Below are 55670 nucleotides of genomic sequence, written 5' to 3'. Positions count from 1 at the left end.
CGGACCCGATCGAGGCGACCGAGGTCGCCGGCGTCCGGCTGGCCGACGACCTCGTGCACGTCACCTACGTGTCCCGGCGCACAGGCGGTACGCCGGTCCGCCGCAGCTCGATCTGGCGACGGACCGACGGCGCCTGGCGCCTCTACTACCACCAAGGCACACCAACGACTGACGACTAAGCAGCCGTCTGCTCCGGCGCCAGCTTCTCGCGCAGATCGATCAGGATCCGGCGCAGGACCCGCGAGACCTGCATCTGGCTGACGCCGATGTCCTCGCCGATCTCGGACTGCGTCCAACCCTCGACGAAGCGCAGTTGCAGGATGCGGCGGTCCCGGTCGCCGAGGTCGGCGAGCACCGGCTCCAGCATCTCGACCGTCTCCAGCTGATCGATGCTCGCATCGTCGTCATCGGCAACGACATCCGCGAGCGTCAGCTCCGCGTCCGCCTCGGCCGGACGATCCAGCGACAACACGTTGAAGCAACCGCGCGCCGCGAGCGCCTGCTCGACCTCGGTCACCTCGACCTCGAGATGGTCGGCCAGTTCGGCCGGTGTCGGCTCGCGGTTCAGCTGCTGCTCCAGCTCCGGCAGCTTGGTGGCGATGGTGCCCTGCATCTCCTGGAGCCGGCGCGGGATCCGCACCGTCCAGGCGCAGTCGCGGAAGTACCGCTTCACTTCGCCGCGGATGGTCGGGATCGCGAACCCGATGAACGGGGTGTCCGCCTCCAACCGGTAGTGGTGGGCTGCCTTCACCAGCCCCAGGTACGCGACCTGTTCCAGGTCGTCGGCCTCGGCTCCCCGCCCGCGGAAACGGCGCGCGATGCCCTTGGCCATTTCCAGGTTGAGTTCGACGACCTGTTCGAGAAGTTCCTGCCGCTCGTCTGCGGCGGTGCTGACGGCCCGGCGTTCCATCAGTTCCCGGGTAGCTGCTTCGCGGGCGGCCCGGTCTGTCGGGGCTCCGCTGCGGGAGAAATCCCGCTCGATGATGCTCGTAACCATTGGTATGACCTCGCGACTGTCTCGTCACGGCGTGGCACTTCGCTGAACCACGGTCATGCCTGCAAGAGAAGTCGTACCCCACCTCGCCGGAAGTCATGCACGAAGCCCGAAACCGTCACCGATGGCGACCGAAAACCCTGAGCCAACGCTCGTTTGACCCCATCAAGATCACAGGACGTAAGGGAGCGGACACATGGGCCAAAAGTGTGTACGATGCAGATGCAAGGCCAAATGCACGTGCATATGCCAAGGACGTACGGAAGGTGCAGCTGATGACTGCGATCTACAACGGCATGCCCGGCGACTCGAACAGCGAGCTGATCTGGCGCAAGAGCCAGCGCAGCGGCCCTCAGGGCAACTGCGTCGAGGTAGCGAAGCTTCCGGACGGCGGTGTGGCGGTGCGTAACTCGCGCTTCACCGACGGCCCGGCCCTAGTGTTCACAAAGGCAGAGATCGAGGCGTTCCTCGGCGGCGTTCAGGACGGCGAGTTCGGCTACCTGATCTGAGCAACAACCAGCAACACCCGGGCAACTCAGAAGCAAAGGGCCCCTTCGCCAGGCGAGTGACGAAGGGGCCCTTTCTAGTGCCCGGAGGACAGCGGTACGACGACCCGCGGGCGACCTCGAACGCTCGCCGGCCGAAGCATCGGCGTGCGGTGGTCCGGCGTACGCGAAACGCCAGGACCGACCCTCCGGAGAGAGTCGGTCCTGGCGTTGCCCGAGGGGCGGGTACGGACTACTGGACGGTGAGCGGCCAGAGCTGTTCGCTCGGCAGCTCGGACGCCTTCCCGGTCGCCGCATTGTCAACGGTGATTCGCAATCCGGTGAACTTCGGCGTCATCACCCGCTGGTACCGCGACGCGCGGTCGGGCTCGGCGACGTACTCGGCGATCAGGTGGTCGCCCAGCCAGATCCGCACCATCTTCCGTCCTCCTGTTGCTCTGTCGGTGGTCATGGAGCCAGGCTCACGATCGGGTCGCCGTCGAGTTGGCGGACGCCGCGCAACCAGCCCTCGAAGGCCCAACGCTGTTGCTCGGGGCAACGCGCGACCAGGTCCTGGATCTCCCGCTCCGTCAGCTCCTCGGGCGCGCGGCCGCCGGCCATCGCGGCGGTCTGCTCCACAACCTCACTGTCGTCGTCGTTCATCGACTCGGGTTCCCCAACCAGTCATGCCAACGGGGGGCCATTGGCGCTCTGTAGGACCGGCCTGCCGGATCACGCGATGTCACTTTTCGCGAGAACCAGCTCACCTTCTGTGCATGAATCAATCATGGCGTCGGCACGCGACGAATGCAAGCGCCCGATGCACGTGCATCCGCACGTTTTCCATTTCGAGACCAGATCGGGCCACTTTCCGCCTGTTCGAGCCTGGATCGACCCCGGCGAACGGTGTTCGACCGCCGATCAGCACGCTAGTATGTACTGACAAATCCGGTCGACCTTCGATCGGCTAGTCTTACGCTCCGTGATCGCCGATCCGGATTCGCCGCTCTTTTGTAAGAACTCCGGCAGATCACCGCTCGGGCATGCGATGATGTGCACCTGCGGATGAGGTTGCCGATGAAGACCGCTGGGGCCGCTGGGAGGTGGGTGTGACCGAGTCGGGCGCGCAGAGCGGGCCGACCGCGCTGCGCATCATTCTCGGCGGGCACCTTCGCCGGATGCGGGTGGCAGCAGGGATCAGCAGATCTGACGCGGGGTGGGAGATCCGGTCGTCGGAGTCCAAGGTCAGCCGGATGGAACTCGGCCGCGTCGGCCTCAAGGAGCGCGACGTCCGTGACCTCCTGACTCTCTACGGCGTCGACGACGAGGAAGAGCGCCAGCGCCTCCTCGCTCTGACCCGCGAGGCGAACAACCCCGGATGGTGGCACCGGTACGGCGACGTACTGCCGAGCTGGTTCCACTCCTATCTGGACCTCGAGGCCGCGGCACAGCTGATCCGTGTCTACGAGCTGCAGTTCGTCCCCGGTCTGCTGCAGACCCCCGACTACATCCGCGCCGTCATCCAGCTGGGCCGCGGGCTGATCCCGGCCGAGGAGGTCGAGCGCCGCGTCGCACTGCGGACGAGCCGGCAGAGCGTCCTGACCCGCCCGGAGCCGGTCCGGATCTGGGCCGTCGTCGACGAGGCTGTCCTACGCCGGCCGATCGGCGGCGTGAAGGCGATGATCCAGCAGCTCGACCACCTGATCGACGCCTCGCAGTACCCGAACGTCACGCTGCAGGTGATGCCGTTCAACGTCGGCGGCCACGCGGCCACCGGCGGCGCGTACAGCATCCTCCGTTTCCCGGAGCAGGACCTCCCGGACATGGTCTACATCGAGCACCTCAGCAGCGCCCTCTACCTGGACAAGCTCGAGGACCTCGACCAGTACACGGCCACCATGGAAGCCCTCTGCGTCGCGGCCCCACCCCCGAACAAGACCCGCGACCTCCTCACCAACATCAAGAAGGACTTCGAGCGCTGACACCAGCTGGTCGACTGCCAAGCAGTCAGCCGACGCAGCACCTGTCATCCTCACCGGGCAGTCTCACGGTGGTACGTCCGTGGCGGTCGACTCTGATCGTCCAGCTCTCCTTCGGCGGACTGCCTGCGCTGTTCCACCTCTCGTAGGCCTGCTCGACAACGGCCCAGAGGTCTTCAGCACCGCCATGGTGCACGTCGCCGCCGACCACGTGGGCCCATGACTCAGCGCGGGGACCGTTGAGGATGGCCGCCCCGTCCGTCGTCGTTGCGAACATGAGACGCGGCGCCGCGCGCCACAGGAACAACGCGAAGTCGGGAGCGTCGACCACGTCGGCTGCGACAGCCGTACGTCGTAGTCGGGTCCGCTCCGCCCGTTGCTGATGTTCTTCTTCGGTCAGTTCGGGAGCAGGTTCGCCAACGTTGGCGAACTCTGGCACCTTGCGTGCGCTCATGAAGTAGCCGCGCGGATCCATCAAGGTCCCGGTGGCCGTCGTGCCGTCCTGGTCGATCACGACCCTCGCCCACGCCCCGACGGTGTTGTTCTCCGGAGCCCGGAGGTCGGCGAGCACGACCGCCCCGGGTTTGCCCCACCGGACCCAGTCGTAGGGGATGTCGGCAACCGCATGCGTAGCCAGTATGCGGTCGTAAGCGCCGGCGATTGCCTCGTAGAACGGGTGACAGCCGAGTGAGGCGAGGCGTTCGCGTGCCTGAGCGCTCAACTCGGGATCGATGTCGATCGTGGTCACAGCCTGATCGCCGAGCAAGCGGCAAAGAATTGCGGCGTTGTAGCCGGTCCCGGTGCCGATCTCCAGGACGTCCATCCCGCGCTCGATCCCCAGTTCCTCGATCATGTCTGCCATCAGCGCCGGTGCCGACGACGAACAGGTGAAGGTCGTGGTGCCGGGACGCCCGGCGATCGGTTTGACCTGGGTGATCAGCGCCTCGTTCGTGTACACGGTAGCGAGCCAGGCCGGGTCGACCGCGTCGACGATGCCATCCACCACGGTCAAGCCCTCGTCGCTTTGCTTCAGCCGAAAGAACTCCGGGACGAAGACATGTCGCGGTACATCGAGAAAGGCCTGCTCGAGGGACGGACTGTGCAAATAGCCGTCGCGCTTGATCGACCTCACCATCGACCGCGCCAACGAGCGCCAACCGTCAGGATCGTTCGTATCAGTCATCACGGCGCTCCAGAAGATCTGCGATCGCAGCGGTCATCGGAAGACCAGTCTCCAGCTCGAGCCAGTGCCACTGTCCGCCGCTGTTGCATTCGTACCAGTACCACTCGCCTTCGCGTCCGAGGCCGAAGTCGAAGGCGCCGAACAACAGACCGAAGCGTTCGAGGTAGGACCTGCATGCGTTCGCCACCTCGTCAGGCGTATCGATGACGCTGTACACGACCGCGTCGTAGTCGCGCCGCCAGTCGATGTGGGGCGAGTCGATGCGGACGCTGAAGACACGTTGGCCGATGACCGTCGTCCGTACGTCGGCAACCTTGTCCACGCATTCCTGGAACATGTGCAACGTGGTTCCGATGGAGTCGTCTAGGTCGTCGGGCTTGACCTCGTCGACCCAGATGACCGATAGCGCTCCGTCGCCGTCGCGCAACTCGCTCGCATGCAGCGGCTTGTAGAGCACGCGGTCGTGCGCGACTGCGAACGCGCGAGCATCCTCCGGCACGTTCGTGACCAGCGTCGGAGGTACGACGAAACCGACCTCCCGAGCCATTGTCAGCTGCGCGGGCTTGAAGTCGGCCTCCAGCGAGCGCCAGATGTGGTTGACCCAGCGCGCCCGGATACCCGACAACACTCCCCCCATTCCATGGCGGGCCTGATCCGCGGCGAAACGACCGGCATGGTCAGCCATGGCGGTTGGTGCCTTGTACGGCGAGGGACGTCGGTAGTACACCGACCTGACCCGGCGGAGATCGAGGTCACGGCTCGCGGTACGGAGCGTGCTCGCTCCATCGCCATACCGGGCAGACACTCTGACCCGGCCGTCAACGACCTCCGCCGGGTCACACCGGACAACGGGCACATCTCGTGTATTCAGTTCGTCGATAACCGCGTCCGACGTGGGGTCGTCGATACCGGTCAGAACAAGTACGGGATCAGTCATCGCTGTCAGTCGGGAACGTAGGTGATGACACGAACGTCGTCCGGCTGGCTCCCGTGCTGGCCGTCACCGCCGCTCGTCGGCTGGCTGGTCACGGTTTGCCGCGATGTTCCATGTTTCGGCGGGCCGCAGTGCAGGATCCCACCGGACGCATCGCGATAGGTCGTCAGCTGTGTCTGCGGGTCAAGCGTCATCGAGGCGGGTGGGGTGTCGACGGCCGGCTCTTCGAACTTGGTTGCCCGGGTCAAACCCCACGGATGCATGGTTGGGCTGCTGCGCATGGACGTCCTCTCATTGCATGGTGTGGAGAGCGGGACGGACACGGGCGACAGGGATCCAGCATGCCCGCCCCGCTGATCATGGGATGTGGCCGATGAACACGAGCGGATGGCCGGTCAGCTCTTCGAGCAACAGTTGCCACTCCCGCGGCGCGCCGAGCGGAATCAGGTGCCCGCGGTGCGGAACCGCGATGGCAGCGCCGCCGTGCGTGAGCGCAGTCGCATCGATGAGGGCTTGCATCGCTCTGCCGGAGCTGTCCTCTTCGACGAAGAGCGGACCGAGGTGATATTCGCGCTCGATGGCCATCGCATACGCGGCCTCCTGCACGGCGGCGAGGTCGCGCAGCGTGCGGGTCAGGCGTTCGTGGGCGTAGCAGAACAGCGTGCGATGTGCAGCCGGCTCGGCCCCGTGGTCGGAGCCGGGCCACAGAGCCGGGTTCACTTCTGCGGTTGCCACGCAACGACCGTACGGAGCGCGCGCGGTCGCGCACCATACGAATCTGAGCGTTCGACCGGTCCCTGTACGAGTGCGTTTCATCTCGGATCGGTACCTGCGCACAGCCGAAACGCGAGGTTGTGGATAACGGCGGCCGCTTACTGAGCGATCAGAGTGGCGATGAACGCACTGGTGTCGCGTGGACTGAGCGCACTGGCGCGCAGGTGATCGAACACCATGCTGTACCGATCGATCTCGGCCTCCGTTTCCAGGAAGATGTCGCCGGCGAGACTTTCCACATAGACGACGTCCGGCGCCACCGGGCCGAAGTTGAGCCGGACGAACGCGCCGGTCATGCCTGGATGAGCGCCCCGGTCGAAAGGCAGCACCTGGAGCGTGATGTTCGGTCGCTCGCTGACTTCCAGTAGCCGTCCGAGCTGCGCGCGCATGACCGCGCGACCGCCTACCTCTCGACGTAACGCCGCCTCATCGACCACGGCCCAGAGCTCCAGCGGCTCTCGCCCCTCTCGCTTCCGGCCGAGGACGACCTGGCGCTCCATCCTGGTCTCCACGTTACGCTCGATCCCTTCAGCCGCCATCGGCAGACCGTCGCGCACGGCGGCACGGGCGTACTCCTCTGTCTGCAGGAGACCGGGGATGTACAGCGACTCGTAGTTGTGTGCGATCTTGGCTTCCGACTCGAAGCTGATGTAGGCGGCGTAGCCCTGAGGTATCACGTCCGTGAACTGCCGAAGCCACCCGGGATGCTTCGCTCCTCTGGTCAGTTCGATGAGTTCAGTACGGCGCGACTCAGCAACGCCGTAGAGGTCGAAGAGGGTTTCGAGGGTGCCAGTGTGCGGCTTCGCCTGACCCTTCTCTATGCGCCAGAGCGTGCCTTGGTTGACGCCGGTGCGTTCCTGGACCAGTTCGCGGGTCATGCCCGCCTCCGCGCGGAGGGCTCTCAGCTCAGCAGCGAGGCGACGAAGCCGAACGGTGGGCGGACCGGCAGCTCTCGGCATTTTCCACAACCTCTCGTTTTCGAGTCCGAGAAGGTACAGATCCGGACCAAAACGACCGACTCGATACCCATTAATCCCAGATTCACAGCACTACGTGTACCCAGATTCGTATGGTACAAGAGTCATTACGCTCCGTACGGTCGTGTCATGGCAAGCCTTCAGGCACGAACGGAACGAGGTGGCCTCGAATGATCCTCGGCATGTGGGCGCTGGTTATCGGCACTGTGGTCGTCGCGGTTCTGATGGTCCGCGACATCGCACGGAACCTGAACGACCGATGACCGCGACCCGGCTACCACTCCCGACGGACCGGCGCGTCCGCGTCTGGTTCGGTGAACACCTGATCGCCGACTACATCTCCGATCCCAAGTCGGCCGCAGCCTACGAAGCAGCAATGCGCCGGCGCTTCGTGTCGTTGCGGGTGACGAACGACCCGGCGTACGCGGACGCCGGGAGCACATGAGAGGCCAGCGACGCCGACGATGGTGGCTGCGGCTGTGGGCACGACTCAACGACACCTTCCGCCGCTGGCAGGACGAACCATGATCCGGCGGAACCGGCAGCGGCCGTCATCAGCCGCAGTCTCGCGGGAGTGAAGTCGATATCGGTTGGACTGTGGTGAGGGTCGGGCCCACCGTCGCTGCAACTTGATGCAACCGCGTGGTGATTCTCTGGCACCAAACCGAGTGCCGGGGCTACGATCCGTGATTCGAGCGGGATTCGGCCCGCCCAGGGGTGGCGATCGTAATGGGGGATATCGGACGTACCACTGAGATGGCGGGGCGATCGGGGCTGGTTGCTTGTTGCTGTCAGCGTGAGCATTTCACGCCTCGAGAGGTGGATGTGCTTGTCCTGATTGCACGGGGGCACTCCACGGCCGCGATCGGTCGCCGACTGCGGATGAGTCCGGATACCGTGATGCGACACGTGACGCACATGTTCGCCAGGGCGGGGGTATCGAACCGTCCCGAGCTCGTCGCGATCGCCTTCGTCAATGGCATACTCGAGGCGAGTTGGCCGCCGACTGCATCATCTCGGCGATGTCTCGGCACGAGCTCTCCGGCGTAGGGTCAGCGCACACGCTCACAAGTGGGTCATGCTGAACTCCATGGACAACGACGCGGTACGGCCGCCGCTGCCAAAGCCACTGTTCCCTGTTTACGGACTCGATGCCTCGTTCGATGGCCCTCGATCGATCGATGGCTGGAACAGGGCAGATGATCCAGACGAAGGGCCTCTGTGGTACGTGAGCCTCCTCCACGGCAGTGTCGACGGGTCTCACGTTGTGGTGATCACCGATGCCAAGCTTCCGGCTAGCCCGCGCGACTCGCAGGGCGATGCGTTCCGTGGATCGACAGGTCTGGTGGATGCGGCGTTGCTGGCCCTGTCGGGGATGGCATCGTCGACCGACCAACCCGAAGACCCGGCTGTTGCGCGGGAGCTCGGCGACCTGCAGCACCTGGCACAGTCCGTCGGCGGCGACGGCTGGACAGCTGGCACCTGCGTGATCGACGGACGCCCGATCAGTGTCTCGGCCTATCGATTCCGCCGGCAGTGGGCCGCAGCGGTGGATATCGGGCAGGTGGCCATCGGTCTGCACGGTGCAGGCATCGAGATCTCCGAGATCGCCCTTGATCCTGTCAACGCGACCCTCCGCAATTACGAGACACCGCAGGACTGATCGCACACCGCGCTTCGCACCGAGACCGGCCTCGTCCTCCAGGCCGCAGAAAGTCGGCACAGGCTGCCGGTTTTCCGCGATGCCGACGCCGGCACGTGGCTGCCACGCTCGCCTCTCAATGTCCCACGAGGTATTGGAGGCGACGATGAGAAGAGCAATCAGAGCGTTGGCGGTGGCGTTGGCGGCCGTCGCCATCGCTGTACTCGGCTCAAGCGCACCGGCTTGGGCGATCTACATGAACTCCGGGGTCTCCTGTCACAAGACCGCGGATTCCTCCTACCCGTTCGGCCCGCACATTCACAGCGCCGCATCGGGCGTCGACTTTCCGAGAAACACCCAGATCGATGTGCTTCAGCAATGGTTCGAGGACGGAACCTACTTCGCATCGACCAGTACCCGCATCTACACCACCAGCACCGGCTCGTGGAGCGTGCCCAGCGATGTACGACTCGCCGAGTATCCGAATCACAACCGTTTCGACATGACGGTCTTCGTGTACCAGGTTTCATCGGACAAGCTGCTGTATCAGCAAACCCGCGGCTGCTGGATGATCCCACCAGCACTCAACTAACGGCACTCCACCGACACCGGCCTGCGCTGGCCGGGCCCGTTGCAGCGTTAGCGCGGGCCCGGCCAGCGCCTTCGGTCGTGGGCGGTGAGTACGGCATCGACGACCGGGTTCTTGCCGGCCGCGCCCAATAAGCCGGCGAACGCGCGCAAGGCCGCGCCTACAGCCTGAGCCAACCAGGCACCCGGCCAATCTATTCTCTTGTCTTTCCTGTTGTTCTCTGCTCTTCTTCTATGATGGTGGGTTGATGCATGTTCTGACACCCCGACGTCGCGCAGTCAAACCTTCGGTTGACCGCTGAAGCCAACTACCACTCTAAATATCTTCTTTTCTCGGGTCTTTCATTTGATCTTTTCCCTGCAGGCTTGCGAGGCCTTCTGGATACCTCTCCTTCTTCTTATGTCCCTCTCTTCTGTTCTTTGGTTTGTTCTTTCCTTCGTCCTTCCCTCTACACGATTGCTCAGGTGTTGTCGGTGAGCCATTGGATGAGGGGTTGGGTGGCTCGCCAGTCCTCGCGGATCTGGGTGGTGAGGGCTGGGGTGTGGATGACGGGTTCGAAGCCGTAGTTCTTGCTGACCGTCAGGGACTTGTGGCGGAGGAGGTCGATGCGCGGGTGGTCGGGGTCGTAGCCTCGGGGGCTGGTTTTGAGTTTGTCGCCGCCCACGGTCCAGCCGGCCTTCTCCAGTTTGGCGAGTAGCTTCTCGAGTTGTTTGCCGCGGCGGTCGTCGTCGATGGCGGTGCGGACGCGGGCCAGTCGCTCGGACGACGCCTCGTAGAAGCCGGCCGCGACCCGTACGCCGGGTGCGGACACCTGCACGTAAAACCCGGTGGCGGGGGCGACGTCGATGAAGGCGCCCTGGTGGATCTTGTACGGCGTCTTGTCCTTGGCGAACCGCACGTCGCGGTACGGGCGGAACAACTTCGCCGTACCGAACTCCTCCTCGAGCTCGGCCAGCAGCGCGGCCATCGGCGCCCGGACCGACTCCTCGTAGACGTGCTTGTGCTCCGTCCAGAAGGTCTTGGTGTTGTCCATTTCGAGATCGTCGTAGAAGTCCAGCGCCGCAGCCGGAAAACCGGTAAAACTCATGCGGTAACGATAGTTCGCCCGGCAGAACGGACAGACACCCCATGCGCGCGATCCAGGTCACCCGGTTCGGCGGCCCCGAGGTCCTCGTACCGACCGAGCTCGACCCGCCGACCGCCGGACCCGGCCAGATCCGGGTCGAGGTCAGCGCGGCTGGGGTGAACTTCGCCGACACCCACCGCACCGACGGGTCCTACCGCGGCGGTGTCACGCTCCCGTTCATCCCCGGCGTCGAGATCGTCGGCCGTACCGAGACCGGCCGCCGCATCCTCTCCCCCATCCTCGAGACCGGCGGCGGGTACGCCGAGTACGCCGTGGCGCCGGCGCACCGCGCTGTCGACGTACCGGAGGAGGTCAGCGACGGGCAGGCACTCGCGCTGCTCATCCAGGGACTGACGGCCTGGCATGTACTGAAGAACAGTGCGCGACTGAGCGCCGGCGAGTCCGTGCTGGTGAACGCGGCGGCCGGTGGCGTCGGATCGATCGCGGTGCAGCTCGCCAAACACCTCGGCGCCGGTCTCGTCATCGCAACGGCGTCGACCGCGGCGAAGCGAGAGCTGGCGCTGGAGCTCGGCGCGGACGTTGCCGTGGACAACAACCCGGACGGCTACGCGGACCGGATCCACCAGGTGACCGACGGCGTGGACGTCGTACTGGACTCGACGGGCGGCCCGACGATGCTGGCCGGGCTGGAAACACTCGCCAACTTCGGCCGCCTGGTCAACTACGGCAACGCCGGCCGGGAAGGACGACCCAGCATCGACCCGAGTGCGCTTGCCCAGCGCAACCTTTCGGTGGCCGGCTTCTGGCTGGTCCCCGCGATGGACCTGCCGGGCGGGTACGTCGAGCCGCTGACCGAGCTGCTCGCCCTCACCGCCGCCGGCAACCTCCGCCCGCTCGTCGGCGCCGAGTACCCGCTGGAGGACGCCCGCCGCTTCCACGAGGACCTGCTCGCCCGCCGAACCACCGGCAAGCTCATCCTCAAACCGTCAAGGACGTGAAGAAGGCGCGGATGTCCGCGGCCAGCACTTCGGGTTGTTCGAGTGCGGCGAAGTGGCCGCCGTGCGGGTGGCTGGTCCAGCGGATGATGTTGTCGGTGTGGGCGACCTTGTGCCGTAGCGGGATGAAGTTCTCGTGCGCGAGGTCGAGGAGCGCGGTCGGTGTCCGCGAAGGCTCGGCCGGCTGGCCCCAGTACGACGCGTGCGCGCGCTCGTAGTAGATCGCGCCGGACGATCCCGCGGTCCTCGTCAGCCAGTACAGCATCACGTTGGTGAGCAGCAGATCCCGATCGATCGGTGACGCCGGATCCGACCAGGTCGCGAACTTCTCCGCGATCCACGCCAGCTGCCCGACCGGCGAGTCGGTCAGCGCGTAGGCCAGCGTCTGCGGGCGGGTCGACTGCAGGTCGGCGTACCCCTGCTGCTCCTTCGCGAACTGCTGTTGCCGGTGCCACGACGCCCAGGTCCGCTCGCGCTCCCCGGCGTCCAGCGGCGCGAGTTCCTCGAAGGTCGGCTCGGACGTCGCGCCCGCGCCCGGGATGAGGTTGAGATGTACGCCGATCACGCGCTCGGGATCGATCCGCCCGACCTCGCGAGAGATCGCCGAACCCCAGTCACCGCCCTGTACGCCGTACCGCTCGTACCCGAGCCGCGTGATCAGCTCGGTCCACGCGCGCGCGACGCGCTTGAACTCCCACCCGGGTTCGCTGGTCGGGCCGGACAGCGTGAAGCCTGGGATGGTCGGGACAATCAGATGGAAGTCGCTCAGCAACGAGGCGACGAAGGTGAACTCGACGATCGAACCCGGCCAGCCGTGCGTGAGAACGAGTGGGATCGCATCCGGCGACGACGAGCGCACGTGGGCGAAGTGGACGACCGCACCGTCGATGACGGTTGTGTACTGCGGCCATTCGTTCAGCCGCGCCTCGGCGGCCCGCCAGTCGTACCCGTCCCGCCAGTACCCGACCAGTTCCTTCAGGTAGTCCAGCGGTACGCCGCGGGACCAGCCCGCACCTGGCAGTTCCGAGGGCCAACGCACCAGGTCCAGCCGCCGGCGCAGGTCGTCCAGCTCGCTCTCCGGCACATCCAGCCGGAATGGTTCGATCGTCACGGCGGCACTCTTACACAGGAGGTGCCGGTCAGGCGGAGACTTTCTCCTGGGTGCGGTTGCGGATGACCTTGATCGCGACGGCGGCGATCAGGCAGAGCGCGCCCGCGCTCATCAGGACAGTGGTCAACGTGCCGGCGCCGTTCAGGGCGTTGTCGCAGGCCATCGGCGTGATCCCGCCGGCCGGCTGGAACGCGGAACCGCAGTCGGTCCCGCTCTCCGAGACCGATCGGAACCCGAGCAACCCGCCGCCGACCAGCAGCACCAGCCCGGCCACGCCGAGAATCTTGTTCAACGAGATCACTGTCACGCCAGGTCTGTTGGATGCGGGCATGCCGATCGCACGCCCCGTGAGCCCCGTAGCACTTCGATCACTCCTGACTTCGTCGGACCACCCAGTCATCGACGGTACGGTCCGGCCCGCGATGATCCCCACCCGAGCAGCCGGTCAGGATCGATTCTTCACAGAGACCTTACTCAGAACATGACCCCCTGTGACGGTGATCTCAGATCAAACAGAAGTCACTCTCAACTGAGACGCTCTTCCAGATACACCGTGATCTCGTCGCCCGGCTGCTTGCCGAGCAGGTCCCGCAACGCCCCCTTGACGGGCAGTTTGTGGGTCCCGTCGCCGAGCGCCATGAACGAGCTCTCGAATGGATGCCCGTCCATGGTGCCGCGCACCTTGACCAGTCCGCGCGTCCCGAAGTACGCCGCCGAGTCCGGCATCTGCACGTAGGTCCAGCCGCCCTTGGCGTCGCTCTTCTGCAGCGGCGCGGTGAATGTCTTGTCCAGCTTGCTCATCGTGAGCTCCTCTCTACACACCTAGGTAGAGACTGCGAATGGCGTTTCGACATCTTCGGCCAACCTATTCTGGGAAATGTGCAGATGACGATCCGCCGGGCCGGGCGGGACGACGTACCGGCGGTGCTGGCGCTCCTCGACGGGGCGACCGAGTGGTTGGTCGCGCGCGGGCGGACCGACCAGTGGGGTACGGCGGCCCACTCGACGAGCCCGCGGCGGGTCGAGCAGATCACGGGCTTCGCCGACGACGGCGGACTGTGGGTGGGCGAGGGGGTGGGCGAGGCGGACGGCCGGGTGGTCGGGGCACTCGCTGTCGGTGACGCCCTCGACTACGTGCCGCCGGCAACCGAACCGGAGCTGTACGTGCGGCTGCTCGTGACCGACCGCCTGTCCGCCGGGCAGAACCTCGGCGGCGTGCTGCTGGACCATGCCCGCAGCCTGGCCCGCGCGGACGGCGTACGGCTGCTGCGGGTCGACTGCTTCGCCGGTGGCGGCGGAGGGCTGGTCCGGTACTACGAGAGGCAGGGCTTCACGCGCGACGCCGAGTTCGCCGTACCGCGGGTCAATGATGTGGACTGGCTGGGTCAGGTGCTGATCCAGCACCTGTGATCGCGCGGTGGACCGTGCCGTGCGAGTCGCTGCAGTGCTCCGAGCTCTGGCTTTCGGTCGCGTGATCGACCTGGAGCGTGGAGTGCGTCAAGTGGTGGCGCTCGGCAAGCACTTCCTCGATCCGCACCCGGATCTGGTGGCAGTCGAGCCCCTCGGCGACCAGGATGTGCGCGGACGCGGCCGGCTCGCCCGAGGTGATCTCCCAGACGTGCAGGTCGTGCACCTCGACCACTCCCTCGACCGCACACAGCTCGGCGCCCAGCGCCTGCGGGTCGATCGCGATCGGCGCGGCCTCGAGGAAGATCCGCCCGGAGTCCCGGACCAGTGAGACGCCGGCCTTCAGCATCAGTACGGCGACGACCAACGCCGCGATCGCGTCGGCCCGGGCGAACCCGGTCAGCAGGACGACGAGACCGGCGATCGCGGTTGCGATGAACGCGAACAGGTCGTTCAGGATGTGCTGGAACGCGCCCTCGACGTTGAGGCTGGAGCGGTTCGCCTTGCTGATCAGCCAGGTCGCGAAGAGGTTCACCACGATGCCGACGACACCGGTGATCAGGACCAGCGCGCCCTTGACCTCGGGCGGATCGATCATCCGGCTGACGGCCTCGTACACGAAGTACACCGCGAGCAGCAGCAGTGTGATGCCGTTGGCCTGCGCGGACAGGATCTCGACCCGCTTGAAGCCGTAGGTGAACCCACCGGCCGGCGGCTTCGCGGCGAGCCGGATCGCCAGCAGTGCCAGCGCGATGGCGATCGCGTCGGTGAGCATGTGCGCCGCGTCGGTGACCAGGGCCAGCGAACCGGCCGCGAACCCGACGATCACCTCGGCGATCATGAAGCCGACGATCAGCGCGAGCGCACCGCTGAGCAGCTTCCGGTCCGCCGCCGCGCCGACACCGTGCCCGTGCCCGTGGCCGGCGCTCACCCTTTCGACCTTTCCGGGTGGATGGCGTCGGTGTGCTCGGTGTGCGCGACCGCGAGATCGAGCAGCATCCGCACGTGCGCGTCGTCGAGCCGGTAGAACGCGTTCCGCCCGTCCCGCCGTACGGCGACCACGCGGTGCGCCCGCAGCAACCTGAGCGCATGGGAGGTCGCGGACTCGCTCAGCCCGGTGATCGCGGCGAGATCGCAGACGCACAGCTCCCCGTCGAGCAGCGCGACGAGCAGCTTCAGCCGTCGCGGATCGCCGAGCAGACCGAAGACGTCAGCCGTGTCGGCGATGTCCTCCTCTCCCGGCATCCTGGCATTGACGCTCGCCACCCGCTCCGGGTCGACCAGCCGCACATTGCAGGAGTCGAGCTGCACATCTGCAGAACTCTTCATATATCCACAGTAGGGCAGCGGCTCGTCGCGCCGCAAGCTACAGCGGGTGGGCGCTGTGCGTCAGGCGAGGCCGAGGCGATAGGCGTAGGCGACGGCTTGGGCTCGGTCGCGGAGGTGGGCCTTGGCGAAGAGGTGGTTGATGTGGGTTTTGACCGTGGCCTCGCTGACTACCAGGTGGCGGGCGATCTCGGTGTTGGACAGGCCTTCGGCGATCAGCCGCAGTACCTCGGTCTCGCGGGGCGTGAGGCCTGTGTCCACCACCGGTTTGGGTGTGCCTTCGATCAGGCGGCGCTGGACGTCGGCGTCGACGATCGACTGGCCGGCGGCGGCCGCTTGCAGGGCCCGGCCGATGGACTCCGCGTCCGCGTCCTTGGTGAGGAACCCGCGGGCGCCGGCCCGCAGCGCCGACAGCACCGAGTCGTCGTCGCTGTACGTCGTGAGCACGACCACCTCGGTCCGCGGATGATCGGCCCGCACCCGCCGCGTCGCCTCGACACCGTCCATGGTCGGCATCCGCAGGTCGACGAGCAGTACGTCCGGGTCGTGTTCGCCCACCAGCCGGACCGCTTCCAGGCCGTCCGCCGCAGCCCCGATCACGTCGATCCCGGGCAGCAACTTGAGCAACGTCACCAGCCCGTCGCGCACCACGGTCTGGTCGTCCGCAACCACCACTCGCAAGCTCATCCGCGTCCTCGCTTCGCTCCGGGCGCGGCTGAGGCACGGACCGCGCTGTGCTGTCTGGTGAACTCGCTTCGCTCCTTCACGCAGGCACCTTCAGTTCGACCCGCCAGCCCGTCGACGTCGGGCCGGCCTCCAATGATCCGCCGACCAGGTCGGCGCGTTCGCGCATCCCGAGCAGACCATAACCGCCCGCCGCCGCTCGCTTCGGAGGCTGCCCCGGCCGGTCCTCGACAGTCAGCCGGACCACGTCGCCGTACGTCAGCCGCACCCGCACCAGTGCACCCGGCGCATGCTTCCGGGTGTTCGCGAGCGCCTCCTGCAAGGTCCGGTACAGCGTCCCGAGCGCCTCAGCCGGCAACTCCCGCTCCTCGCCGTCGACCTCGAACTCCGCCGTCGCCCCACTCTCCAGCCGGTACGCCGTGACGAGATCGCCGAGCGCCCGTACGTCGGGAACCGCGTCCTCCCGCAGCGCCGCCACCGCCCGCCGCGCCTCGGCCAGCCCGTCCGCGGCCAGCCCCTGCGCCCGCGTGACCTGCTCGATCGCTTCCGGCGACGCCCCGTCCCGTACGAGCATCAGCCGCGCACCCTGCAAGCTCAACGACAACCCGGCCAGCGAATGCGCGAGTACGTCGTGCACGTCGCGCGCGATCCGCGCCCGCTCGGCCAGCGCCGCCGCCCGCTCGTGCTCCTCGATCGCGGCCTGTTTCCGGGCCAGCGACACCTCGAGATCCTCCAGTTGCTGCTCGCGAGTACGCCGGTTCACCGCCGCCAGCGTCAACGCGACCACCCCGAACGCGGCCCCGAACGCCCCGGGCAGCGAACGCGTGGTGACGTACAGCGGAACGCTCGCACCAAGGATGCTGATGGCAACGATGATCCATTCGAGCGGCTGCGCCCGGTAGTAGCGGACCGCCGCACGGCTGACCCAGAACGGGACGATGATCATCGCGCTGCCCGGTAACGCGTACCAGAGCACCGACCCGGCGACCGCGAACACGAGCAGCCCGTAGCCGGCCGGGCCGGGCGGATCGCCGTCCCTCAGGAAGAACAGCGTGATGTTGCTGAGGACAACGATCACGCCGATCGCGACGATCAGCGGGTACGGCAGCCGCCGGTCGGCGTCGTCCCGGGTGGCGACGATCACCGAGAGGATCGTGATCACCCCCGGCACCGCACGCAGCAGCAGGCCCGGTACGGAGCTGTCCCGCACCAGGCCCGCCGGAGTCCACGTCATGACCTCATCATGCCCGCTGCGCCGCCAGCGGAATGTTCATGGCCAGCGAGCGGCGGTAGATCATCGCGTTCTGCGCACCGATCGTGAGGCCGACGGTCAGTGCGATCGCCGACCGGCTGAACGTGCTGTGTGGCCAGAGCGCCGCCGAGGCGAAGGACGCACCGACCCGGAGCGCGATCGTCAGCAGCCAGAGCAGGAGCGTCGGAACAGTGCCCTTCTGGTACATCCCGTCCGCGGTCTGGGTGAGCCGGATGCTCGCACCGCGGGCGAAACCGGCCCCGAGCAGGACCACGCAGTTGAGCGCCAGGAACGCGAGCTCGCCGGTCGAGGCGCTGTGGACGGCCGACGACAGCGAGAGCACGCCGACGCCCAGCAGGATCAGCGGCATCCCGACCAGCGACTTCTGCGTGACGAGCGATCCGGTCACCTGCTTGCCGATCACCCGCACCAGCACCAGCAGGCCAATCAAGATTCCGAGCACGGCCGACATGTCCATGAGTTCCTTTCCGAGGAGGTTGCTGCCAACACTCCTCGGAAACGACGTCCGGAACGTCAGCCCCGAGGTGAGACCCAGGTGGATCTGGGCCTCAACCCCAGGGTTGACTCACGCCAACGAATTCAGGCGAGCGAGACCAGGTCGAGGTAGTCGTCCGACCACAGGTCCTCGGTGGCGTCCGGCAGGATCAGCACCCGATCCGGGCGCAGCGCCTCGATCGCACCCTCGTCGTGGGTGACCATCACGATCGCGCCCGGGTAGCTGCCGACCGCACCCAGCACCTCGTCCCGCGACGCCGGGTCGAGGTTGTTCGTCGGCTCGTCGAGCAGCAGCACGTTCGCGCTGGAGTGGACCAGGCCGGCGAGGGCCAGCCGGGTCTTCTCGCCGCCGGACAGCACAGCGGCCGGCTTGTCCACATCGTCACCGCTGAACAGGAACGAGCCGAGCACGTTCCGGACCTCGCCGTCGGTCAGCCCGGGCGCGACCGACGCCAGGTTCTGCCGTACGGTGCCGGCCAGGTCCAGCGTGTCGTGTTCCTGCGCGAAGTACCCGAGTCGCAAGCCATAACCCGGTACGACGCGGCCGGCATCAGGCTGTTCGCGGCCCGCGAGGAGCCGGAGCAGCGTGGTCTTGCCCGCACCGTTCAGCCCGAGAATGACGACCCGGCTCCCCCTGTCCACGGCCAGATCGACACCGTTCAGCACCCGCAAGGCGCCGTACGACTTCTTCAGGCCGACCGCGGACAGCGGAGTCCGGCCGGACGGCGCCGGGGCCGGGAGGCGGATCTTGGCGACCCGCGCGGCCCGGCGGACCGGCTCCAGCCCCGCGAGCAGCTTGTCCGCGCGACGCGCCATGTTCTTGGCCGCCATCGCCGTACTCGCACCGGCCTGCATCTTCGCCGACTGGGCGTGCAGGACCGCGGCCTTGCGCTCGGCGACCGCCCGCTCGCGCTTCCGGCGCCGCTCGTCGACCTCCAACTGCTCGAGGTACTTCGTCCAGCCGGTGTTGTGGATGTCGATCGTCAACCGCTGCGGGTCCAGGTGGAAGACCCGGTTGACCGTTGCCTTGAGCAACTCGCGGTCGTGGCTGATGACGATCAGGCCGCCGGGGTAGGCCAGCAGGAACTGCCGCAGCCACAGCACCGAGTCGGCGTCGAGGTGGTTGGTCGGCTCGTCGAGCAGCAGGACGTCGTGCTGCGCGAACAGGATCCGGGCCAGCTCGACGCGCCGGCGCTGACCGCCGGACAGCTCGCCGATCGGCTGCTCGAGCGCACGGTTCGGCAGCCCGACACCGGCCGCGAGCCGCGCCGCTTCCGCCTCGGCCGCGTACCCGCCGCCCGCCTGGAACGCGGCTTCGGCGCGCGCGTACGCCGCCATCGCCTTCTCCTGAACCTTCTCCTGCGCCGAACCGGTGGCCGAACTCATCGCGGCCTCGGCCGCCCGGAGCTCCCGTACGGCGACGTCCAGCCCGCGCGCGGACAGGATGCGCGCGGTGACGGTGATCGCGGGATCGGCCGCCCGCGGATCCTGCGGCAGGTAGCCGATCGACCCGGTCGTGCTGACCTGCCCCGCCGTCGGCCGGGTCTCGCCGGCCAGCGTCTTCAGCAGCGTGGTCTTGCCGGCACCGTTCCGGCCGATGAGCCCGACACGGTCCCCGGCGCCGACACCGAACGACACGTCGGCCAGCAGCAACTGCGCGCCGACCCGAATATCTACACCGCGAACGGTGATCATGATGGTTACTCTCCGTGGTAGCTAGTGGACACACCTCACCTGCAGAAGCGGGTGCGCCGGCTAGACACAGAGGCAAGTAGCCATACGACCACGGTAACCAGGGCTGGCAAGATCCGTCAGCTGATTTTCGCGGGGAGCTCGACGACGAAGCGGGCGCCGCCGCCCGGACGGTCGGTGACCAGGATGGTCCCGTGGTGCCACTGGACGTGGCGGGCGACGATCGCGAGCCCCAGGCCGACACCGCGGCCACGGCCCGAGGTCTCGCCCCGGCCGAACCGTTCGAAGACCCGGGACCGGTCCTCGGCGCCGATCCCCGGCCCGGCGTCGTCGACGGTGATGACGACGCCGAGACCGCCCGCCTCGACGCCCACACCCTTGCAGCCGCCGGCGTGATCCTCGGCGTTCTCCACCAGGTTCGCGATCACGCGCTCGAGCCGGCGCTTGTCCGCCTGCAGCGTGAGCGCCTCGGCGTCCGGCGCGACGACCGTCACCTCCCGCCCGGCGGCCGCGTCGGCCGCGGCCCGGACCAGGTCGGCGATCCGGACGATCTCCCGGCTGCCCCGGTCGCCGCCGTCGTCGCGGGAGATCTCCAGCAGGTCGATCACCAGCCGCCGGAACCGGTCCAGGTCGTCACCGAGCAGCTCGACCGGCTCCCGGACGGCGGCCGGCAGCTCGGCGCGATGGTTCTGGATCAGCTGCATCGAGTTCAGCATCGTCATCAACGGCGTCCGCAGCTCATGACTCACGTCACCGGCGAACCGGGCGTCCGCGGCCACACGTCTCTCCAGGTCGGCCGCGGTCTGGTTGAACGACCGCGCCAGCCCGCCGAGATCCTTGTCGTTCCCCGCCGGCAACCGCGCGTCGAGCTTCCCGCGCGCCACCGCGTCCGCGACCCGGGTCAGCTCCGCGAGCGGGCGCAGCGCGAGCGTGCTCGCCAGCCGCCCGACGGCGAGCCCGACCAGCGCCGTCGCGATCGCCGCCGCGATCAGGGTGATCTTCATCCGCTGCAGCGTGTCGTCGAGGCTGCTCAGCGGATGCCACTCGAAGAACGCGTCCCCCTGCCGCCCGATCGGTACGCCGACCGCGAGCACCGGCTGCCCGCCGACCTCGATCCGCCGCTGCACCACCTTGCCGCTGATCGCGCCCTGGATCAGGTCCGGCGGCAGATCGGACGGCTTCCCGGTCATCGCGTACCAACGGTCCTGGAGGTACAGCATGGTGGCCGCCGCATCGGTGGACGGGAGGCTGTTCATCACCTCCATCACGGACACCCCGGGCTGCAGCGTCGGCGTCTCGCACTCGACCCGCTCGTGGCTGGGCCGGCACGGCTCCGGCGGACCGAACAACCCGTACCGCAAGGCGGCTCCGTTGTCCGCGGTGATCGTCTCCGCCGCCGCTTCGCGCTGCTGGACCAGATAGTCCGATACGACGGTCCAGGTCACGATCGACAGCACGGTCGACAACCCGAGCGCCAGCAGGCCGTACGCCAGCATCACGCGGCCCCGCAGGGTGACCCGTCCCAGCAAGGTCAGCTCACCAGTCGGTAGCCCAGGCCCCGGGCCGTCACGAGATGCTTCGGGCTGGCCGGATCGCGCTCGACCTTCAGCCGCAGCCTCCGGATGTGGACGTCGACGATCCGGCTGTCACCGAAGTACCCGTAGCCCCAGACCTTCGACAGCAACTGCTCGCGACTCAGCACCCTGCCGTCGGCGTTGGCCAGCTCGGCGATCAGCTTGAACTCGGTCCGGGTCAGCGGCAGCACCTCGCCGTCCCGCGTCACCTCCGCCGCCGGTACGTCGATCCGCAGGTCACCGACCTCGAGCAGGTCGGCCTGCCGCGCGCCGGCCGGTTCGACCCGGCGCAGCAGCGCCCGGATCCGGGCCGACAGCTCCTTCGCGACGAGCGGTTTCGTCACGTAGTCGTCCGCCCCCGCCTCCAGGCCCGCGACCACGTCGTGGCTGTCGGTCCGCGCGGTCACCATGATCACCGGTACGTCGCTCGCGCGGCGGATCTCGCGGCAGACCGTGAAACCGTCCCGGTCCGGCAGCATCAGGTCCAGCAGCACCACGTCCGGAGGCTCCCGGCGCAGCGCAGCCAAGGCGTCGTACCCGTTGGCCGCCTCGGCGACCTGGTAGCCCTCGTCCTCCAGGGCAAGCCGCAGTACCCGCCGGATCCGCGGCTCGTCGTCGACCAGCAGCAAGCTGTGTGCCACGGGACCAGTGTCGCTCACCGGCGGTCCGGGTGCCGGTTACGCCTGTCATGAATCCGTCATCTTCGTGCGAGCGCCGATTGACATCTGCTTGACGGTTCGGTGACCGCGGTCCCGGGCCCGCCCGGGAGTCCTAACTTCGGCGCTATCGAGTCCCGGAGGAGGACCAATGGCCAGGAAACGGCTGGCGGCAGTATCCCTTGCCGCCGCGGCGAGCCTCATCGCGCTCGCCGCCTGCAGTAACGGCGGCGGAACGGCGTCCGGATCCGGAGGCGGATCCGCCGGCACACCGGTCAGCGGCGGCACCCTGAACATGCTCGGGGCGGGCGACGTCGACTACATGGACCCCAACGTCAGCTACTACTCCGTCGGGTACCTGAACCTGCGGATGTGGAGCCGGCAGCTGTTCACCTACCCGGCCGACCCCGGCGGCAAGAACACCACGCCGGTCGCCGATCTCGCCACCGAGATTCCGACCGCGGCGAACGGCGGGATCAGCGCGGACGGCACGACGTACACGATCAAGATCCGGCCCGGCGCGAAGTGGAACACGAACCCGGCCCGCCCGGTGACCGCCGCGGACATGGTCCTCGGTGTGAAGCGGACCGCGAACCCGCAGCAGCCGTTCGGCGGCATCCCGGACTTCGCGACCCTGATCGTCGGCTACCAGGCGTTCGCCGACGGTTTCGCCAAGGCACCGAAGACGGTCGCCGGGATCAAGGAGTACATCGAGAAGACGCCGCTGCCAGGGGTCGTGGCCAAGGACGCGTCCACGGTCGTGTTCCACCTGACCCAGCGGGCGACGTACTTCGTCGACATGCTGACGCTGCCGGCCTTCTCGCCGGCCCCGGTCGAGTCGCTGAACTACCTTCCGGCCAGCACCGAGCTCGGCAACCACTTCCCGTCCGACGGCCCGTACAAGGTCGACTCGTGGGTGCCGACCAAGTCGATCACGTACTCCCGCAACCCCGCCTGGGACCCGGCGTCCGACCCGGTCCGCAAGGCGTACGTCGACAAGATCGTGGTGAACGAGACCGTCACGCAGGACTCGGTCCAGCAGCAACTGCAGACCGGTACACCGGCTGCCGACATGGAGTTCGACGTCGCTCCGCCGCCGTCCCAGCTGCCTGCCCTGCAAGCCAAGAAGGACCCGAACCTGACCATCGGCGACACCGCGGGCTCGAACCCGTACGTCATCTACAACACCGTCTCGCCGAACAACAACAAGGCGTTGCAGAACCCGAAGGTCCGGCAGGCGATCAGCTACGCGATCAACCGCGACCACATCCTGCAAGTGCTCGGCGGCAAGACGTTGAACCCGCCGCTGACCCACGTCCTGCCCGACGTCATCATCGGCTCGAAGCAGATCGACCCGTATCCGTACAACCCGGACAAGGCCAAGCAACTTCTCGCCGAGGCCGGTTACCCGCACCTCACGCTGAAGTTCCTGTACCGCAACGCGACCGAGGGCAGCAGCAAGACCTTCCAGACGGTCCAGCAGGACCTGACGAAGGCCGGCATCACGGTGGTCGGCGTTCCGTCGCCGAACGCGGACTTCTACGTGAAGTACCTCCAGGTACCGGATGTTGCGCGACGCGGCGTCTGGGACGTCTCGCTGGCCGGCTGGGGCGCCGACTGGTACGGCAACGCGGCGCTGTCCTTCTTCAACCCGTTGTTCTCCGGTCCGCCGTCGTACCCGCCGATCGGCAGCAACTTCGGGCTCTACAACGACCCGGAGACCAACAACCTGATCCACCAGGCCGCCACCGCCGAGACCCAGGACCAGGCCGCGGACCTGTGGGCCAAGGCCGACGCCCGGGTGATGGACCAGGCCGCGTTCTACCCGCTCACCAACGGCAAGCAGGCGAACTACCACGCCGCCCAGGTGAACAACGCGGTGTACGTCCCGTCCATGCAGAACTACGACCCGACCAACGTCTGGCTCTCCAAGGACAAGCAGGGCGGCTGACCTCATGGCCCTGCTTGAAGTAAGGGACCTTCGGGTCTCCTTCGACACCCCGGACGGTACCGTCCGTGCCGTCCGGGGGCTGTCGTTCGACGTGGAAGCCGGGCAGACACTCGCCGTGGTGGGCGAGTCGGGATCCGGCAAGAGCGTCTCCACCCAGACCATCACCGGCCTCACCCGCGGCGCCGAAGTCTCCGGTACGGCGTACTTCGACGGCACCGACCTGATCACCGCGGACCAGGCGACGCTGCGGCGGCTGCGCGGCGCCCGGATCGGGATGATCTTCCAGGACCCGCTGTCCAGCCTGCACCCGCAGTACCGGATCGGCTGGCAGATCGTGGAGATGATCCGGGCGCACGACCTGGAGATCAGCAAGCAGGCGGCGCGGAAACGCGCCGCCGAACTGCTCACCCTGGTCGGCATCCCGCGGGCCGCGGAGCGGATCGACGACTATCCGCACCAGTTCTCCGGCGGGATGCGGCAACGGGTGATGATCGCGATGGCGATGGCTCTCGACCCGGCGCTGCTGATCGCGGACGAGCCGACCACCGCGCTCGACGTCACGGTCCAGGCCCAGGTGCTGAACGTGATGCGCCGGCTGCAGGAGCAGTTCGGTACGGCGATCATCCTGATCACCCACGACCTCGGCGTGGTCGCCGAGATGGCCGACGAGGTCGTGGTCATGTACGCCGGCGCGGTGATGGAACGCGCGCCGCGCCGGGACATCTTCTACCGCAACCACCACCCGTACACGCAAGGTCTGCTCGCCTCCCTCCCGGCGCGCAGCGGTGACCGGCTGACGCCGATCCAGGGCACTCCGCCGAGCCTGATCAGCCTGCCGAAGGGGTGCCCGTTCGCGGCCCGGTGCGCGCACGTGTTCGACAAGTGCTCGGAGCCACCACCGCTGGTCGACGTGGGCGGCGACCCGCGTCATCAGTCCGCGTGCTGGCTCCCCCACGACGTGAACGAGGCGGTGGCTTCATGACCGACGTACTGCTCAAAGTGGACGACGTACGGAAAGAGTTTCCGACACATTCCAAGGAGGTGGTGCAGGCCGTTGCCGGGGTCTCGTTGGAGGTGCACAAGGGCGAGACGCTCGGACTGGTCGGCGAAACCGGCTGCGGCAAGTCCTCGCTCGCCCGGTGCATGGCGCACCTGTACGACGTGACGTCGGGCTCGGTGTGGTTCGAGGGCCAGGAGATCAGCAAACTCTCGCGGAAGGCGATGCGGCCGCTGCGCCGCGACGTACAGGTGATCTTCCAGGATCCGTACGGCTCACTGAACCCGCGCCGCCGGGTCGGGTCGATCATCGGCGACCCGTTCGCCATCCACAACATTGCGTCGGGCAACGAACGGAAGAAGAAGGTCCAGGAGCTGATGGAGCTGGTCGGCCTGAATCCCGAGCACTACAACAGGTTCCCGGCCGAGTTCTCCGGTGGCCAGCGGCAACGGATCGGGGTCGCGCGGGCGCTCGCGCTGCGGCCGAAGCTGGTGATCTGCGACGAGCCGGTGTCGGCGCTGGACGTGTCGATCCAGGCACAGATCATCAACCTGTTGTCGGATCTGCAGCGGGAGTTCGACCTCACCTATGTGTTCATCTCGCACGATCTGTCCGTGGTCCGGCACGTGAGCGACCGGATCGCGGTCATGTACCTGGGCAAGATCGTCGAGCTGGCGCCGACCGCCGAACTGTTCGGGCAGACGCGGCACCCGTACACGCGGGCCCTGCTGTCGGCGCTGCCGGTGGCGGACCCGGATACCGCCGACAGCCGCGAACAGATCATCCTCGGCGGCGACATCCCGTCCGCGACGAACCCGCCGTCCGGATGCCGTTTCCACACCCGCTGCCCGAAAGCGCGGCTCGACTGCGCGGCCGAGGAGCCGGTCCTGGAACCCGTGCTCGACGACAAGCCCGGGCACCGCACCGCCTGCTTCTACCCGTTGACGGTGGGCGAGGACCTCTCCACCGCCGTACCCGATCTGAAGGCATCATGACCGCCGCGATCGAGATGGTCGATGTTCTCGACGAGCCGAAGGCGATCGAGGGGCGGAGGCCGTTCTCGCTCGCGGTTCGGCGGCTGCGCAAGGACAAGGTGGCGATGGTCTCGCTCGTCGTGATCGTGCTGATCGTGCTGATGGCGGTCCTCGCGCCGGTGTTCGCGGCCGTGACGGGGCATCCGCCGAACGAGCAGTACCGCGACATCGGGCTGACCCCGGACGGCCTGCCGCGCGGACCGAACGGCACGTTCTGGCTGGGGACCGACGACCTCGGCCGCGACATCCTGGTGCGGATCGCGTACGGCGCCCGCATCTCACTGCTCGTCGGCGTGCTCGCGACCGCCATCACGGTCGTCATCGGCGTCGTACTGGGGCTTGCGGCGGGGTTCCTCGGCGGGATCACCGACACCGTCCTGGCGCGGCTGATCGACGTGGTGCTGTCGGTGCCGTTCCTGCTGGTCGCGATCGCGCTGGTGTCCGTGACCGGCCCGAGCCTGACCGTCACGGTGCTGGTGATCGGCTGCTTCAGCTGGGCCTCGGTGGCCCGGATCGTCCGCGGTCAGGTGCTGTCGCTGCGGGAACGGGAGTTCGTCGAGGCGGCCCGTTCGCTCGGGGCCGGCGACCGGCGGATCATGTTCGTCGACGTCCTGCCGAACGTGATCGCGCCGGTGATCGTCTACACCACGCTGCTGATTCCGGTGGTGATCGTGACCCAGGCGACGTTGTCGTTCCTCGGACTCGGCCTGCCCCCGCCCACGCCTGACTGGGGCGGGATGATCAGCGAGTCGCAGAACTACTACACGACCGCGTGGTGGTTCATCCTGTTCCCCGGTTTGGCGCTGCTGGTCACCACACTCGCCTTCAACCTCTTCGGCGACGGGGTGCGGGACGCCTTCGACCCCCGCGCAGATCGGACCTGATCATGGCCATGTTCCTGATCCGCCGGATCGGTCACGGGATCCTGGTCCTGTGGCTGATCAGCGTCGCGGTGTTCGCGCTGTTCTTCGTTGCTCCGAGCAACGTCGCGCAGACGCTCGCGGGCCGCCAGGGCACGCCGGAGACGATCGCGCTGATCAAGCACCGGCTCGGTCTCGACCTGCCGGTGTGGCAGCAGTACCTGCACTTCCTCGGCAACGCGGTGAAGGGGAACCTCGGGTACGACTACTACCACCAGGTGCCGGTGACGCACATCATCGGGCAGGCGCTGCCGATCACGGTGTCGCTGGCGCTCGGGGCGGCCGTACTGTGGCTGGCGCTCGGCGTGTTCAACGGTGTCATCTCGGCGACGCACCCGCGATCCCTGGCGGACCGCGGGCTGACGTTGTTCGCGTTGTTCTTCTACTCGTTTCCGTCGTTTCTGCTCGGTCTGCTGTTGCTGTATTTCCTGTATTTCCGGCTCACGCTGAGTGGCTTCGGCTGGTTCCCGGCGGGCGGCTACGCACCCCTGACCGGCGGGATCGGGCCGTGGTTCCAGCACCTGCTGCTGCCCTGGGTCGCGCTCGCCTTGTTGCTGGCGGCAACCTATACGCGGTTGACCCGGGGTTCGATGCTGGACGTTCTCGGTGAGGACTACATCCGGACCGCGCGGTCGAAGGGGATCCGGGAGAGCCGGGTGGTCGTCGTGCACGGCCTGCGCAGCGCGCTGACGCCGGTGGTCACGCAGTTCGGCATCGACCTCGGGCAGCTGATCGGCGGCGTGGTCGTCATCGAGACCGTGTTCAGCCTCCCGGGCCTGGGCCAGACAGCGGTCGTCGCGATCAACCAGCAGGACCTGCCGGTCATCATCGGCATCGTCCTGTTCGCCTCGGCCGCGGTGGTGGTCTCGAACATCCTGGTCGACATCGGGTACGCCGTTCTCGACCCGCGGGTCCGCTTGCACTAGGGTGTGTCTCCCAATCCCGCGCCGTAGCGAGGAGGTGCTCGGTGCGGTGCATCGGCGTGCGGGGGCGAAGGTCTCGATGCGGAGCATCGTGGCCTTCGCACCCGTGCGGCGAGGTGCCGTGCCGAGTGCCCCGCAGTAGGCGTGGGATTGGGAGACATGCCCTAGTACCGTTTCCTCCGTGATCGCTGTCTACGGTGCTGGTGGGATCGGGTGTTACGTGGGTGGGCGGCTGGCCGCGACCGGTACGCCGGTGACGTTCGTCGGCCGCCCGCGGATGGCTGCCGCGCTCGCTGAGCACGGGTTGCACCTGACGGACTACCTGGGCGCGGATCTCCGGGTGGCTGATGTGCCGTTCGAGACGACGCCGGCTGGTGCGGCCGACGCGGATCTGGTCCTGGTGACGGTGAAGTCCGCCGCGACCGAAGGCGCTGCTGCCGAGCTCGCGGGGGTGCTGAAGCCGGGCGCGGTCGTGGTGAGTTTCCAGAACGGCGTGCGGAACGGCGAGATGCTGCGGTCGCGGTTGACCGAGCAGGCCGTGGTGACCGGGATGGTCCCGTTCAACGTGCTGAACCGGGGCGCCGGCGTGTTCCACCAGGGCACCGAGGGCGCGCTCGACGTACAGCGGGATGCCGCGCTGACGCCGTACCTGGAGGCTTTCGAACGGGCCGGGCTGCCGCTCGCGCAGCACGACGACATCCTTCCGGTCCAATGGGCGAAGCTCCTGCTGAACCTGAACAACCCGATCAACGCGCTGTCGAACCTGCCGTTGCGCGACGAGCTCTCACAGCGCGCGTACCGCCGATGCCTGGCCGCGGCGCAGGCCGAGACGCTCGCGCTCCTCGACGCGGCCGGGATCCGGCCGGCCCAGCTCCTGGCCGTTCCGATGCACCGCTTCCCCGCTGTCCTCCGGTTGCCGGACTTCCTGTTCCGGCGGCTCGCGAGCAAGGTCCTCGCCGTCGACCCGCTCGCGCGGACGTCGATGTGGGAGGACCTCGAGGCCGGCCGGACGACCGAGATCGACTACCTGAACGGCGAGGTCGTGCGGCTGGCGGAGTCCCTCGGCCGGACCGCTCCGGTCAACGCGCGGCTGGTGGAGCTGATCCGCGCGGCCGAGACCGACCGCCGCTCGTGGTCAGGGCCTGACCTCCTCCGCGAGCTGTCTTAATATACGAGATAGAAGATCTCGTATGATGAACGCATGGATGTTGCGGTAGTTGGTGGGAGTGTGGCCGGGCTGCAGGTGGCGCTGACCTTGGGCCGGGCCCGGCGGCGAGTGGTGCTGTTCGACGACGGGCAGGCGCGGAATCGGGCAGCGTCGCACGTGCACAACTTCCTCGGCGTGGAGGATCTCGCGCCGGGCGAGCTGCTGGCGGTGGGCCGGCGGCAGGTGGCGGCGTACGGCGTCGACGTCCGGGACCTGCGGGTCGACGACGTCGGCGTGGACGGTGACGAGTTCGTGGTCGGCGGCGAGCGGGTGCGGGCCGTCGTACTGGCGACCGGGTTGTGGGACGAGTTGCCCGACGTACAAGGGGTGGCTGACGGGTGGGGGCAGTCGGTGGTGGCTTGTCCGCACTGTCATGGGTGGGAGGTGCGGGATCAGCCGCTGGTGCAGATCGGGATGCGCGGGGCGCCCGAGCGGTCAGTGGCGCGGGCCCTGCTGCTGAGCCGGTGGAGCGACGATGTGACGTTCTGCACGGACGGGGATGAGCTGACCGCGGTTCAGGCGGATCAGCTGGTTCGGGCCGGGGTGGCTGTGCGGACCGAGCCCGTGAAGGAGGTGCGGGAAGGTTCCGTGCTGCTGGACGGGGCCGAGCTGCCGGCACGGCGGGTGTTCGTGGTGGTGCGGCAGCATCAGCAGAGCGATCTGGCCGAGCGGCTCGGATGCCAGGTCGCGGACGGGGCGGTGGTCACAGACGAGGGCGGACGCACCACGATGCCGGGCGTCTACGCGGTCGGTACGACGACCAGTCCGGCGCTGCTCGCGATAGGTGCGGCCGGTCATGCGAGTACGGCGGCGGTCGCCGTACACGCGGATCTTCTAGAACTGGATCTGGGCGGCGGGCGGTAGTCGCGTCGGGTCGGCGATCGGCCAGTCGGACGGCGGTTCCGGGAGCTCGTCCAGTTGCAGGAGGCACCAGGGCGAGAGGTCCGGGAGGTCCCGTACCTCGTGCCATTCGGCCCAGCGGAAGTCCGCAACCTCGGCCGGGTTCGGCGTCGGGTCACCGGTCCACCACGCTCGGTACACCGGGCAGATCTCGTTCTCGACCATGCCGGTCGGCATCTCGGCGCGGTAGCGGAACTCCGGCAGCACCAGCTCGACGGTCTCCACGACGATGGCCAGTTCGTCCGCGAGCCGGCGCCGTACCGCCTGCTCGAGCGGCTCACCCGGCAGTGGGTGCCCGCAGCAACTATTGGTCCAGACGCCGGGCCAGGTCGGCTTGTCGAGCGCCCGCCGGGTCAGCAGCACCCGCCCGGCCGCGTCGACCACGTAGCTGGAGAACGCCAGATGCAGCGGCGTCGCCGCGTGGTGAACCGCCGCCTTCGCCTCGGTCCCGACCGCACGCCCGCCCTCGTCCACCAGCACAACCCGCTCGTCGATCACGGGGTCGAGCCTAATCGGATTCCAACGGCCGTCTGGCAGCTGTTAGCCTCGGGGTGTGACCAAGCACTGCGTGATCTATCGACCGGCTCTGGGAGGAGCCGGCACTCCGTAGTCGCTGCACCCAGAGCCTCCGAGGCAGGAACCGTCCGGTTCCTGCCTCTTTCCGTTTCGCCGGAGGCACTGGTTCGGAGGTGCCTCGTCCCGAGAGGAACCCCATGAACGCTGTCATCGACCGATTACGCCGGACCACCGACCTCATCGTCGGCGAGGACGACCTGCGCGAGCGCCTGGAGTCCGGGCGACCGCTGCGGATCAAGTACGGCGTCGACTGCACCGCGCCCGACCTGCATCTCGGGCACGCGGTCAATCTGTGGATGATGCGCCAGCTGCAGGACCTCGGGCACCGGGTCGTGTTCCTGCTCGGCGACCTCACCACGCGCGTCGGCGACCCGACCGGGCGCTCCGAGACCCGGCCCGTCCTCACCCCCGCGCAGATCGACGCGAACGCCGCGTCGTTCCTCGAACAGGTGTCGCTCGTCTTGCGCACCGATCCTGACGTGTTCGAAGTACGCCGGAACTCCGAGTGGTACGACGCGATGCCGGTGGCCGAGCTGTTGAGTCTGTTCGCCCAGGTCACGCAGGCACAGCTGATGAGCCGGGACATGTTCCGCGAGCGGGTCGCGGCCGGGCGGGAGATCGCCGTCCACGAACTGGTGTACCCGGTGCTGCAGGGGTACGACAGCTTCGCGATGCAGAGCGACCTGACGATCGTGGGGTCGGACCAGCTGTTCAACGAGCAGCTCGGACGGCACTTCCAGCAGCGGCTGGGCGCACCGCCGCAGGTGGTGATCACGACGACGATCACGCCCGGGATCGACGGGCGCGCCAAGCAGTCGAAGTCGCTCAACAACTACATCGGACTGACGGACAGTCCGCGGGACAAGTTCGGGAAACTGATGAGCATTCCGGACTCGCTGGTCGAGCCGTACGCGCGGGTCTACACCGAACTCCCCCTCGAGACGGTCGCCGCACTCGCGGACGCGACCGGCCCGGCGGCGCGCGACGCCAAGCTGCGCCTGGCGGCCGCCGTCGTCACCCGGTACCACGGCGCCGGCATCGCCAAGACCGAGCTGGACGCCTTCCGTCACACGTTTTCCGAGCGTTCCGAACCGGACGACATCCCTGAGGTCGTCGTCACCGGTGAGGTCGTGACGGCCTTCGACCTGCTGCGCGCTGCCCGTCCGAACGACAGCAACTCGGCGCTGCGTCGTCTGCTCCAGCAGGGCGCGGTGGCGATCAACGGCGTACGGGTGGACGACCCTTTGGCGGCAGTCGAACTCGACGCGGGCGTGGTGCTGAAGTCCGGCGCTCGCACTTGGCACCGGATCACGCGAGAGTAGGCGGGTGGAGCTCAAGACGGTAGAGGCCTTGGTCAGCGTCGGCGACCGGTACGTCGGGCGAGCGCCCGCGTTCGACGTCGAACCGGCGTGGTGGGCCGAGGTCGAGGCGATCACCCGGCATCTCGACGAACTGCTCGGGGTTCGGACAGTGGTCCTGCGACTCGTCGACGCCGACGAAGCCGTCATCGGTCGCGGCGGACGGGTCGTGTACCACGTCCAGGCGCTCGACGAACCGCGGAACGGCGTACTCGACGAGACTCCGCTGCCTGACTGGGCCGCGATCATCGCGCCCGACCCGTTGCGATCGACCTGGGCCGAGATCGACGGGCCGGGCCGGTTGATCGAGTGGGCGCAGACCGTCGTCGGACCGCACGACGCCGTCCAGGTGAAGACGTGGAACCTGTCGTGCCTGATCCGTTTCCCCGGCGCGTGGGCCAAGGCCACCAGCCGGTTCGGGAGCATCGACGCGGACATCATTCAGCACGTTCACCGGTACGACGCGACGCTGGCGCCCGCCGTACTAGGTCAGTCGACGGACGACCGGTGGTCGCTCCTCGCTCATGCCCCGGGCACCGACTGCTGGGAGCCGGACCAGGCGACCGTCGACAACGTGGTGAGCCGATGGGTCGCCGCTCAGGCCGCGCTGGCGTCCGAGGCCGGCACGCTCGCGGCCCCTCGCCTGCTCCCGGAGGAACTGGTCGCCGAGGTCACACGACTGCTGCCGCGCGTCACGCTCTCCCCCGGCGAATCGGCCGACGTGGAACAGCTGATCCAGAAGCTCCCCGGCATCGTGGAGGAACTCGACGCGGCCGGACTGCCGATCACGGTCGTGCACGGCGACTTCCATCCGGGCAACTGGCGCTCGGACGGCACCAACCGGGTCATCGTCGACTGGGCCGACGCGTTCATCGGCCACCCGGCGCTCGACGTCCAGCGCCTGCACGACTTCCTGCCCGCGGAGAAGCATCCGCACGTCACCGACGTCTGGTGCGCGGCCTGGAAGAACCACGCACCGAGCAGCGACCCGTTGCGAGCGATCCGGCCGATGAAGGTCCTCGGCTACCTCACCTACGCCCTCACATACCAACGCTTCCTCGACAACATCGAACCCACCGAACGCATATACCACCAGGACGACCCCGCCATCTGCCTCCGAGCGGCCGCGGGTGCATTTCGCGACTGGTGAGGCTTGCCGCGCTGTGACAGGGTTGAGCGAGTGACGACTCTCATTACCGGCGCATCCGGAAACGCGGGCGGCGCCGTCCTGCAATCGCTCGCGGAACAAGGGATTCCGGGGCGGGCACTGATCCGCTCGGCACGCGAACTGCCGACCGGCATCGATCCGGTGTACGGCGACCTGAACCGGCCGGAAACGTTCGTCGAGGCGTTGTCCGGGGTGACTGGGATCTTCCTGTTGAGCGGTTACGACCGGCTCGACGAACTGCTGGCGAACGCGGTGCGGGCCGGCGTGCGGAAAGTCGTCGTCCTGTCCAGCAGTTCGCTCGACGGTGAGCTGACGAACGCTGTCGCCGCGTACCACCACGCCACCGAGGAAGCGGTCCGCGAGGCCGGGCTGGAGTGGACATTCCTGCGGCCGAACTCCTTCATGTCGAACACGCTGCGCTGGCGCGACCAGTTGGCGGCCGGCGACGAGGTGCGGGTGCAGTTCCCCGACGTACCGGTGTCGACGATCCATCCCCGCGACATCGGCGACGTAGCGGTCCGCGCTCTGCAGGGTGCCCACGACGGCGAGGTACTGCGCCTCACCGGCCCGGTTGCCCTCACCCCGGTCGAACAGGTCGCGATCCTCGCGGAGGCCATCGGTCGCCCGCTGACGGCGTACCCGATGAGCCGCGCCGAAACCCACGAAGCGCTCCACGCCTCGATGCCGGAGCCCTACGCCCAAGCCATCGAGTCCTTCTTCGGCGACGGCACCATCGACGAAACCACCGTCAACAGCACCGTTTCCGACGTCACCGGCCACCCCGCCCGAACCCTGCAGGTCTGGGCCGAGGAAAACGCTGCACTATTCACCTGAGCGCAGTGCACAGCCGTGCGACAGATTCTGGTGGGCCCGCACCTGAAATTCCCTGTCGACAGCCCCCGGAAGGTGTCACTTCCCCGGTAACAACGGCTCTTGTGACTGACGTCTGGGCGGTTGGTGCCGGCGCGGGCGGCTGAGTATGCGTTCTCTCATGAGGACGTGTTGAGTGGCTGCCTGGTGCACCTGAGCGTGATCGCTCCCGCGCGTACGTCGTCCCACCGGCGCTCTCCCTGTCGAGCCACCCCGCGCCCCCGCAAACCGCGTCGGTGCGCCGGCTCCCCAAACCAGTTCGGGGAGCGCCGCACCCCGAAAACAGCACGTCATCGTCCCCAAACCGGTTTGGGGAGCTCCGCGTCCATCCCGCTGCTGACCGGCCGGCCGATACCGGCGTACCGGGAACACGCACTGGGGACCGGGAACACGCACTGGGGGACTGGGAACAGGTGATGGGGACTGGGAACAGGTGATACCAGGTGCCTACCCACCATTGCCTGTTCCATGATCCCGGATCGGGTTGATCGCCGCCCACACATCGGACAGGAGAGCCGAAGGAACCTGTTCAAGCTCCCGCGATCCGCGATCCGCAACCCCGCGCTCAGAAGGTCGCCTCCCCGACACTCGGCCGGCCAGGCCGGGACCACCTGCTGACGCAAGCCGCCGGCAACTGCGGTACAGCTGTGTGTGGGGCGGTCATTTGTGCAGTGCCTTCAGGTACTCCTCGGTGGTGCAGACCGAGCCCAGGCGCGGGAAGGTGTAGGTGATGGCGAAGGTGTGGGCATGGTCGTCGAGGCCGGTCATGGCGTCGGTGAGGAAGAAGGTTTCGTAGCCGAGGTCCGCGGCGGCGCGGCCGGTGGATTCGACGCCGAAGTTCGTGGCGATGCCGGCCAGGACGACGTTCGCGATGCCGCGGGACTGCAGTTCGGCGTCGAGGGTAGTGCGGCCGAACGCGCCGATCGTCTGCTTGACGATCACCAGGTCACCGGGCCGCGGCGCAGCCTCGGGCGCGAACCCGCTGCCCTCCGGCTGCACCTCCACCCCGGGCCGGTCGACCCGGACGTTCACCACCAAACCGCCGGCGGACCGCGTCGCCTCGGCCAGCGCCACGGACCGTTCGAGCACGACCGATCCACTCAGCGGCGCGGTCTCGAGCGCGATGATCCGCGGCATCAGATCGATCAGGACGAGCGCGGTACGACGGGACTCCAAAGGATTCACGGGGTGAGCCTAAGATCCAGCAGATCCACTCCGACCAGGTAGCCGGTTGCTGCCCCGTTCTTGCCGGTAACTGTCACCGTGAACTGATGCTCGCCCGCCGTCAACTGCGCCTCACCGAGCCCAACTGTCTGGGTACCGACGCCGGACGCCTGGTAGCCGTCGAAGCCGACCGCCGCGTGGCCGTCCACCTGTACGTCGACAGTCCCGTAGTCGGCCGCCTTCGTCAGCACCGTCGACAACTGGTACGAACCGGTCGTCGGGACGCTGAACCCGAACACCGTCTTGTCACCGGCCTTCGTCCCGTGGATCCACGCCTGCGCACCGCCTGACCAGCTGACCCCGCAGCAGTTCCCCTGCGGATCCACCGCGACCGTCGACGACACCGGCGGCAGCATCGACTCGCCCTCGACCCGCAACGTCCGCCCGCTGGTCGCCTGCACGGCAGCCGACTTCGGCCCGGCGTTCCCGGCCAGATCCACCGCCGACACCCGGTACGTCCACGTCTCACCGAGCCCTAAGCCTCGGTGCAGGAACCCCGGCAGCGGGCTCGTCCCCAGCAACGTCTCAGCTCCACCGGCCTTCGCCCCGTAGACGTTGTAATACGCGACCCCACTCTCATCGGCCACATCGGACCACGTCACGTTGATCGCGTTGTCGGAGCGGCCGGCGGCGGCAAGACCCGTCACGGTGCCTGGCGCGCGGCGGTCGACGTACGGCGCGGTCAACGACTGGACGACGTACGACGAGGCCGTCCAGGCGGGACCGGTGGGTCGGAGTTCGATGGTCAGGCGGTCACGGCCCGCGGTGATGGAGGAAGGTAGCTGGTAGTTGTCGTCCAGCCAGCGTTGGTGGGTGTTGCCGAGTGGTTGCAGCCAGGTGCCCGAATCCTTGCCGTTGACAATCACCTGCGCGGATTGCCCGGCACTGTTCTGATCACTGGTTCGCCGCAACGTGACACCCCGGTTGGCTGGGTCGATCTTGACGCTGAAGCGGATCGGTTGCGTGCTGGAGCGGACCTGGTCCGTCAGGGTGATGTTGTCGTGGTCGCCTTCGTACACCGCGCTGAGATCGGCCTGCGTCCCGTTGTCGACGTACCCGTGCTGCTGACGGCTGCTTGCCGAGCCGGTGTCGACGCGGTCGGTCTCCCGCGCGCCGAACTTCGACGCGGTGTACAGGAACGCTGTCGAGCCGTAGATCGCCGGGTGGTCGTCCTGCTGCCCGTGCTCGATCCCGAAGTCGAGCTGGTTCTCAAAGCCGATCGAGTCGGTGATGTGCAGTCGCCACGCACCGTCGCACTCGATGATGCAGGCACCGGCCCGCACCTCGTGCGCGGAGTTGCCGTGGAACGGCGTCGAGTACGTGCCGGCGTTGAAGTACCAGCCGGACTCGTAGTAGTCCTCAGTTCCGGTGCCGTGAATCGCCGGCGTCCGCTCGCCGTCGACGGACACCCGCTCGTCGCCCTCCAGGTACCCGCGAGTGTTGCCGTCGGCAAGCAGTCCCTCCATGGTCTGCGAGACGCCGACGAACTTGCCGCGGCCGGCCACGTCGGCGAACGTCCAGTCACTGCCCTGCGTGGTCTCGCCGCGCGCCGAGATCGCGGTGAAGTAACCGACCTTGCCCGCCGCCAGGTCGGCCGCCTTGCGTGCATCGCGAGCCGACGTCACCTCGGCCTGCCCCTTCAACGGGTACGTCGTCTTGTTGACCAGCGTGACCGTGGCGCGCGCGGCGTACGGCATCGGCCACCAGGAGGAGTACCAGCCGTCGGGATCCATGGCGAAGAAGAGTGAGCGGACCGGGTTCTCGCCCAGGCCGGAGCCGAAGAACTCGCCAAGCGGGGCGTCGACGCGCTTCTGGCCGTCGATCGTCACCTGCACCCGGACACCCGCCAGGAGCGTGTCGGACGGTTTGACGCGGGCGGCGTCCTCGTCCGTGGCGGCGTACGACATGGCGTGCTCGCCACTCCAGTTCTGCTGGGTGATCGCGTACCCGTGGGCCTGCTCGTCGGCGACGTGGTTGGGGCCGACATCGAGCTTGTCACCGGAGTCCACCCAGTACGCGAACTCGTTGAAGTCCAGGTCGGACGAGACGAACTCGTTGGTGATGGTGATCTGCGACTTGCCCGCCGTCAACGCGGCCGGGAGATCGACGGACTGGTCGTACCACTGCGCGCCCTGTGCCTTCAACGGTGCCCACTCGCCCGCGGGTGCGCCGTCGACGAGGATCTTCGCGCGCTGGTTGCCGATCCGCAGATCCATCCGGCGCGTCAGCTTCACGCCCGTGTTGGCCGGGTCGATCTTCATCGTGAACGTACTGCCGCCGAGGAACGCCCGACCGTCATCGGCGAGGCTCTTCAGATCGAGCCCGACCAGGTCGGGCAGCCTCAGCCGCAGCGCGCTGAGCTCACCGGCACCGCGGGTGTCGGCCAGCGTCAACTGTTTGCCTGGGGCAAGGTTCACCGGCGTCTTCGTGGTCCGCGCGTCGGGCCGTGCGGGCTTGGGGTCCTTCGTACCGGCCGCGTTGAGCAGGGCAAGCACGTCCTCGGCCTTGTCGCTCGGGTCGAACGTCTGTACGCCGTTCGCGTCCGGGAACTCGCGGTAGTCGACGTGGTAGAAGTACGGGTTCGTCTGCGTGGTGATCCGCATCGACGAGCGGTACGGCATCGGGACGCGGATGTAGACGCCGCCGCTGGTCTGGACGCCGTTCGCAACCAGCGGATAGCTGAACGGCGCGCCGAGCTTGCCGTCGACGATGTCCTGCAGCGAGCCGTGCAGGACCTGCTTGCCGTCGAGTTCGACGGTGATCGTTCCGGTCTTGGTGACGTTGCCCTCGTCGCGCGTGAACCAGATCGAGGCGACCTCACCGGGGCCGCTGTCCTCGGCGATCACGCAGCCCGCGTCCGACGTACGCAGACAGGAGTAGGTGCCGTCGAAGCCGTCGTTGTTGGTGCCGTCGCGGCCGAAACTGGAGAACTGCTTCGTGCGTACGCCGGTCTGCAGCTCAGGCAACCGGTCCAGGTTCCGGTACACCTCCCAGCCGACCGGACCGTTGGCACCTTCGGCGGTACCGGCCGAGGCCGGTGCCGCACCGGTCAGCAACAGCACGCTTGACATCAGCAGAACGACAGCACGACGGAGCATGGGCGGATTCCTCCGTGATGGGAAATCGATTTCTGAGATGTCTACCACCGATGTTTGCGGTTGAGAAGGCCTCAGGCAGACTGGACCCCGCACACAACTTGAGACTGCGGGAGATTCGATGAGTTCAGGTAAAGCCCAGATCGGCGTCACCGGCCTCGCGGTGATGGGTCGCAACCTCGCCCGGAACCTCGCACGCAACGGGTTCCGCGTCGCCCTGCACAACCGTTCCCAGGCCCGCACCGACGCACTGGTTGCGGAGTTCGGCTCCGAGGGCGAGTTCGTCCCCTCGACAGATCTGGCGGGCTTCGTCGAGTCGCTGGAGCAGCCGCGCAAGGTGATCATCATGGTCAAGGCCGGCGCCCCGACCGACGCGGTCATCGACGAACTGGTGCCGCTGCTCGCCGAGGGCGACATCGTCGTCGACGCGGGGAACGCGCACTTCGCCGACACCCGGCGCCGCGAGGCCGCGCTGCGCGACAAGGGTCTGCACTTCGTCGGCAGCGGCGTGTCCGGCGGCGAGGAGGGCGCGCTGAACGGCCCGAGCATCATGCCCGGCGGCTCCCCCGAGTCGTACGCGGCGCTGGAGCCGATGCTGACCAAGATCTCCGCGCACGTGAACGGCGAGCCGTGCTGCGTGCACGTCGGCCCGGACGGCGCCGGCCACTTCGTGAAGATGCTGCACAACGGCATCGAGTACGCCGACATGCAGCTGATCGCAGAGGCCTACGACCTGCTCCGGCACGCGCTCGGCCTGTCCCCGGCGGAGCTCGCGGAGGTGTTCCGGGACTGGAACACCGGCGACCTCGAGTCGTTCCTGATCGAGATCACCGCCGAGGTCCTCAGCCAGACCGATCCGACCACGGGCGGCGCGTTCGTCGACATCGTCCTCGACCAGGCCGAGCAGAAGGGCACCGGCCGCTGGACCGTGCAGTCCGCGCTCGACCTGGGCATCCCGGTCAGCGGTATGGCCGAGGCGGTGTTCGCGCGGTCGCTGTCCGGTGACGTCGTACGGCGGGAGGCCGCGGCCGGCGTACTGCCCGGGCCCGGGGACGTGAAGGCGGACGTCGACCGGGACGCGTTCATCGACGACGTACGGCACGCGCTGTACTCGTCGAAGCTGGTCGCGTACGCGCAGGGCTTCGACGCGATCCGGGCAGCCAGCGACGAGTACGGCTGGAACATCGACCTCGGCGCGATGGCGACGATCTGGCGCGGCGGCTGCATCATCCGCGCGCGGTTCCTGGACCGCATCAAGGAGGCGTACGACCGCAACCCGGAGCTGCCGTCACTGCTGGTCGACGACTACTTCCGCGATGCGGTCGCGAGCGGCCAGGACGCGTGGCGCCGAGTGGTGGCCACCGCGGCAACCATCGGCGTACCGGCTCCGGGGTTCTCCGCGGCCCTGTCGTACTACGACGGTCTGCGCGCCGAGCGGCTGCCGGCTGCCCTGATCCAGGGTCTCCGCGACCTGTTCGGCGCCCACACCTACAAGCGCGTGGACCGCGAGGGCAGCTTCCACCTCGAGTGGTCCGGCGACCGCTCCGAGACGACCGCGTAGACAGCCGCTGCGGCAACACACAGGACGCCCGCCGCTCCGACGCCGGCCACATTGAACCCGTGGACGACGTCGGAGCGTGCGGCGACCGTTCCGGCGACTGCGCTGTTGGCAGTGACCAGGATCCAGCCGGTACCTAGACCGATGTCCTGTGACATCACACTTCCTGCGCAGGCTGGTTGGCGTGTTAATCGAACATGTGTTCTAATGGTCGTCCCGCGTCAGTTCCCGAAGGAGATCGCCGCAACGATGACTGTAGACACTCTGGCAGTTGAGACGCCGTCCGACCTCGCCGACACTCCCGACCCGGTCAACCTGTCGACGGCCGCCCCCGAATCCACCACGCCGGCACCGGCCGAGCCGGCCGCGTCCGCTGAGGCCGTGAAGCCGAAGAAGGCGCCGGCGAAGAAGGCCGCGAGCAAGAAGACGAAGACCATCGAGCTGACGCTGACCGTCACCGGGACGGCGGACGGTGAGTGGCGCGCCGAGCTGAAGCAGGGCACGACGTACCTGGCGCGCGACCTGGCCGTCGCCGCGGCCGCGGTGTCGCGGGCGGCCAAGGAGCTGCACGAGGACCTGTCGACCCCGATCGACGAGGTCATCGAGGAGGCCCGCTCCCAGCAGGCCGCCAAGGTCGCCGCCCTCGAGGCCGAACTGGAAGCAGCCCGCAAGGCCCTCGCCGACCTCGACTGAGCACCCGCCTGATCCCGACAACAGGCTCCCGTGGTCGGTCACCTTCCCTGATCAGCCACGGGCAGGGTCCTGTCTGGTGATCCAGCGCCGTAGCGAGGAGGTGCTCGGTGCGGTGCATCGGCGTGCGGGGGCGAAGGTCTCGATGCGGAGCATCGTGGCCTTTGCACCCGTGCGGCGAGGTGCCGTGCCGAGTGCCCCGCAGTAGGCGATGGATCACCAGACAGGACCCTCATTCAGAACCCGTCCGCAACTGTGTGAGGTGGTTGCGGGCGGGTTCTGGAATTACTGAAGCTGTACCCGTTGCCCACTGCAACAACTGGGACGACATGGCGGCGGCGCGCGCGAGAACCGGGGGTGCACCCGCGTGGTGGATGCGTTGAACAGGTTATTTGCTGTCCAGCCACACGAGTTCCTGTGCACCGGGCCTGTGGAGAACGGGATGTGACTCAAACGGCACGCCGGAGTGGTGGGCGGGGGCGGTGGGTTGGCCTTACCGTGGGTGACCTGGGCCGGGTCGGTGGGCCTTGGTCTGGTCGAGGGGTTTGGCCGCTCCGGGGTGAGAAGGGGTCAGATGAGCACTTTCCAGGACTTGGGTTCGCTGCTGCTGGTGCGCGGCGCCGACGAGATCGATCATGCGGGCGGCAGCCTGTACGTCCACCTGCATCGCGTGGCCAAGCGCCTCAGCTCGCTCGGCGCGCCCGACGACCTGGTGCTGGCCGGCCTCGCCCACGCGGCGTACGGGACCGACGGCTTCCCGACCCACCTCTTCGACTGGCAGACCGAGCGCCCGGTCCTGGAGTCGGTGATCGGCACCGAGGCCGAGCTGATCGTCTACCGGTACGGCGCCTGCGACCGGGAGACCACCTGGCGCGACCTCGCCGAGCACCGCACCGTGACGGACCGCTTCACCGGCACGTCCGAGGAGCTCGGCACCGAGGACCTCCGCGACTTCGTCGACCTGACCATCGTGAACGAGCTCGACGTCCTCGACCACGACACCAAGCGAGCGCTCAAGCTGCGCCCGTTCCTCCAGGAACAGATCCCGCGCTGGCAGTCCCTCGCCTCCCCCGCGGTCCTCACCGAGTCCCAGCGCATCCTCCAGCTGTGAAGGCGGGCCTGCGAAACTAGGGGCTGTGAAACGGTTCCTGTGGCGGGGGTTCTTGGGACTTCTCGGGCTCTGGCTGGTCGTCACCGCGGCATCTCTCGGCTACAACCTCGTCACCAGCGGGACCGCCGCACCGCCACCCGGCCTCAAGTACGTGCAGGCCGGCGACGTCAACACCCGCTACGACACCTGGGGTACGTCGGGAACACCGGTCGTACTCGTGCACGGGTCAGTGGAGTCTGTCGACACGTGGTCACGGCTGGTACCGCTGCTCGCTACCAACCATCGCGTGTACGCGTACGACATCACCGGCTACGGGTACTCCGAGCGCAAGGCGCCGTACACGGTCGAGCATCTCGCGGCGCAACTGCTCGGGTTCCTGGACGCGATGCACCTCGGTGGGCCGGGTGAGCCGCGGCCGATCCTGGTCGGGCATTCGCTCGGCGCCGGAATCGCGGCCGAGGCGACGCTGGAGGCGCCGGAGCGGATCGGCGGGATCATGTTCCTCGACGGCGACGGGCTGCCGTTGCCGGGTGGGCAGGCCGGGCCGCCGCGGTGGCTGATCGTCCCGCCGTACCGGACGTCGCTGTTCCGGCTGGTGCTCGATCAGGGCTGGCTGCTGAAGAAGATCTACCGCGATGTCTGCTCCCCCGACTGCCCGGAGATGGTGGTCGACGATTGGACCCGTCCGTTCCGGCAGCCTGGCGCCGAGAAGGCGGTCTGGCAGATGACCGCGCACGGCATCCCCGCGGTCGCGCCCGAGCGGCTCGCGAAGCTGAGCGCTCTGAAGATTCCCAAAGCGGTCGTTTTCGGCGCCGACGACATGAACGGCGGCAACCCGGCCGAGACCGCGACCCGCATCGGCGCCCCCGCGCCGACGCTGATCCCGAACGCGAACCACCTCACCCCGATCTCCAACCCCACTGAGGTGGCAGCCGCCGTCAACGCACTTCGCTGACCGCAGATATCTGGTACTCACGGGACACTTGGGGCGGCCGTGCGCTGGTCCGTTCCTGGGTCGGTCCGAACAATCCGCCCGGCCCGGGCACCGCCGGCGATCGCGAGCCGCGGCGGCCGAAGCCGGGGCCGCCGCACCTGCAGGCCTACCTCAAGGAGTGAAGACCTCGAACCGCGCGCCGTACTTCGTGCCCAGCAGCGCACCGGCCGGGCGCGAGGTGCCTTCGAGGAACTCCTGCGGGTCGAAGTGTGGCCAGTTCAGGCCGTCGATGTAGGCCTTGTGCGCCTTCAGCGACTGCACTCCGATCTCGAACGTGTCGGTGGTATCCACCCCGTGCCGGGAGTCGGGTGATCCGGCTGCCCACACCTGCCGTACGCCGTCCCACTTGTCGCCGGCGTCAGGAAAGATCCACCGGTTCGCGGCGTCCCGGACCGCGTCGAGCGTGGCGCGACCGGTGTTGATGTGGTCGGACTGGTTCAGGGCGACGTCGCCGTCCCAGGTGTCGCGGAAGTTGTTCGTGATGACGATCTCCGGCTGGTGCCGGCGGATCGCGGCGGCGATCACGCGGCGGAGCGCGACCCCGTACTCGATGGTGCCGTCGGGCTGGCCGAGGAACTCGACCGCGGAGACGCCGACGATCCGGGACGACTCGATCTGCTCGGCCTCGCGCAGCGGGCCGCACTCGGCCGGGTCGACGCCGTCGATCCCCGCCTCGCCGGAGGTCAGCAGGCAGTACACGATCTGCTTGCCCTGTCCGGTCCAGCGCGCGATCGCGGCCGCCGTACCGAATTCCAGGTCGTCCGGGTGCGCGACCACGGCCAGCGCCTTCTGCCAGTCCTCGACGACCGGTTCGAGAGTGCTCATCCCCGCAGGCTAGTGCCCGAAGACCTGCTGGGTGTAGACGTTATCGAACGTCCGCTGCGGATCCAGCCGGTCGCGGACCGCGAGGAAGTCGTCGAAGTGCGGGTACCGGCCGCGCAGGTCGTCCGCGGTGAGCGTGTGCAGCTTGCCCCAGTGCGGCCGCCCGTCGTAGTCGGCGACGATGTTCTCGAAGGCCCGGAAGTACGGGTCGTGCGGCAGCCGGTGGTACTGGTGGATCGCGACGTACGCCGTCGCGCGCCCGGACGCCGTGGACAGCCAGATGTCGTCCGGCGCGGCGACCCGGACCTCGATCGGGAACGGGATCCGCGACCCCGACGCGTCGATCCACTCCCGCAGCCGGCGGATCACGTCGACGACGTGCTCCCGCGGTACGGCGTACTCCGACTCGCGGAAGATCACGTTGCGCTCGGAACAGAACACCTTGGACGACGCGTCGACGTACTCCCGGGCCGACAGCGCACGCGAGGCGAGCTGGTTGATCCGTGGCACCATCCCCGGCCGCCGGACCGCGAGGCGGTTGGTCAGCTCGAAGACCTTGTTGGACAGCAGCTCGTCGTCGATCCAGCCGCGGACCCGGCCGACCGGCGAGGCGCCGACCCCGGGCCCGACCCGGTTGTTCCGCTTGGTGAGGGCGATGTCGGTGTGCGGGAACCAGTAGAACTCGAAGTGGTCGTTGCCGTCCGCAAGTTCGTCGAACCCGTCCAGGACCTCGCCGAGCGGCAGCGGCATCTCCTGCGCGCGCAGCAGGAACGCCGGCACGCACTGCAGCGTGAGCGAGCTGATCACGCCTAGCGCGCCGACCGAGACCCGGGCCGCGGCGAAGACGTCCGGGTTCTCTTCCGCGGAGCAGTGCAGCACCGAGCCGTCCGCGGTGACCAGGTCGAGCGCGACGACCTGCGTGGCCAGGCCGCCGAGCCGCGCGCCCGTCCCGTGCGTGCCGGTCGAGATCGCGCCGGAGACCGTCTGCTTGTCGATGTCGCCGAGGTTGGCCATCGCGAGGTCGAACGCGGCCAGCCCCGCGTTCAGCTTCCGCAGCCCGGTGCCCGCGCCGACCGTGACCCGGCCGGACTCCTTGTCGGCGTTGACGATCGAGGACAGGCCGTCCAGCCGGATCATCACCTGTCGCGGCACCGAGCAGCCCGTGAACGAGTGGCCGGAACCGACCGCTTTGAGCTTCTTGCCCTGCTCGGCGGCGGATTTCACCGCGGCCGCGAGCTCGTCGGCCGAGCCTGGTCGCAGTGTCTCGATCCCGGTCGCCGATTCGGTACCGGCCCAGTTCCGCCAGGTGCTCATCCGAAGTTCTTCCCTTCGCCGCGGTAGGTGACGAGTTCGCTCACGTCCTCACCGTCAACGGCGTGCAGGACATCGAACCGCTCCAGCATCTCGCCTGCCTTGGCGTACCGCATCCACACTCTGTCGCCGATTCGTAGCCGATCGGCCGATTGTCCCTGGACCGGAGTCTGCACCTCGCCGGCGCCTTCGGTGCCCAGCAGCTTCAGTCCGGACGGTGCGGCGGGCAGCGGCAGCCGGGACTTCTTCGCCGGTCCCGACGCGACGTACCCACCGCCGAAGAGCGTGGCGATCCGTGGCGCGGGCCGGCGTACGACGTCCAGCGCGTAGGTCATCGCATGCTCGGGCTGGAACACGTCGTACTTGTCGAAGAGGGTCGGGCCGTAGAGACCGGAGCCGGCGGTGACCTCGGTGACGACCGGGTCGGCGCTGCTGATCTCCAGGCTGCCGGTCCCGCCGCTGTTGACGATCCGGAGCGGTGCGACCTGCTTGACCGCGTCGACCACAGCGCCGCGCCGGTCGGCGAGCTCGGCGGCCGAACGGCGCTTGACCCAGCGGACGGCCGGTGACGTGTCGGGGAGGCCGGCGATCTGGGCCTCGTAGAACATCACGCCGGTCAGCTCGAACGCGTCGTCTGCGGCGACCTTACGGGCCAGCGCCGCCACGTCGGACGGGGTCCGCAGCGGCGACCGCCGGACGCCGAGGTGCTGGCCGAAGATCCGCAGCGAGGCGTCGACGTCGAGGCAGATCTGGATCCGGGCCGTACCGGTCGCGGCGGCCTTGACGTACCCGAGGTGCTCGGGCGAGTCGATCATCAGCGTGATCCGGGACGCCGCGTCAGGGTCCTCGGACAGTTCGCGGAGCGCGGTCCGGTGGGTCGTCGGGTAGCCGAGCAGGATGTCGTCGACACCGTTGCGGGCCAGCCAGAGCGCTTCGGGGAGCGCATAGCTCATCACGCCGTGGAACCCGGGCCGCTCGAGCGCGGCCGTGATCAGCGCGCGGCAGCGGACCGACTTCGAGGCGATCCGGATCGGCGTCCCGGCGGCGCGCCGGACCAGGTCGTCGGCGTTCCGCCGGAACGCGGCGAGGTCGATCACCGCGTACGGCGCGTCCAGCCGCGCGGTCAAGCGGGCATACCGGTCGAAGTCACCCATAACCGGAGTGTAGGACACGAAATACTGAAAGGTAATACAACTTCTGGTGCGACTTTGTCAGGACTCCAGGGAGTCTCACGGGCGCGACCGAGGTACGCCCCGGGCGAATCTGAGGGCTCACCTCCCAGAAAGGTCCTGTGATGAACCTCAGCCGCCGCACCCTCCTTCGCACCACCGGAGCCGCCGCATTGGCCGCTCCGCTGCTGACCGGAGGCGCGGCCGCCTCTCCGAAGCTCCCGTTCGGACCGGTGCGGCAGATCAACGCGGGCGTCCTCAACGTCGGGTACGTCGAGCTCGGGCCGGCGCACGGCACCCCGGTACTACTGCTGCACGGCTTCCCGTACGACATCCACAGCTACGAGCAGGTCGCCCCACTGCTCGCCCGCCGCGGCTACCGCGTCGTGGTGCCCTACTTTCGCGGCCACGGCAGTACGACGTTCCGCTCGGCCGCCACGCCTCGCAACGTCGACCAGGCCGCGTTCGCGCTCGACACGCTCGCCCTGATGGACGCACTAGGGATCCAGCGCGCCGTACTGGCCGGTTACGACTGGGGCTCGCGCACCGCGGACATCATCGCCGCGCTCTGGCCGGAGCGGGTGAAGGCACTCGTCTCGGTCACGGGGTACCTGATCACCAACCTGGAATTCAACAAGAAGCCGCTGCCCCCCGCGGCCGAGAACGCCTGGTGGTACCAGTACTACTTCGCCACCGAGCGCGGCGCGCAGGGCCTGCACCAGTACAAGCGGGAGATCGGTGAGTTCATCTGGAAGTTCAACTCGCCGACCTGGAACTACAGCGCCGCGACGTACGCCCGGACCGCGGCCGCCTTCGACAACCCGGACTACGAAGCCATCGTGATCGGCAACTACCGGTGGCGGCAGAGCCTGATCCCGGCCGAGCCGGAGTACGCCGAACTGGAGAGCCGGCTGCAGAAGACGCCGAAGATCGCCGCGCCGACGATCACCATCGACGGCCGTGACGACCCGTTCACACCGGCCGGGAACGGGTCGTCGTACCGCGATCACTTCATCGGCGCATACGAGCACCGCGTCTTCGCTGTCGGGCACAACGTTCCCCAGGAAGCACCACGCGACTTCGCACGGGCGGTGGTGGATGCGGACCGCCTCTAACCCATGCCTGCTTCCAGCGCTGGGACGACGGTCCGAGCCCAGTCGGCCTGCTGCTCCGGCTTGGTGGAAGTCGTAGCCAGGAGCGCGACCGTCGCGCCCTTCACCACGGACACGTCCACGTAGGACTCTGCTCCGGCATACGCACGTACTGCAGTGGCAGCTGCTGTCTCGGCCCAGAGTTGTTTGACGCTGAGGTCGCCGCCTGAGCCACACGCTTTCATGCGAGCTTGGTAGCCGGCGTAGTACGCCGCTGCCTGGGTGGAGTTGCTGAAGCGGAGCAGGAGCGCGGTGGCGGGTAGGGCTTCGGCCGTGCGGTAGCTGCCGGTCAGGGCGTACGCCGGTACTGGCAACGAGCCGTTGACTGGCCGGCCGGCGCAGCCGGAGGGCAGTGCTTCGTACGAGGCCTGGTGTGGGTCGCGGCGGCGGGTCCAGGTGTTGTTGCCGATGAAACCCGCCTCTGCACCACCTGGGTCCGCGTAGGTCTTCCAGCCGGTGCCGAGCTTGTCGGGTGCCGGGAGGTTGCCTGCGGTGAGCGGACCGGCGTTGGCCGGAGGTGGCGCGGTCGCCTGCTCGGGCACCACGGGTGGGACGGCGGCGTCCGTCGGGTTACTGCTGGGCAGCGTGGTCGGCGGGACCGGCACGGTGCCGCTGACCGTGGTGGGGATCACCGGGCTAGGGCTGGGTGCTGGGCTCGACGCGGGTTGTTCCGCGGCTGAGTTCGAGCTGCAGCCGACTAGGACGACTGACAACGCGCTGGCGACCGCGAGGGCTTTCACTTCGGCTGGAAGTGCTGGTAGTCGGGTTTGGCCCAGCCGGCGCCCCAGAAGTACCCCTGACCGATCAGTGCCTTCGTAGCGACGCTGCTCGAGAAGAGCATGCCCGGACGCACCAGGGACCGGTTGCGGTACGCCAGCCCGTTCGACGGGTACCAGACCCCGTTGGCGGCCAGGTACGGGTTCTCGACGGTGTTGATGTCGATCGCCCAGCCGTACGAGTGCGGCGACAACGAGTACGGATCACCCGTGACGCGGCGGCAGTTGAACGCGGACGTGTTGTCGGCCGCCATCGACTTGATGTCGCTGCCGCCGAACACGTCCACCCGGCGCATCTGCCGGATCGGGAACTTCGACGCGAACGTCGAGGTCCACACGGTGATCATCTTCGCCACCGCGGCGTCCCGCAGGATCAGCTCGCCGCGGTGCACACGGCCGTCGAAACCCCAGTAGTTCAGCTGCAGCAGCCGCAGCGACGACGGCTTCACGGGGCATCCGGCGCGGTACGTGTTCGGCACCATCGCGGCGGAGACGGCGTACACCTTGGGGTTCAGTGCCGCCTTGATGACGATGGTCGCGAGGCCGGAGTACTCCATCGCGGACTGGGCGACGTACCGCGTGACGACCCGGACGGTCCGGGTCTTCGGCAGGTCGTCGGGGACGCGGATCCGGAAGTTGCCTGCTGCATCCATCGTGCCGATGTTCAGCAGTCGCCAGACGCCGCTGCCGAGGTACTCCTGCAGCGCGAGTTCCTTACCCGGCTCGGCCGGGACCATCCGCCCGGTGACCGAGACGCCGGTCAGGGTCGCGTACCAGGACGCGGGGGTGTTGACCAGGATCTTCCGGTCCTGGATCGGCACGCTCCGGTAGTCCGAGATCGCGAGCGCCGTCTCCGCCTTGACCCCGATCATCGTGCGGAACGCCCAGGTACCCGTGGCCGCCGACACGTAGCTGAACCTGTACACGCCGCCGGTCGTGGTCCGGGTCGAGGCGCGCAGCACCCACGCACCGGGGACGCGCTGCCACAGCGTGATGTACGAGCCAGTGATCGGCTGGCTGATCTTGCCGGTGAAGACGGTCGGCTTGTCCTCCCAGGACGCGGCCGGCTGATCCAGCGTGATCGACCACGCCGCCGCCGCTTTCGGTGTAGGCGTAGGAGTTGGCGTAGGAGTTGGCGTTTCAGCCGGGGTTGGCGTTGGAGTTGGTGTCTCTGCAGGAGTCACCGATGGCGTGACGCTCGGCGAAGGACTCTCGTCCGCGTGGGCCACACCTACGGACCCGACACTCAGCAGAACTGCGACCGCTACCCCCACGAAGCGCCTCATCCGCCTCACCCTCCCCTGGACAACACCTACCCATATAAGAGGCAGTCACAGAGGAAGACGTCACACGTAGGCGAGAAGTTCTTTCACTCCTGCAGTCTCTTTACCGCGGCATCAATGCGCTCGTCGGTCCCGGTGAGCGCGACCCGCACGTGCCGGTCACCCGCGGTCCCGTAGAACGCACCGGGTGCAACCAAGATCCCCCGGTCGGCCAGTGCGCCGACAGATCCGTAAGCGTCGTACGACGGGTGCGAGGCCCACAAGTAGAGCCCGCCGTTGGACAGGGTGATCTCCCAGCCCGCATCGGTCAGGGCGTCGCGCAGTACCGCACGGCGCCGCAGGTAGCGAGCACGCTGCTCCTCGACGTGAGTGTCATCGGCGAACGCGGCAGCCATCGCGGCCTGGATCGGTGACGGCACCATCAGCCCGGCGTGCTTGCGTACGGCGAGCAGCTCGGCCACGACGGTCGGGTCACCGGCGACGAAGCCACCGCGGTACCCGGCCAGGTTGGAACGCTTGGACAGGGAGTGCACCGCCAGCAGGTTGTCGAAGCTCCCCCCGGACACGTCCGGATGCAGCACCGACACCGGCTTCTCGTCCCAGCCGAACTCGGTGTAGCACTCGTCGCTGACCAGCAGTACGTCGTTCGCCCGCGCCCACTCGACCGCACGCCGCAGGTCGGCCGGAGGGGTGATCTCGCCGGACGGGTTGCGCGGAGAGTTCAGGTACGCGACCCGGACCGGCCCGTCGTACGCCGTCGGGTCAGCGACCGGGACACTGGTCGCCCGGGCGAGCGCCGCGCCGGCCTCGTACGTCGGGTACGCCAGATCCGGGATGAGCACCGTGTCACCGGCCCCGATGCCGAGCAGCGTCGGGAGCATCATGATCAGCTCCTTGGTGCCGATCACGGGCAGTACGCCGCTCTGCGGGTCCACACCGGTCACGCCGAGCCGGCGCGCCATCCAGTCCACAGCCGCCTGCCGCGCGGCCGACGTACCGAGCGTTGTCGGGTACGCAGGGGCGTCCGCCGCATCGGCCAGCGCCTGCTTCACCAGCGCCGGCACCGGGTCGACAGGACTACCCACCGAGAGGTCCACGATCCCGTCGGGATGCGCAGCCGCCTTCTGCTTGTAGGGGGCGAGCTTGTCCCACGGGAAGTCTGGCAACCGGCTCGAGGTCTCGAAGATCACCCGCCCATTCTCCCCCACCCGCTCGGCAGCTGAGATTGCCTGTCCACTATCACTACGATCAGCGTTGACAGGGGGCGGACAGGGGGTGACCGGATGACGTACGACGTGGCAGTGGTGGGGGCCGGTGCGATGGGGTCGGCTGCTGCGCGGGCGCTGGCCGCGGCCGGGCGGGAGGTCGTCGTACTGGAGCAGTTCACGCTCGGGCACGAGCTGGGCGGGTCGCACGGCGCGACGCGGCTGTTCCGGCCGGCCGCGGACGACGCCGAGCTGGCTGAGCTGACCGAGCGGGCCCGTCCGTTGTGGCGGGAGCTGGAGGCGGAGTCGGGCGAGACACTGCTCGAGGAGACCGGTGGGATCGACCACGGGATGGGCGACGCGTCGGTCGAGGTCTTCCGGTCGTTGCACGGGGCAACCGGGTCGGTGCTCCCGGCGGAGGAGGCCGCGGAGCGGTGGCCCGGGTTCCGGTTCGAGACCCCTGTGCTGTACCAGCCGGGGTCAGGTCGTCTGTACGCCGATCGGACCGTTCACGCGCTACAGGTCGTGGCTGGTCGCTTGGGCGCCGAGTTCCGCGTGCAGTCACCAGTACGGGCTCTGCGTACGTACGACGGTTTGGTCGAGCTCGACGTACCAGGTGGGGCGGTGCGGGCGCGGCACGTCGTACTGACGACTGGGCCTTGGACACCAAGGCTGGTTGACGGGCTGGTGCCGTTACCGCCGTTCAGAGTGACGCAGGAGCAGCCACGGTTCTTCGCGCCGCGGTCGGACGAGCTGGAGTGGCCCAGCTTCGTGCACCACGGCCCTACCAGCTACGGCCTCTTTGAGCCGGGCTCCGGGGTCAAGGTCGGCCTGCATGCGACAGGACCGGAGGTCGACCCGGACACACGCGACTTCCAGCCCGAGCCGGAGCTGGACGCGACCCTGCTGCGGTACGTCGAGCAGTGGTACCCAGGGCTGGACCCCAGCAGGTCCACCGCGATCAGCTGTCTCTACGACAACACGCCGACATCCGACTTCGTCATCGACCGCGCCGGACCGGTCACAGTGGCGGCCGGGTTCTCCGGGCAGGGCTTCAAGTTCGTACCGCTGGTCGGCGGGCTCGTCCGTGACCTGGTGACCGGCGGTCGCGGCGCGCCGGCCAGGTTCAGATTTCAGAGGTAGAGGCCGGTCTGGCCGTCCTCCAGGCGGCCCGCGGCCACCGCGTGCAGGTCGCGCTCGCGCAGCAGGATGTAGTCGTCGCCGCGCACCTCCACCTCGGCCCGGTCCTCCGGGTCGAACAGCACCCGGTCGTCGACCTCGACCGTCCGCACGTTCGCGCCGATCGCGACCACCTTCGCCCAGGACAGCCGGCGGCCCATCTGCGCGGTGGCGGGAATCAGGATGCCCGCCGACGACTTCCGCTCGCCCTCCTGCTCGAGGGAGACCAGGACGCGGTCGTGCAGCATCCGGATCGGGAGCTTGTCGTCGGACAGCCGCTTGCGTGACGTCACCGGCGACCCACCAGGCGGCGGATCACCAGCAGGACGCCGACCACACCGACGACGGCACCGGCGACCGCGACGATCTTCTGGGTCCGCAGCTGACCCTGCTCGTCGAAGACCTGGGACTTGGCCTGCTCGACCTGCCGCAGGGCGACGTTCTTCGGGTTCGCCCGGTCGACCAGCTCGTCCACGGTCGAGGCCAGGCGCGCCCGGGTGGCGGCGATGTCCGCCTCGATCTGCTCGGCGGTCCGAGCCTTGGTGTCCGACACGTGTCGGCGCTCCTTCCATCGGCGGGGCTGCCCCGGTCTGCCCTTCTTCAGTCACCATCCTCGCAGGTCATCCCCGCAAGTCCACGACCACCTTGATGTCTTCCGGTTCCCGCACCAATGCGTCCGGCCACTCCGACAGCGGCACGGCCCGGGTGATCAGCCGCTCCAGCCAGGTCCGGTCCGCGGCCAGCAGCACCTCCACGGCGTCCGCGTAGTGCCGCTTCCCGGCGTTCACCGTCCCGACCAGCGCGGCGTTGCGAACCACCAACTGCCGGACCAGTGCGTCCAGCTGCACGTCTACGGTCGCCGGCCCGGGGCGGATCCCGGCCAGACACATGACACCAGCAGGCGGCAGCAGCGAGGCACAGTCAAACACCAGCTGCCCAATGCCCGTTGCCTCGATCACGACATCCGGTACGACGTCCAGCTGTCCCAGATCGGTGAGGTAGGTCCCGCCAAGCGCCCGGACCAGCTCCGGCTTCGGCCCGTCCTCAACCCGGTCCAGCACGTGTACGTCGTACCCGCGCTGCCGGGCGATCAGTGCGGCCAGCAAACCGATCGGTCCGGCGCCCGTCACCAGCACGTGCTGTGGGGCGAACCACGATCGCGCTCCGACCTGGTCCACCTGCTCCCACGCCTTCGTGAGGATGCTGGCCGGCTCCACGAGCACACCCATCTCTCCCAGCTCAGCAGGCACAGGTACGGCGAAATACGGGTCGACCCGCCAGCGCTCAGCGCCGTACCCGTCCATCTCCTTGATGCCGCGCTCGGTGTACCGCCCGTTGCGGCAGAAGTCCCACTCGCCGCGCGCACAGGCCGGACAGGGCACCGGGTCGGGTCGGCGTACCACTCCGGCGACCAGGTCTCCGGTGGTGAACCCGGAGCCGGGCGGAGCCTCCAGAACGCGTCCGAGCGACTCGTGTCCGATGACGAGGTGGTCGGCGCCAGGGCGGCCGCTGCCGAACGCTCCGGAGACCAGGTCCAGATCCGTCCCGCAGATGCCCGTCAGCAGGCCCTCCACCAGGATCGAACCGTCGGCGACGGGAGGTTCGGGGACGTCGCCCACTGCCGCCGAGTCGGACTTGCCCGGCGTGACTGTCATGGCCCGCATCGGGTCAGGCTAACCGGGTCATGTCGACGGTCACCTCGATGGCCGTCGCCGCGTCACCGGAGTAGATGCCCTTCAGAGGAGACACGTCCGCGTAGTCCCGTCCGATCGCCACCCACACGTGCCGGTGCCCGATCGAGATGTCGTTGGTCGGGTCGAAGCCCCACCACTCGCCCGTCCACGCCTCGACCCACGCATGGCTCTCGCCGACGACCTTCTCGCCCACTGCCGCGTCCGGCTTGGTGTGCAGGTAGCCCGACACGTAGCGGCTCGGGACACCGACCGCGCGCAGCATGGCCAGGGTCAGGTGTGCGTAGTCCTGGCACACCCCCTCACCGGCCTGCCAGGCGTCGACAGCCGACGAGTGCACGCCAGTGGTGCCGCGCTGGTACTTCAGCGTGTCGTGGACCCACTTGGACACCGCCAGCACTGTCTCCTCCGGCGAGCGGCCCTTCCGCAACGAGCGGGCGACCGCGGACAGCTCCCGGTGCTTCGGCACGTAGGCGGTCCACTCGAGGAACTCGGCGTACGTGTCCAGGACCTCAGGTGCCTTGAGCTGCACCCAGGTGACCTCAGCGGACGGCTGCTTCTGGTCGCTCGTCTCGACGACAGAGGCTGCGATCACCTTCAGCTCGGTGTGTGGGGTGTGCAGGTCGAAGGAGTTGACCTCGGTGCCCCAGTAGTCCGTGTACTTGTAGGCACGTGCCACGGGAACCGTCTCCAACCGCGCCACCATGAGGTTCTGCCGGTCGTCATGACGTGGCGTCAGCCTGGCCTCGTTGTAGGACTGCGTGACAGCCGTCGCATACCTGTAGCCCGTCGTGTGCACGACACGGAGACGCCAGTTCACAGGTTCACCTCCGTGTTGTTCCACTCGATCCACGGCACCGCGTGGAAGTACTGCCGGGACACCGCCTCGCCGACGTCGCGGACCGTCCCCTGCAGCGCCTGCAGTCTGCCGGTCAGGTTGTCCAGCAGCTCCGCCGGCTGGAGGAACTCCAGATCGCTGCGCGCCTTCCCCAGCAGCCGAGACGCTTCCGCACCCGTACCGATCCGCGCCGATGGCCCACGGTCGAGATCTTCCAGACAGGACTCCGCCTGCTGCAGCGCATGGAACACCGACCGCGGGAACAACCGGTCCAGCAGCAAGAACTGCACCACGCGGGACGCGTCGAGCGCACCGCGGTACGTCCGCAGGTACGTGTCGTGCGCACCCGCGGAACGCAGTACCGTCACCCAGCCAGGCGACGTAGGCCGGTCGCCCACACGAGACATCAGCAACCGGACAAGCATGTCCACTCGCTCCACCGACCGCCCCAGCACCAGGAACCGCCAGCCGTCGTCGCGGCTCATCGTGGAGTCGGCCAGCCCGGCGAACATCGCGGCCCGGTCCTCCACGAACGTGAAGAACTCGTGCGGCCCCACCCGGCGCGCAGCACGCTGCCGCTCGGGTACGGCGTTCCACATCGCGTTGATGCACTGCCACAGCTCACTCGACACCACCTCACGCGCGACCCGGGTGTTCTCCCGCGCGCTGGCGATCGAGGACACGATCGACCCGGTCTCCGGGGACATCGCGACCAGCTCGGTCAGACCCCACACGTCCAGTTCGCTGCCGTCGGGCGGAGTGATGCCGAGGACCGAGAGCAGCCGGCGGCTGGCCGTGTCGGCGTCGACGGTGGCGTCCTCGAGCAGTTGGTGCACCGAGACATCGAGGATCCGCGCGGTGTCGTCCGCGCGTTCGACGTACCGGCCGATCCAGTACAGCGACTCGGCGTTGCGTGCGAGCATCGTCAGCACCTCCCCATCACTGTTGCTGCTGCTGTTGGGCGACGTTCAGCTCAGGACCTTGCTCCGGCGTACTGTCCGACTTCAGAGCAGGCGTCCCCAGTCCGGGTCCACGCAGCTCCGCGTCCTCACCGGACGCTCTGGGCGCCAGCACCCACGTGTCCTTGGACCCGCCGCCCTGTGACGAGTTGACGATCAGACTGCCTTCGGGAATCGCCACCCTGGTCAGTCCACCTGGCAGAACGAACACGTCCTCGCCGTCGTTGACCGCGAACGGTCGCAGGTCGACGTGTCGCGGCTGGAGCCGTTCGCCCACCTTCGTCGGGACGGTGGACAGCTGTACGACGGGTTGCGCGATCCAGCCGCGTGGGTTGGCTCTGATGCGCCGGCGTTGCGCCTGGAGCTCCTTGGGCGACGCATCGGGTCCGAACACGATGCCGTACCCACCAGAACCCTCCACTGGCTTCGTGACCAGCTCGTCCAGACGGTCCAGTACTTCCGCCTGCTCTGCGGGCAGCCAGCACCGGTACGTGTCGACGTTCGGCAGCAGCGGCGTCTCACCGAGGTAGTACTTGAGGATCTCCGGCAGGTACGTGTAGATCAGCTTGTCGTCGCCGACACCGTTGCCGATGGCATTGGCGATCACCACGTTCCCAGCGCGCGCCGCGTTCACCAGACCGGCCACACCGAGCACGGAGTCCGGGACGAACTGCACAGGGTCCAGGAACTCGTCATCGATCCGCCGGTAGATCACGTCGACCCGCTGCTCGCCTTCGGTCGTCCGCAGGTAGATGACGTTGTTGCGGGCCAGCAGGTCCCGGCCCTCGACCAGCTCCACCCCCATCTGGCGCGCCAGCAGCGAGTGCTCGAAGTACGCCGAGTTGTAGACGCC

60 protein-coding genes (2 of these 60 running past the window's edge) are annotated in these 55670 nt (G+C 68.1%); 25 read left to right on the top strand and 35 right to left on the bottom strand.

Features of this window, described 5'->3' with window-relative positions:
• Positions 1–179 carry the final stretch of a nuclear transport factor 2 family protein gene (locus E0H50_RS28445; RefSeq protein WP_131293598.1) on the top strand. The gene continues 181 nt to the left of window position 1, outside the view, so only the last 179 of its 360 coding nucleotides appear in the window; its start codon lies off the left edge, out of view; it ends in the stop codon at positions 177–179.
• Here E0H50_RS28445 and E0H50_RS28440 read toward each other — a convergent pair.
• A complete protein-coding gene (locus E0H50_RS28440; protein ID WP_131293597.1) occupies positions 176–997 on the bottom strand; it encodes a SigB/SigF/SigG family RNA polymerase sigma factor in 822 nt (273 codons plus the stop codon). The two genes, E0H50_RS28445 and E0H50_RS28440, sit on opposite strands and share 4 nt — an antisense overlap.
• A 272-nt stretch (positions 998–1269) precedes the next feature.
• Here E0H50_RS28440 and E0H50_RS28435 point away from each other — a divergent pair, with 272 nt between their 5' ends.
• Positions 1270–1503 carry a DUF397 domain-containing protein gene (locus tag E0H50_RS28435; protein ID WP_131293596.1) on the top strand — a complete coding sequence of 78 codons (234 nt, stop codon included), beginning with the start codon at positions 1270–1272 and terminating at the stop codon, positions 1501–1503.
• A 229-nt stretch (positions 1504–1732) separates the two neighbouring features.
• On the opposite strand, the gene E0H50_RS28430 is transcribed toward E0H50_RS28435, so the two are convergent.
• Positions 1733–1951 carry a hypothetical protein gene (locus E0H50_RS28430; RefSeq protein ID WP_238151293.1) on the bottom strand — a complete coding sequence of 73 codons (219 nt, stop codon included), beginning with the start codon at positions 1949–1951 and terminating at the stop codon, positions 1733–1735.
• A complete protein-coding gene (locus tag E0H50_RS28425; RefSeq protein ID WP_130381785.1) occupies positions 1948–2142 on the bottom strand; it encodes a hypothetical protein in 195 nt (64 codons plus the stop codon). Before E0H50_RS28425 ends, E0H50_RS28430 begins: the two co-directional genes overlap by 4 nt.
• Before the next feature lie 446 nt (positions 2143–2588).
• On the opposite strand from E0H50_RS28425, the gene E0H50_RS28420 reads away from it, so the two are divergent.
• Complete coding sequence (locus E0H50_RS28420; protein WP_131293595.1) at positions 2589–3461, top strand: helix-turn-helix domain-containing protein; 873 nt, start codon at positions 2589–2591, stop codon at positions 3459–3461.
• Positions 3462–3486: 25 nt separating this feature from the next.
• Here E0H50_RS28420 and E0H50_RS28415 read toward each other — a convergent pair whose 3' ends face one another.
• The 5 genes from E0H50_RS28415 to E0H50_RS28395 all read right to left on the bottom strand — a co-directional run bounded on the left by E0H50_RS28415 (position 3487) and on the right by E0H50_RS28395 (position 7308).
• Positions 3487–4641: a methyltransferase domain-containing protein gene (locus tag E0H50_RS28415; RefSeq protein ID WP_131293594.1), complete on the bottom strand. Its 1155-nt coding sequence runs from the start codon at positions 4639–4641 to the stop codon at positions 3487–3489.
• Positions 4634–5578 carry an ATP-grasp ribosomal peptide maturase gene (gene tgmB, locus E0H50_RS28410; RefSeq protein ID WP_131293593.1) on the bottom strand — a complete coding sequence of 315 codons (945 nt, stop codon included), beginning with the start codon at positions 5576–5578 and terminating at the stop codon, positions 4634–4636. Before tgmB ends, E0H50_RS28415 begins: the two co-directional genes overlap by 8 nt.
• Positions 5579–5583: 5 nt before the next feature.
• On the bottom strand, positions 5584–5856 hold the full coding sequence (gene tgmA, locus E0H50_RS28405; RefSeq protein ID WP_202868367.1) for a putative ATP-grasp-modified RiPP: 273 nt from the start codon (positions 5854–5856) through the stop codon (positions 5584–5586).
• 76 nt (positions 5857–5932) lie between these two features.
• A complete protein-coding gene (locus E0H50_RS28400; RefSeq protein ID WP_131293592.1) occupies positions 5933–6310 on the bottom strand; it encodes a hypothetical protein in 378 nt (125 codons plus the stop codon).
• 137 nt (positions 6311–6447) lie between these two features.
• Complete coding sequence (locus E0H50_RS28395) at positions 6448–7308, bottom strand: helix-turn-helix domain-containing protein (RefSeq protein ID WP_131293591.1); 861 nt, start codon at positions 7306–7308, stop codon at positions 6448–6450.
• A gap of 277 nt (positions 7309–7585) precedes the next feature.
• Between E0H50_RS28395 and E0H50_RS28390 the strand changes: the two genes are divergently transcribed.
• The 4 genes from E0H50_RS28390 to E0H50_RS28375 all read left to right on the top strand — a co-directional run bounded on the left by E0H50_RS28390 (position 7586) and on the right by E0H50_RS28375 (position 9560).
• Entirely contained in the window at positions 7586–7771 is a 186-nt protein-coding gene (locus E0H50_RS28390) for a hypothetical protein (protein ID WP_131293590.1), read from the top strand.
• 284 nt (positions 7772–8055) lie between these two features.
• Positions 8056–8376, top strand: coding sequence for a response regulator transcription factor (locus E0H50_RS44560; RefSeq protein ID WP_131293589.1), 321 nt, complete (start codon positions 8056–8058; stop codon positions 8374–8376).
• Positions 8377–8416: 40 nt separating this feature from the next.
• Positions 8417–8989 (top strand): hypothetical protein, encoded by a 573-nt coding sequence (locus E0H50_RS28380; protein ID WP_131293588.1) that lies wholly within the window; start codon positions 8417–8419, stop codon positions 8987–8989.
• Between the two features lie 145 nt (positions 8990–9134).
• Positions 9135–9560: a hypothetical protein gene (locus tag E0H50_RS28375; protein WP_131293587.1), complete on the top strand. Its 426-nt coding sequence runs from the start codon at positions 9135–9137 to the stop codon at positions 9558–9560.
• Positions 9561–10017: 457 nt separating this feature from the next.
• Here E0H50_RS28375 and E0H50_RS28370 read toward each other — a convergent pair whose 3' ends face one another.
• The gene (locus E0H50_RS28370) at positions 10018–10644 is read right to left on the bottom strand and encodes a DUF2461 domain-containing protein (protein WP_131293586.1); all 627 of its coding nucleotides are present in this window, start codon (positions 10642–10644) and stop codon (positions 10018–10020) included.
• A 41-nt stretch (positions 10645–10685) separates the two neighbouring features.
• On the opposite strand from E0H50_RS28370, the gene E0H50_RS28365 reads away from it, so the two are divergent.
• Positions 10686–11642, top strand: coding sequence for a quinone oxidoreductase family protein (locus tag E0H50_RS28365; protein WP_131293585.1), 957 nt, complete (start codon positions 10686–10688; stop codon positions 11640–11642).
• Here the strand turns inward: E0H50_RS28365 and E0H50_RS28360 are convergent.
• From E0H50_RS28360 to E0H50_RS28350, 3 genes are all read right to left on the bottom strand, one after another.
• Complete coding sequence (locus E0H50_RS28360; RefSeq protein WP_131293584.1) at positions 11623–12750, bottom strand: epoxide hydrolase family protein; 1128 nt, start codon at positions 12748–12750, stop codon at positions 11623–11625. The genes E0H50_RS28365 and E0H50_RS28360 overlap by 20 nt on opposite strands.
• A 28-nt stretch (positions 12751–12778) precedes the next feature.
• A complete protein-coding gene (locus E0H50_RS28355) occupies positions 12779–13051 on the bottom strand; it encodes a hypothetical protein (protein ID WP_238151324.1) in 273 nt (90 codons plus the stop codon).
• Positions 13052–13275: 224 nt separating this feature from the next.
• Positions 13276–13551: a DUF1905 domain-containing protein gene (locus E0H50_RS28350; RefSeq protein ID WP_131293582.1), complete on the bottom strand. Its 276-nt coding sequence runs from the start codon at positions 13549–13551 to the stop codon at positions 13276–13278.
• An 84-nt stretch (positions 13552–13635) separates the two neighbouring features.
• Between E0H50_RS28350 and E0H50_RS28345 the strand changes: the two genes are divergently transcribed.
• Positions 13636–14160 carry a GNAT family N-acetyltransferase gene (locus E0H50_RS28345; protein ID WP_131293696.1) on the top strand — a complete coding sequence of 175 codons (525 nt, stop codon included), beginning with the start codon at positions 13636–13638 and terminating at the stop codon, positions 14158–14160.
• Here E0H50_RS28345 and E0H50_RS28340 read toward each other — a convergent pair.
• From E0H50_RS28340 to E0H50_RS28305, 8 genes are all read right to left on the bottom strand, one after another.
• Entirely contained in the window at positions 14114–15088 is a 975-nt protein-coding gene (locus E0H50_RS28340; RefSeq protein WP_131293581.1) for a cation diffusion facilitator family transporter, read from the bottom strand. The two genes, E0H50_RS28345 and E0H50_RS28340, sit on opposite strands and share 47 nt — an antisense overlap.
• A complete protein-coding gene (locus E0H50_RS28335) occupies positions 15085–15486 on the bottom strand; it encodes an ArsR/SmtB family transcription factor (RefSeq protein ID WP_131293580.1) in 402 nt (133 codons plus the stop codon). The genes E0H50_RS28340 and E0H50_RS28335 overlap by 4 nt, the downstream gene beginning before the upstream one ends.
• Before the next feature lie 60 nt (positions 15487–15546).
• Positions 15547–16170 (bottom strand): response regulator, encoded by a 624-nt coding sequence (locus E0H50_RS28330; protein WP_131293579.1) that lies wholly within the window; start codon positions 16168–16170, stop codon positions 15547–15549.
• Between the two features lie 76 nt (positions 16171–16246).
• The gene (locus E0H50_RS28325; protein WP_131293578.1) at positions 16247–17401 is read right to left on the bottom strand and encodes a sensor histidine kinase; all 1155 of its coding nucleotides are present in this window, start codon (positions 17399–17401) and stop codon (positions 16247–16249) included.
• A gap of 7 nt (positions 17402–17408) precedes the next feature.
• The gene (locus E0H50_RS28320) at positions 17409–17891 is read right to left on the bottom strand and encodes a hypothetical protein (protein ID WP_131293577.1); all 483 of its coding nucleotides are present in this window, start codon (positions 17889–17891) and stop codon (positions 17409–17411) included.
• 128 nt (positions 17892–18019) lie between these two features.
• The gene (locus E0H50_RS28315; protein WP_131293576.1) at positions 18020–19630 is read right to left on the bottom strand and encodes an ABC-F family ATP-binding cassette domain-containing protein; all 1611 of its coding nucleotides are present in this window, start codon (positions 19628–19630) and stop codon (positions 18020–18022) included.
• 116 nt (positions 19631–19746) lie between these two features.
• Positions 19747–21156, bottom strand: coding sequence for a HAMP domain-containing sensor histidine kinase (locus E0H50_RS28310; RefSeq protein WP_131293575.1), 1410 nt, complete (start codon positions 21154–21156; stop codon positions 19747–19749).
• Between the two features lie 2 nt (positions 21157–21158).
• Positions 21159–21842, bottom strand: coding sequence for a response regulator transcription factor (locus tag E0H50_RS28305; RefSeq protein WP_131293574.1), 684 nt, complete (start codon positions 21840–21842; stop codon positions 21159–21161).
• Positions 21843–22008: 166 nt separating this feature from the next.
• On the opposite strand from E0H50_RS28305, the gene E0H50_RS28300 reads away from it, so the two are divergent.
• The 7 genes from E0H50_RS28300 (at position 22009) to E0H50_RS28270 (ending at position 29753) form a co-directional block, all read left to right on the top strand.
• Positions 22009–23808 (top strand): ABC transporter substrate-binding protein, encoded by a 1800-nt coding sequence (locus E0H50_RS28300; RefSeq protein ID WP_131293573.1) that lies wholly within the window; start codon positions 22009–22011, stop codon positions 23806–23808.
• Positions 23809–23812: 4 nt separating this feature from the next.
• On the top strand, positions 23813–24790 hold the full coding sequence (locus E0H50_RS28295; protein WP_131293572.1) for an ABC transporter ATP-binding protein: 978 nt from the start codon (positions 23813–23815) through the stop codon (positions 24788–24790).
• Positions 24787–25800, top strand: a complete 1014-nt coding sequence (locus E0H50_RS28290; RefSeq protein WP_131293571.1) for an ABC transporter ATP-binding protein — start codon at positions 24787–24789, stop codon at positions 25798–25800. Before E0H50_RS28295 ends, E0H50_RS28290 begins: the two co-directional genes overlap by 4 nt.
• Positions 25797–26723, top strand: coding sequence for an ABC transporter permease (locus tag E0H50_RS28285; RefSeq protein WP_131293570.1), 927 nt, complete (start codon positions 25797–25799; stop codon positions 26721–26723). The genes E0H50_RS28290 and E0H50_RS28285 overlap by 4 nt, the downstream gene beginning before the upstream one ends.
• Before the next feature lie 2 nt (positions 26724–26725).
• The gene (locus E0H50_RS28280; RefSeq protein WP_131293569.1) at positions 26726–27685 is read left to right on the top strand and encodes an ABC transporter permease; all 960 of its coding nucleotides are present in this window, start codon (positions 26726–26728) and stop codon (positions 27683–27685) included.
• 178 nt (positions 27686–27863) lie between these two features.
• Positions 27864–28850, top strand: coding sequence for a 2-dehydropantoate 2-reductase (locus tag E0H50_RS28275; protein WP_131293568.1), 987 nt, complete (start codon positions 27864–27866; stop codon positions 28848–28850).
• Positions 28851–28883: 33 nt separating this feature from the next.
• On the top strand, positions 28884–29753 hold the full coding sequence (locus E0H50_RS28270) for an NAD(P)/FAD-dependent oxidoreductase (protein ID WP_131293567.1): 870 nt from the start codon (positions 28884–28886) through the stop codon (positions 29751–29753).
• Here the strand turns inward: E0H50_RS28270 and idi are convergent.
• Positions 29724–30287: an isopentenyl-diphosphate Delta-isomerase gene (gene idi, locus E0H50_RS28265; protein ID WP_131293566.1), complete on the bottom strand. Its 564-nt coding sequence runs from the start codon at positions 30285–30287 to the stop codon at positions 29724–29726. The genes E0H50_RS28270 and idi overlap by 30 nt on opposite strands.
• Positions 30288–30502: 215 nt before the next feature.
• Here idi and tyrS point away from each other — a divergent pair, with 215 nt between their 5' ends.
• From tyrS to E0H50_RS28250, 3 genes are read left to right on the top strand one after another with little or no spacing between them, the layout of a single operon-like run.
• A complete protein-coding gene (tyrS, locus tag E0H50_RS28260; protein WP_131293565.1) occupies positions 30503–31687 on the top strand; it encodes a tyrosine--tRNA ligase in 1185 nt (394 codons plus the stop codon).
• Between the two features lie 4 nt (positions 31688–31691).
• Complete coding sequence (locus E0H50_RS28255; RefSeq protein WP_131293564.1) at positions 31692–32873, top strand: aminoglycoside phosphotransferase family protein; 1182 nt, start codon at positions 31692–31694, stop codon at positions 32871–32873.
• Between the two features lie 30 nt (positions 32874–32903).
• Positions 32904–33725, top strand: coding sequence for an NmrA family NAD(P)-binding protein (locus tag E0H50_RS28250; protein ID WP_131293563.1), 822 nt, complete (start codon positions 32904–32906; stop codon positions 33723–33725).
• Positions 33726–34421: 696 nt separating this feature from the next.
• Here the strand turns inward: E0H50_RS28250 and E0H50_RS28245 are convergent.
• Complete coding sequence (locus tag E0H50_RS28245) at positions 34422–34946, bottom strand: isochorismatase family protein (protein ID WP_131293562.1); 525 nt, start codon at positions 34944–34946, stop codon at positions 34422–34424.
• A complete protein-coding gene (locus E0H50_RS28240) occupies positions 34943–38056 on the bottom strand; it encodes a DUF2961 domain-containing protein (protein ID WP_165547322.1) in 3114 nt (1037 codons plus the stop codon). Before E0H50_RS28240 ends, E0H50_RS28245 begins: the two co-directional genes overlap by 4 nt.
• A 145-nt stretch (positions 38057–38201) precedes the next feature.
• Between E0H50_RS28240 and gndA the strand changes: the two genes are divergently transcribed.
• The 4 genes from gndA to E0H50_RS28220 all read left to right on the top strand — a co-directional run bounded on the left by gndA (position 38202) and on the right by E0H50_RS28220 (position 42394).
• Positions 38202–39641: an NADP-dependent phosphogluconate dehydrogenase gene (gene gndA, locus E0H50_RS28235; RefSeq protein WP_131293560.1), complete on the top strand. Its 1440-nt coding sequence runs from the start codon at positions 38202–38204 to the stop codon at positions 39639–39641.
• Between the two features lie 246 nt (positions 39642–39887).
• Complete coding sequence (locus E0H50_RS28230) at positions 39888–40331, top strand: DUF6319 family protein (protein WP_131293559.1); 444 nt, start codon at positions 39888–39890, stop codon at positions 40329–40331.
• A gap of 571 nt (positions 40332–40902) precedes the next feature.
• Positions 40903–41439, top strand: coding sequence for a DUF6817 domain-containing protein (locus tag E0H50_RS28225; RefSeq protein WP_131293558.1), 537 nt, complete (start codon positions 40903–40905; stop codon positions 41437–41439).
• 25 nt (positions 41440–41464) lie between these two features.
• Positions 41465–42394, top strand: coding sequence for an alpha/beta fold hydrolase (locus E0H50_RS28220; protein ID WP_131293557.1), 930 nt, complete (start codon positions 41465–41467; stop codon positions 42392–42394).
• Between the two features lie 150 nt (positions 42395–42544).
• Here E0H50_RS28220 and E0H50_RS28215 read toward each other — a convergent pair whose 3' ends face one another.
• The 3 genes from E0H50_RS28215 to E0H50_RS28205 are packed head-to-tail and all read right to left on the bottom strand — an operon-like array spanning position 42545 to position 45720.
• Positions 42545–43258 carry a PIG-L deacetylase family protein gene (locus tag E0H50_RS28215; protein WP_131293556.1) on the bottom strand — a complete coding sequence of 238 codons (714 nt, stop codon included), beginning with the start codon at positions 43256–43258 and terminating at the stop codon, positions 42545–42547.
• Between the two features lie 9 nt (positions 43259–43267).
• Positions 43268–44569 (bottom strand): D-arabinono-1,4-lactone oxidase, encoded by a 1302-nt coding sequence (locus tag E0H50_RS28210; RefSeq protein ID WP_131293555.1) that lies wholly within the window; start codon positions 44567–44569, stop codon positions 43268–43270.
• The gene (locus E0H50_RS28205; protein ID WP_131293554.1) at positions 44566–45720 is read right to left on the bottom strand and encodes an amino acid deaminase/aldolase; all 1155 of its coding nucleotides are present in this window, start codon (positions 45718–45720) and stop codon (positions 44566–44568) included. The genes E0H50_RS28210 and E0H50_RS28205 overlap by 4 nt, the downstream gene beginning before the upstream one ends.
• Positions 45721–45860: 140 nt before the next feature.
• Between E0H50_RS28205 and E0H50_RS28200 the strand changes: the two genes are divergently transcribed.
• Complete coding sequence (locus tag E0H50_RS28200; RefSeq protein ID WP_131293553.1) at positions 45861–46850, top strand: alpha/beta fold hydrolase; 990 nt, start codon at positions 45861–45863, stop codon at positions 46848–46850.
• Here the strand turns inward: E0H50_RS28200 and E0H50_RS28195 are convergent.
• From E0H50_RS28195 to dapC, 3 genes are all read right to left on the bottom strand, one after another.
• Positions 46847–47518, bottom strand: coding sequence for a hypothetical protein (locus E0H50_RS28195; RefSeq protein WP_131293552.1), 672 nt, complete (start codon positions 47516–47518; stop codon positions 46847–46849). The genes E0H50_RS28200 and E0H50_RS28195 overlap by 4 nt on opposite strands.
• 104 nt (positions 47519–47622) lie before the next feature.
• Complete coding sequence (locus E0H50_RS28190) at positions 47623–48948, bottom strand: M15 family metallopeptidase (RefSeq protein WP_131293551.1); 1326 nt, start codon at positions 48946–48948, stop codon at positions 47623–47625.
• Positions 48949–49031: 83 nt separating this feature from the next.
• The gene (gene dapC, locus E0H50_RS28185) at positions 49032–50132 is read right to left on the bottom strand and encodes a succinyldiaminopimelate transaminase (RefSeq protein ID WP_202868373.1); all 1101 of its coding nucleotides are present in this window, start codon (positions 50130–50132) and stop codon (positions 49032–49034) included.
• Positions 50133–50228: 96 nt separating this feature from the next.
• On the opposite strand from dapC, the gene E0H50_RS28180 reads away from it, so the two are divergent.
• Positions 50229–51293: an FAD-dependent oxidoreductase gene (locus tag E0H50_RS28180; protein WP_131293549.1), complete on the top strand. Its 1065-nt coding sequence runs from the start codon at positions 50229–50231 to the stop codon at positions 51291–51293.
• On the opposite strand, the gene E0H50_RS28175 is transcribed toward E0H50_RS28180, so the two are convergent.
• The 6 genes from E0H50_RS28175 to E0H50_RS28150 form a co-directional block, all read right to left on the bottom strand.
• A complete protein-coding gene (locus tag E0H50_RS28175) occupies positions 51284–51622 on the bottom strand; it encodes a GroES family chaperonin (RefSeq protein WP_130381884.1) in 339 nt (112 codons plus the stop codon). The two genes, E0H50_RS28180 and E0H50_RS28175, sit on opposite strands and share 10 nt — an antisense overlap.
• The gene (locus E0H50_RS28170; protein WP_130381886.1) at positions 51619–51882 is read right to left on the bottom strand and encodes a DUF3618 domain-containing protein; all 264 of its coding nucleotides are present in this window, start codon (positions 51880–51882) and stop codon (positions 51619–51621) included. The genes E0H50_RS28175 and E0H50_RS28170 overlap by 4 nt, the downstream gene beginning before the upstream one ends.
• 67 nt (positions 51883–51949) lie before the next feature.
• A complete protein-coding gene (locus E0H50_RS28165; RefSeq protein ID WP_131293548.1) occupies positions 51950–52993 on the bottom strand; it encodes a glucose 1-dehydrogenase in 1044 nt (347 codons plus the stop codon).
• Between the two features lie 4 nt (positions 52994–52997).
• Entirely contained in the window at positions 52998–53840 is an 843-nt protein-coding gene (locus E0H50_RS28160) for a transglutaminase family protein (RefSeq protein WP_131293547.1), read from the bottom strand.
• On the bottom strand, positions 53837–54781 hold the full coding sequence (locus E0H50_RS28155) for an alpha-E domain-containing protein (RefSeq protein WP_131293546.1): 945 nt from the start codon (positions 54779–54781) through the stop codon (positions 53837–53839). Before E0H50_RS28155 ends, E0H50_RS28160 begins: the two co-directional genes overlap by 4 nt.
• Positions 54782–54797: 16 nt before the next feature.
• Positions 54798–55670, bottom strand: partial view of a circularly permuted type 2 ATP-grasp protein gene (locus E0H50_RS28150; protein ID WP_131293545.1) — the 3' portion only. The gene runs 705 nt beyond the window's last position; the window shows 873 of its 1578 coding nt (coding positions 706–1578); its start codon lies beyond the right edge, outside the window — the gene reads right to left on this strand; its stop codon occupies positions 54798–54800.

Origin of the sequence: Kribbella sindirgiensis (assembly GCF_004331435.1) — a bacterium.
Classification (GTDB): Bacteria; Actinomycetota; Actinomycetes; order Propionibacteriales; family Kribbellaceae; genus Kribbella; species Kribbella sindirgiensis.
The sequence above is the reverse complement of the archived record's forward strand: the minus strand, read 5'-3'. Positions and strand labels throughout refer to the sequence as shown.

Coding starts and splice junctions, on each gene's coding strand:
- E0H50_RS28435 (WP_131293596.1), top strand. CDS start 1,270: ATGACTGCGATCTACAACGGCATGCCCGGCGACTCGAACAGCGAGCTG.
- tgmB (WP_131293593.1), bottom strand. CDS start 5,578: ATGACTGATCCCGTACTTGTTCTGACCGGTATCGACGACCCCACGTCG.
- E0H50_RS28300 (WP_131293573.1), top strand. CDS start 22,009: ATGGCCAGGAAACGGCTGGCGGCAGTATCCCTTGCCGCCGCGGCGAGC.
- E0H50_RS28165 (WP_131293548.1), bottom strand. CDS start 52,993: ATGCGGGCCATGACAGTCACGCCGGGCAAGTCCGACTCGGCGGCAGTG.
- E0H50_RS28415 (WP_131293594.1), bottom strand. CDS start 4,641: ATGACTGATACGAACGATCCTGACGGTTGGCGCTCGTTGGCGCGGTCG.
- tgmA (WP_202868367.1), bottom strand. CDS start 5,856: ATGCGCAGCAGCCCAACCATGCATCCGTGGGGTTTGACCCGGGCAACC.
- E0H50_RS28225 (WP_131293558.1), top strand. CDS start 40,903: ATGAGCACTTTCCAGGACTTGGGTTCGCTGCTGCTGGTGCGCGGCGCC.
- E0H50_RS28230 (WP_131293559.1), top strand. CDS start 39,888: ATGACTGTAGACACTCTGGCAGTTGAGACGCCGTCCGACCTCGCCGAC.
- E0H50_RS28320 (WP_131293577.1), bottom strand. CDS start 17,891: ATGTCGGCCGTGCTCGGAATCTTGATTGGCCTGCTGGTGCTGGTGCGG.
- E0H50_RS28395 (WP_131293591.1), bottom strand. CDS start 7,308: ATGCCGAGAGCTGCCGGTCCGCCCACCGTTCGGCTTCGTCGCCTCGCT.
- E0H50_RS28325 (WP_131293578.1), bottom strand. CDS start 17,401: ATGACGTGGACTCCGGCGGGCCTGGTGCGGGACAGCTCCGTACCGGGC.
- tyrS (WP_131293565.1), top strand. CDS start 30,503: ATGAACGCTGTCATCGACCGATTACGCCGGACCACCGACCTCATCGTC.
- E0H50_RS28210 (WP_131293555.1), bottom strand. CDS start 44,569: ATGAGCACCTGGCGGAACTGGGCCGGTACCGAATCGGCGACCGGGATC.
- E0H50_RS28240 (WP_165547322.1), bottom strand. CDS start 38,056: ATGTCAAGCGTGCTGTTGCTGACCGGTGCGGCACCGGCCTCGGCCGGT.
- E0H50_RS28200 (WP_131293553.1), top strand. CDS start 45,861: ATGAACCTCAGCCGCCGCACCCTCCTTCGCACCACCGGAGCCGCCGCA.
- E0H50_RS28295 (WP_131293572.1), top strand. CDS start 23,813: ATGGCCCTGCTTGAAGTAAGGGACCTTCGGGTCTCCTTCGACACCCCG.
- E0H50_RS28315 (WP_131293576.1), bottom strand. CDS start 19,630: ATGATCACCGTTCGCGGTGTAGATATTCGGGTCGGCGCGCAGTTGCTG.
- E0H50_RS28375 (WP_131293587.1), top strand. CDS start 9,135: ATGAGAAGAGCAATCAGAGCGTTGGCGGTGGCGTTGGCGGCCGTCGCC.
- E0H50_RS28350 (WP_131293582.1), bottom strand. CDS start 13,551: ATGAGCAAGCTGGACAAGACATTCACCGCGCCGCTGCAGAAGAGCGAC.
- E0H50_RS28155 (WP_131293546.1), bottom strand. CDS start 54,781: ATGCTCGCACGCAACGCCGAGTCGCTGTACTGGATCGGCCGGTACGTC.
- E0H50_RS28285 (WP_131293570.1), top strand. CDS start 25,797: ATGACCGCCGCGATCGAGATGGTCGATGTTCTCGACGAGCCGAAGGCG.
- E0H50_RS28370 (WP_131293586.1), bottom strand. CDS start 10,644: ATGAGTTTTACCGGTTTTCCGGCTGCGGCGCTGGACTTCTACGACGAT.
- E0H50_RS28180 (WP_131293549.1), top strand. CDS start 50,229: ATGACGTACGACGTGGCAGTGGTGGGGGCCGGTGCGATGGGGTCGGCT.
- E0H50_RS28390 (WP_131293590.1), top strand. CDS start 7,586: ATGACCGCGACCCGGCTACCACTCCCGACGGACCGGCGCGTCCGCGTC.
- E0H50_RS28270 (WP_131293567.1), top strand. CDS start 28,884: ATGGATGTTGCGGTAGTTGGTGGGAGTGTGGCCGGGCTGCAGGTGGCG.
- E0H50_RS28430 (WP_238151293.1), bottom strand. CDS start 1,951: ATGACCACCGACAGAGCAACAGGAGGACGGAAGATGGTGCGGATCTGG.
- E0H50_RS28335 (WP_131293580.1), bottom strand. CDS start 15,486: ATGAAGAGTTCTGCAGATGTGCAGCTCGACTCCTGCAATGTGCGGCTG.
- E0H50_RS28345 (WP_131293696.1), top strand. CDS start 13,636: ATGACGATCCGCCGGGCCGGGCGGGACGACGTACCGGCGGTGCTGGCG.
- E0H50_RS28440 (WP_131293597.1), bottom strand. CDS start 997: ATGGTTACGAGCATCATCGAGCGGGATTTCTCCCGCAGCGGAGCCCCG.
- E0H50_RS44560 (WP_131293589.1), top strand. CDS start 8,056: ATGGGGGATATCGGACGTACCACTGAGATGGCGGGGCGATCGGGGCTG.
- E0H50_RS28365 (WP_131293585.1), top strand. CDS start 10,686: ATGCGCGCGATCCAGGTCACCCGGTTCGGCGGCCCCGAGGTCCTCGTA.
- E0H50_RS28205 (WP_131293554.1), bottom strand. CDS start 45,720: ATGGGTGACTTCGACCGGTATGCCCGCTTGACCGCGCGGCTGGACGCG.
- E0H50_RS28215 (WP_131293556.1), bottom strand. CDS start 43,258: ATGAGCACTCTCGAACCGGTCGTCGAGGACTGGCAGAAGGCGCTGGCC.
- E0H50_RS28425 (WP_130381785.1), bottom strand. CDS start 2,142: ATGAACGACGACGACAGTGAGGTTGTGGAGCAGACCGCCGCGATGGCC.
- E0H50_RS28380 (WP_131293588.1), top strand. CDS start 8,417: ATGGACAACGACGCGGTACGGCCGCCGCTGCCAAAGCCACTGTTCCCT.
- E0H50_RS28280 (WP_131293569.1), top strand. CDS start 26,726: ATGGCCATGTTCCTGATCCGCCGGATCGGTCACGGGATCCTGGTCCTG.
- E0H50_RS28330 (WP_131293579.1), bottom strand. CDS start 16,170: ATGAGCTTGCGAGTGGTGGTTGCGGACGACCAGACCGTGGTGCGCGAC.
- E0H50_RS28190 (WP_131293551.1), bottom strand. CDS start 48,948: ATGAGGCGCTTCGTGGGGGTAGCGGTCGCAGTTCTGCTGAGTGTCGGG.
- E0H50_RS28290 (WP_131293571.1), top strand. CDS start 24,787: ATGACCGACGTACTGCTCAAAGTGGACGACGTACGGAAAGAGTTTCCG.
- gndA (WP_131293560.1), top strand. CDS start 38,202: ATGAGTTCAGGTAAAGCCCAGATCGGCGTCACCGGCCTCGCGGTGATG.